At 60.2% G+C, this 56,518-nt stretch carries 55 protein-coding genes and 4 tRNA genes (2 of these 59 running past the window's edge); 20 read left to right on the top strand and 39 right to left on the bottom strand.

What is annotated here, in order from left to right:
- The 13 genes from JOE34_RS14105 to acs all read right to left on the bottom strand — a co-directional run.
- On the bottom strand, nt 1-34 hold the 5' portion of the coding sequence (locus tag JOE34_RS14105; protein ID WP_003314741.1) for a hypothetical protein. Its footprint begins 254 nt before the window's first position; 34 of the gene's 288 nt are visible here — the first part of the coding sequence; it begins with the start codon at nt 32-34; the stop codon falls past the left edge of the window.
- A gap of 61 nt (nt 35-95) precedes the next feature.
- Nucleotides 96-1,442, bottom strand: coding sequence for an N-succinylarginine dihydrolase (gene astB, locus JOE34_RS14100; RefSeq protein WP_122243011.1), 1,347 nt, complete (start codon nt 1,440-1,442; stop codon nt 96-98).
- A gap of 48 nt (nt 1,443-1,490) precedes the next feature.
- Complete coding sequence (gene astD / locus JOE34_RS14095; RefSeq protein ID WP_195765688.1) at nt 1,491-2,960, bottom strand: succinylglutamate-semialdehyde dehydrogenase; 1,470 nt, start codon at nt 2,958-2,960, stop codon at nt 1,491-1,493.
- Nucleotides 2,957-3,982: an arginine N-succinyltransferase gene (gene astA, locus JOE34_RS14090; protein ID WP_010422476.1), complete on the bottom strand. Its 1,026-nt coding sequence runs from the start codon at nt 3,980-3,982 to the stop codon at nt 2,957-2,959. The genes astD and astA overlap by 4 nt, the downstream gene beginning before the upstream one ends.
- Before the next feature lie 63 nt (nt 3,983-4,045).
- The gene (gene aruF, locus JOE34_RS14085) at nt 4,046-5,077 is read right to left on the bottom strand and encodes an arginine/ornithine succinyltransferase subunit alpha (protein ID WP_003424821.1); all 1,032 of its coding nucleotides are present in this window, start codon (nt 5,075-5,077) and stop codon (nt 4,046-4,048) included.
- Between the two features lie 133 nt (nt 5,078-5,210).
- Nucleotides 5,211-6,428 carry an aspartate aminotransferase family protein gene (locus tag JOE34_RS14080; protein WP_046266077.1) on the bottom strand — a complete coding sequence of 406 codons (1,218 nt, stop codon included), beginning with the start codon at nt 6,426-6,428 and terminating at the stop codon, nt 5,211-5,213.
- 236 nt (nt 6,429-6,664) lie between these two features.
- On the bottom strand, nt 6,665-7,657 hold the full coding sequence (gene argR / locus JOE34_RS14075; protein WP_004404405.1) for a transcriptional regulator ArgR: 993 nt from the start codon (nt 7,655-7,657) through the stop codon (nt 6,665-6,667).
- A gap of 135 nt (nt 7,658-7,792) precedes the next feature.
- Complete coding sequence (locus tag JOE34_RS14070; RefSeq protein ID WP_004416899.1) at nt 7,793-8,557, bottom strand: ATP-binding cassette domain-containing protein; 765 nt, start codon at nt 8,555-8,557, stop codon at nt 7,793-7,795.
- A 22-nt stretch (nt 8,558-8,579) separates the two neighbouring features.
- Nucleotides 8,580-9,692, bottom strand: coding sequence for a succinylglutamate desuccinylase/aspartoacylase family protein (locus JOE34_RS14065; RefSeq protein ID WP_046266076.1), 1,113 nt, complete (start codon nt 9,690-9,692; stop codon nt 8,580-8,582).
- A 1-nt stretch (nt 9,693) separates the two neighbouring features.
- The gene (locus JOE34_RS14060; protein ID WP_004404413.1) at nt 9,694-10,392 is read right to left on the bottom strand and encodes an ABC transporter permease; all 699 of its coding nucleotides are present in this window, start codon (nt 10,390-10,392) and stop codon (nt 9,694-9,696) included.
- Nucleotides 10,389-11,078, bottom strand: a complete 690-nt coding sequence (locus tag JOE34_RS14055) for an ABC transporter permease (RefSeq protein WP_003314732.1) — start codon at nt 11,076-11,078, stop codon at nt 10,389-10,391. The genes JOE34_RS14060 and JOE34_RS14055 overlap by 4 nt, the downstream gene beginning before the upstream one ends.
- Before the next feature lie 84 nt (nt 11,079-11,162).
- Nucleotides 11,163-11,939: an ABC transporter substrate-binding protein gene (locus JOE34_RS14050; RefSeq protein WP_004416894.1), complete on the bottom strand. Its 777-nt coding sequence runs from the start codon at nt 11,937-11,939 to the stop codon at nt 11,163-11,165.
- 531 nt (nt 11,940-12,470) lie between these two features.
- Complete coding sequence (gene acs / locus JOE34_RS14045; RefSeq protein WP_003342595.1) at nt 12,471-14,426, bottom strand: acetate--CoA ligase; 1,956 nt, start codon at nt 14,424-14,426, stop codon at nt 12,471-12,473.
- A 422-nt stretch (nt 14,427-14,848) separates the two neighbouring features.
- Here acs and JOE34_RS14040 point away from each other — a divergent pair, with 422 nt between their 5' ends.
- Nucleotides 14,849-15,115: a DUF2790 domain-containing protein gene (locus JOE34_RS14040; RefSeq protein WP_003342597.1), complete on the top strand. Its 267-nt coding sequence runs from the start codon at nt 14,849-14,851 to the stop codon at nt 15,113-15,115.
- 98 nt (nt 15,116-15,213) lie between these two features.
- On the opposite strand, the gene JOE34_RS14035 is transcribed toward JOE34_RS14040, so the two are convergent.
- Nucleotides 15,214-16,791 (bottom strand): sigma-54-dependent phenylalanine hydroxylase transcriptional regulator PhhR, encoded by a 1,578-nt coding sequence (locus tag JOE34_RS14035; RefSeq protein ID WP_046266075.1) that lies wholly within the window; start codon nt 16,789-16,791, stop codon nt 15,214-15,216.
- Between the two features lie 266 nt (nt 16,792-17,057).
- Between JOE34_RS14035 and phhA the strand changes: the two genes are divergently transcribed.
- From phhA to JOE34_RS14015, 4 genes are all read left to right on the top strand, one after another.
- The gene (phhA, locus tag JOE34_RS14030; RefSeq protein ID WP_046266074.1) at nt 17,058-17,855 is read left to right on the top strand and encodes a phenylalanine 4-monooxygenase; all 798 of its coding nucleotides are present in this window, start codon (nt 17,058-17,060) and stop codon (nt 17,853-17,855) included.
- Nucleotides 17,856-17,890: 35 nt separating this feature from the next.
- The gene (locus JOE34_RS14025; protein ID WP_003342603.1) at nt 17,891-18,247 is read left to right on the top strand and encodes a 4a-hydroxytetrahydrobiopterin dehydratase; all 357 of its coding nucleotides are present in this window, start codon (nt 17,891-17,893) and stop codon (nt 18,245-18,247) included.
- Nucleotides 18,248-18,701: 454 nt separating this feature from the next.
- Nucleotides 18,702-18,881, top strand: a complete 180-nt coding sequence (locus JOE34_RS14020) for a hypothetical protein (protein ID WP_004416884.1) — start codon at nt 18,702-18,704, stop codon at nt 18,879-18,881.
- A gap of 140 nt (nt 18,882-19,021) precedes the next feature.
- Complete coding sequence (locus JOE34_RS14015) at nt 19,022-20,221, top strand: MFS transporter (protein WP_046266073.1); 1,200 nt, start codon at nt 19,022-19,024, stop codon at nt 20,219-20,221.
- Nucleotides 20,222-20,550: 329 nt separating this feature from the next.
- On the opposite strand, the gene JOE34_RS14010 is transcribed toward JOE34_RS14015, so the two are convergent.
- From JOE34_RS14010 to JOE34_RS13965, 10 genes are all read right to left on the bottom strand, one after another.
- The gene (locus JOE34_RS14010) at nt 20,551-21,498 is read right to left on the bottom strand and encodes an IS110 family transposase (protein WP_209995143.1); all 948 of its coding nucleotides are present in this window, start codon (nt 21,496-21,498) and stop codon (nt 20,551-20,553) included.
- 581 nt (nt 21,499-22,079) lie between these two features.
- Nucleotides 22,080-22,493 carry an alternative ribosome rescue aminoacyl-tRNA hydrolase ArfB gene (gene arfB, locus JOE34_RS14005; RefSeq protein ID WP_003314723.1) on the bottom strand — a complete coding sequence of 138 codons (414 nt, stop codon included), beginning with the start codon at nt 22,491-22,493 and terminating at the stop codon, nt 22,080-22,082.
- A 31-nt stretch (nt 22,494-22,524) separates the two neighbouring features.
- Nucleotides 22,525-23,934: an amino acid permease gene (locus JOE34_RS14000; protein WP_004416880.1), complete on the bottom strand. Its 1,410-nt coding sequence runs from the start codon at nt 23,932-23,934 to the stop codon at nt 22,525-22,527.
- Complete coding sequence (locus JOE34_RS13995; protein ID WP_229621075.1) at nt 23,931-24,188, bottom strand: hypothetical protein; 258 nt, start codon at nt 24,186-24,188, stop codon at nt 23,931-23,933. Before JOE34_RS13995 ends, JOE34_RS14000 begins: the two co-directional genes overlap by 4 nt.
- Nucleotides 24,189-24,205: 17 nt before the next feature.
- Nucleotides 24,206-25,438 carry a 23S rRNA pseudouridine(2605) synthase RluB gene (rluB, locus tag JOE34_RS13990; protein ID WP_024648258.1) on the bottom strand — a complete coding sequence of 411 codons (1,233 nt, stop codon included), beginning with the start codon at nt 25,436-25,438 and terminating at the stop codon, nt 24,206-24,208.
- Nucleotides 25,439-25,622: 184 nt separating this feature from the next.
- Entirely contained in the window at nt 25,623-25,814 is a 192-nt protein-coding gene (locus JOE34_RS13985; protein WP_003314720.1) for a DUF1289 domain-containing protein, read from the bottom strand.
- Between the two features lie 304 nt (nt 25,815-26,118).
- The gene (gene scpB, locus JOE34_RS13980) at nt 26,119-26,886 is read right to left on the bottom strand and encodes an SMC-Scp complex subunit ScpB (RefSeq protein ID WP_003404130.1); all 768 of its coding nucleotides are present in this window, start codon (nt 26,884-26,886) and stop codon (nt 26,119-26,121) included.
- Nucleotides 26,887-26,901: 15 nt separating this feature from the next.
- The gene (locus tag JOE34_RS13975) at nt 26,902-27,600 is read right to left on the bottom strand and encodes a ScpA family protein (RefSeq protein WP_203417524.1); all 699 of its coding nucleotides are present in this window, start codon (nt 27,598-27,600) and stop codon (nt 26,902-26,904) included.
- Nucleotides 27,601-27,719: 119 nt separating this feature from the next.
- A complete protein-coding gene (locus tag JOE34_RS13970; protein ID WP_003424791.1) occupies nt 27,720-28,349 on the bottom strand; it encodes an L-threonylcarbamoyladenylate synthase in 630 nt (209 codons plus the stop codon).
- Between the two features lie 13 nt (nt 28,350-28,362).
- Complete coding sequence (locus JOE34_RS13965; protein WP_003314714.1) at nt 28,363-29,226, bottom strand: PHP domain-containing protein; 864 nt, start codon at nt 29,224-29,226, stop codon at nt 28,363-28,365.
- A gap of 65 nt (nt 29,227-29,291) precedes the next feature.
- Between JOE34_RS13965 and JOE34_RS13960 the strand changes: the two genes are divergently transcribed.
- The 5 genes from JOE34_RS13960 (at nt 29,292) to JOE34_RS13940 (ending at nt 33,019) form a co-directional block, all read left to right on the top strand.
- The gene (locus tag JOE34_RS13960) at nt 29,292-29,888 is read left to right on the top strand and encodes a septation protein A (protein ID WP_003314713.1); all 597 of its coding nucleotides are present in this window, start codon (nt 29,292-29,294) and stop codon (nt 29,886-29,888) included.
- A gap of 1 nt (nt 29,889) precedes the next feature.
- Nucleotides 29,890-30,189: a YciI family protein gene (locus JOE34_RS13955; protein WP_017278347.1), complete on the top strand. Its 300-nt coding sequence runs from the start codon at nt 29,890-29,892 to the stop codon at nt 30,187-30,189.
- 87 nt (nt 30,190-30,276) lie between these two features.
- Complete coding sequence (locus JOE34_RS13950; protein WP_003424789.1) at nt 30,277-30,954, top strand: response regulator transcription factor; 678 nt, start codon at nt 30,277-30,279, stop codon at nt 30,952-30,954.
- 149 nt (nt 30,955-31,103) lie between these two features.
- Nucleotides 31,104-31,583: a Spy/CpxP family protein refolding chaperone gene (locus tag JOE34_RS13945; RefSeq protein ID WP_003314709.1), complete on the top strand. Its 480-nt coding sequence runs from the start codon at nt 31,104-31,106 to the stop codon at nt 31,581-31,583.
- Between the two features lie 86 nt (nt 31,584-31,669).
- Nucleotides 31,670-33,019, top strand: coding sequence for a HAMP domain-containing sensor histidine kinase (locus JOE34_RS13940; protein WP_016568665.1), 1,350 nt, complete (start codon nt 31,670-31,672; stop codon nt 33,017-33,019).
- Here JOE34_RS13940 and JOE34_RS13935 read toward each other — a convergent pair whose 3' ends face one another.
- A complete protein-coding gene (locus JOE34_RS13935) occupies nt 33,020-33,580 on the bottom strand; it encodes a nitroreductase family protein (RefSeq protein WP_017278346.1) in 561 nt (186 codons plus the stop codon).
- A 173-nt stretch (nt 33,581-33,753) separates the two neighbouring features.
- Here JOE34_RS13935 and JOE34_RS13930 point away from each other — a divergent pair, with 173 nt between their 5' ends.
- Both JOE34_RS13930 and JOE34_RS13925 read left to right on the top strand, forming a co-directional pair.
- The gene (locus tag JOE34_RS13930) at nt 33,754-35,208 is read left to right on the top strand and encodes a TrkH family potassium uptake protein (RefSeq protein WP_003314706.1); all 1,455 of its coding nucleotides are present in this window, start codon (nt 33,754-33,756) and stop codon (nt 35,206-35,208) included.
- Nucleotides 35,209-35,780: 572 nt separating this feature from the next.
- Nucleotides 35,781-36,092 carry a DUF962 domain-containing protein gene (locus JOE34_RS13925; RefSeq protein ID WP_003393857.1) on the top strand — a complete coding sequence of 104 codons (312 nt, stop codon included), beginning with the start codon at nt 35,781-35,783 and terminating at the stop codon, nt 36,090-36,092.
- A gap of 153 nt (nt 36,093-36,245) precedes the next feature.
- Here JOE34_RS13925 and JOE34_RS13920 read toward each other — a convergent pair whose 3' ends face one another.
- From JOE34_RS13920 to JOE34_RS13905, 4 genes are all read right to left on the bottom strand, one after another.
- On the bottom strand, nt 36,246-37,067 hold the full coding sequence (locus JOE34_RS13920; protein WP_209995982.1) for a UDP-2,3-diacylglucosamine diphosphatase: 822 nt from the start codon (nt 37,065-37,067) through the stop codon (nt 36,246-36,248).
- A 93-nt stretch (nt 37,068-37,160) separates the two neighbouring features.
- Nucleotides 37,161-37,463, bottom strand: a complete 303-nt coding sequence (locus JOE34_RS13915; protein WP_003314703.1) for a SelT/SelW/SelH family protein — start codon at nt 37,461-37,463, stop codon at nt 37,161-37,163.
- A gap of 51 nt (nt 37,464-37,514) precedes the next feature.
- Complete coding sequence (locus tag JOE34_RS13910) at nt 37,515-38,339, bottom strand: ABC transporter ATP-binding protein (protein WP_046266932.1); 825 nt, start codon at nt 38,337-38,339, stop codon at nt 37,515-37,517.
- A 4-nt stretch (nt 38,340-38,343) separates the two neighbouring features.
- On the bottom strand, nt 38,344-39,201 hold the full coding sequence (locus JOE34_RS13905) for an ABC transporter permease subunit (protein ID WP_003424785.1): 858 nt from the start codon (nt 39,199-39,201) through the stop codon (nt 38,344-38,346).
- A 256-nt stretch (nt 39,202-39,457) separates the two neighbouring features.
- Here JOE34_RS13905 and JOE34_RS13900 point away from each other — a divergent pair, with 256 nt between their 5' ends.
- Entirely contained in the window at nt 39,458-40,546 is a 1,089-nt protein-coding gene (locus tag JOE34_RS13900; protein ID WP_017278344.1) for an LLM class flavin-dependent oxidoreductase, read from the top strand.
- A 65-nt stretch (nt 40,547-40,611) separates the two neighbouring features.
- On the opposite strand, the gene JOE34_RS13895 is transcribed toward JOE34_RS13900, so the two are convergent.
- The gene (locus JOE34_RS13895; RefSeq protein ID WP_003393841.1) at nt 40,612-41,517 is read right to left on the bottom strand and encodes a LysR family transcriptional regulator; all 906 of its coding nucleotides are present in this window, start codon (nt 41,515-41,517) and stop codon (nt 40,612-40,614) included.
- Between the two features lie 207 nt (nt 41,518-41,724).
- On the opposite strand from JOE34_RS13895, the gene JOE34_RS13890 reads away from it, so the two are divergent.
- The 4 genes from JOE34_RS13890 (at nt 41,725) to JOE34_RS13875 (ending at nt 46,342) form a co-directional block, all read left to right on the top strand.
- Entirely contained in the window at nt 41,725-42,333 is a 609-nt protein-coding gene (locus tag JOE34_RS13890) for a hypothetical protein (protein ID WP_003342648.1), read from the top strand.
- The gene (locus JOE34_RS13885) at nt 42,330-43,913 is read left to right on the top strand and encodes a rhodanese-related sulfurtransferase (RefSeq protein ID WP_074952154.1); all 1,584 of its coding nucleotides are present in this window, start codon (nt 42,330-42,332) and stop codon (nt 43,911-43,913) included. The genes JOE34_RS13890 and JOE34_RS13885 overlap by 4 nt, the downstream gene beginning before the upstream one ends.
- A 224-nt stretch (nt 43,914-44,137) precedes the next feature.
- Nucleotides 44,138-45,127 (top strand): ABC transporter substrate-binding protein, encoded by a 990-nt coding sequence (locus tag JOE34_RS13880; RefSeq protein WP_209995981.1) that lies wholly within the window; start codon nt 44,138-44,140, stop codon nt 45,125-45,127.
- A gap of 21 nt (nt 45,128-45,148) precedes the next feature.
- Nucleotides 45,149-46,342, top strand: a complete 1,194-nt coding sequence (locus JOE34_RS13875; protein ID WP_122219752.1) for an acyl-CoA dehydrogenase family protein — start codon at nt 45,149-45,151, stop codon at nt 46,340-46,342.
- Between the two features lie 6 nt (nt 46,343-46,348).
- Here JOE34_RS13875 and JOE34_RS13870 read toward each other — a convergent pair whose 3' ends face one another.
- The 3 genes from JOE34_RS13870 to JOE34_RS13860 form a co-directional block, all read right to left on the bottom strand.
- Nucleotides 46,349-48,619: a molybdopterin guanine dinucleotide-containing S/N-oxide reductase gene (locus JOE34_RS13870; RefSeq protein ID WP_122219753.1), complete on the bottom strand. Its 2,271-nt coding sequence runs from the start codon at nt 48,617-48,619 to the stop codon at nt 46,349-46,351.
- Between the two features lie 38 nt (nt 48,620-48,657).
- Complete coding sequence (locus JOE34_RS13865; protein WP_209995979.1) at nt 48,658-49,650, bottom strand: ABC transporter substrate-binding protein; 993 nt, start codon at nt 49,648-49,650, stop codon at nt 48,658-48,660.
- 117 nt (nt 49,651-49,767) lie between these two features.
- Complete coding sequence (locus JOE34_RS13860; RefSeq protein ID WP_010422322.1) at nt 49,768-50,676, bottom strand: LysR family transcriptional regulator; 909 nt, start codon at nt 50,674-50,676, stop codon at nt 49,768-49,770.
- A 183-nt stretch (nt 50,677-50,859) separates the two neighbouring features.
- Here JOE34_RS13860 and JOE34_RS13855 point away from each other — a divergent pair, with 183 nt between their 5' ends.
- A complete protein-coding gene (locus JOE34_RS13855; RefSeq protein ID WP_024664224.1) occupies nt 50,860-51,582 on the top strand; it encodes a pirin family protein in 723 nt (240 codons plus the stop codon).
- Between the two features lie 135 nt (nt 51,583-51,717).
- Here JOE34_RS13855 and JOE34_RS13850 read toward each other — a convergent pair.
- From JOE34_RS13850 to JOE34_RS13835, 4 genes are all read right to left on the bottom strand, one after another.
- Nucleotides 51,718-51,793, bottom strand: a tRNA-Gly gene (locus tag JOE34_RS13850).
- A 4-nt stretch (nt 51,794-51,797) separates the two neighbouring features.
- Nucleotides 51,798-51,873: transfer RNA gene (locus tag JOE34_RS13845), tRNA-Glu, on the bottom strand.
- A 100-nt stretch (nt 51,874-51,973) separates the two neighbouring features.
- Nucleotides 51,974-52,049 (bottom strand) — tRNA-Gly (locus tag JOE34_RS13840).
- A gap of 2 nt (nt 52,050-52,051) precedes the next feature.
- Nucleotides 52,052-52,127 (bottom strand) — tRNA-Glu (locus JOE34_RS13835).
- Nucleotides 52,128-52,431: 304 nt separating this feature from the next.
- Here JOE34_RS13835 and JOE34_RS13830 point away from each other — a divergent pair.
- Nucleotides 52,432-53,190 (top strand): hypothetical protein, encoded by a 759-nt coding sequence (locus tag JOE34_RS13830; RefSeq protein WP_004416847.1) that lies wholly within the window; start codon nt 52,432-52,434, stop codon nt 53,188-53,190.
- Between the two features lie 54 nt (nt 53,191-53,244).
- On the opposite strand, the gene JOE34_RS13825 is transcribed toward JOE34_RS13830, so the two are convergent.
- Both JOE34_RS13825 and JOE34_RS13820 read right to left on the bottom strand, forming a co-directional pair.
- On the bottom strand, nt 53,245-53,727 hold the full coding sequence (locus tag JOE34_RS13825) for a GAF domain-containing protein (protein WP_016568678.1): 483 nt from the start codon (nt 53,725-53,727) through the stop codon (nt 53,245-53,247).
- Entirely contained in the window at nt 53,724-54,614 is an 891-nt protein-coding gene (locus tag JOE34_RS13820) for an ATP-binding protein (protein ID WP_003314690.1), read from the bottom strand. Before JOE34_RS13820 ends, JOE34_RS13825 begins: the two co-directional genes overlap by 4 nt.
- Nucleotides 54,615-54,699: 85 nt before the next feature.
- On the opposite strand from JOE34_RS13820, the gene JOE34_RS13815 reads away from it, so the two are divergent.
- Nucleotides 54,700-56,518 carry the 5' portion of an ATP-binding protein gene (locus JOE34_RS13815; RefSeq protein WP_024664589.1) on the top strand. Its footprint extends 533 nt past the window's final position, so only the first 1,819 of its 2,352 coding nucleotides appear in the window; its start codon is at nt 54,700-54,702; its stop codon lies beyond the right edge, outside the window.

Raw genomic sequence — 56,518 nt, 5'->3', positions numbered from 1 at the left:
TGTCTTCAAGGATCAGTTGCAGGGCGTCGCTCATATAAAAATGCTCTCTATAAAGGAAATAGTGCGCCGGACAGTGGCCCGACGCGCAGGATGCTTCAATTCAGTTGGAACGGATAAACCGCGCCCAGTTTAAGGATTTGCGTCAGTTCATCCAATGCCGCGCGGCATTCGTCGAGCAATCGAGGGTCGGCCAGATCGCTTTCACTCATGCGGTCCCGGTAGTGCCTGTCGACCCACTGCGTCAACGTTTCGTACAACGGCGCAGTCATGATCACCCCCGGATTCACCGCCGCCAGCTCGGTGTCGTTGAGCGCCACCCGCAAGCGCAGGCAGGCTGGACCACCACCGTTCTGCATGCTTTGTTTGAGGTCGAACACCTTGACCTCGGCAACCGGGCTGTCATCGGCGATCAATCGTTGCAGGTAAGCCCAGACACTCGCGTTCGCCTGGCATTCCTGCGGCACTATCAGCAGCATCGAGCCATCGGACCGCGACAACAGCTGGCTATTGAACAGGTAGGAGCGCACGGCATCCTGAACCGAGACCTCGGCACGCGGTACGCAAATCGCCCGCAACTTACCGCCGACAAGACTGAGCTTGTCGCGCAGCTCATCGAGCATCGGCTCGGTATTGAGGAATGCGTCCTGGTGATAGAACAAGACCTCACCGTTGCCGACCGCAATCACATCGTTGTGGAACACCCCCTGATCAATGACCTCCGGGTTCTGCTGACTATAGACCACGCCGGCTTCGCTCAGACCGTGCAGCCGCGCAACGGCGCGTGACGCCTCCAGGGTCTGACGCGCCGGATACTTCTGCGGCGCCGGGTAGCGCGTGTCGAAGGCACTGCGGCCAAACACGAAAAACTCGACACCGGCCTCGCCGTAATCACGACAGAAACGGGTGTGGTTGGCAGCGCCTTCATCGCCAAACTGCGCGACAGGCGGTAGCGCAGGGTGATGAGCGAAATGCTTTGCATCCGCGAACATCGCGCCGAGCACGCGGGTGGTGGTCGGATGCTCGATGCTGCGGTGGTATTTGCAGTTGAGGTTGGCCGCCGTGAAATGCACGCGCCCATCGGCAGTGTCGGCACTGGGGCTGACCGTGGCCGCGTTGGCCACCCACATGCTGGATGCCGAGCAACTGGCGACCAGCAACGGCATGTCCTGACGGGCCGCTTTTTCAATCACCTGCTCATCGCTGCCGGTGAAGCCCAGACGGCGCAGGCCGGACACATCAGGACGTTCCTGCGGTGCCAGCACGCCTTGGGTAAAACCCAGGTCCATCAGCGCTTTCATTTTCGCCAGGCCTTGCAGCGCCGCCTCACGCGGGTTAGCACTTTGCTGGCTGTTACTCTGGGAGGCAACGTTACCGTAGGACAACCCGCCGTAGTTGTGGGTTGGCCCGACCAGACCGTCAAAATTCACTTCACAGGACTTCATCGGCAAGGCTCCGTGGATCTATTCTTATAAGCAATCGTGCGCACACTGTCAGCTCAGCCTGATGCCGGGGGTCAGTGTCGCAGGCAGCGTCAGGCTGCCGGCCTCCAGCGAAGCCACCGGATAGGCGCAGTAATCGGCCGCGTAATAGGCGCTGGCGCGATGGTTGCCCGAGGCGCCTACCCCGCCAAACGGGGCGCTGCTGGCGGCTCCGGTCAACGGCTTGTTCCAGTTGACGATCCCGGCACGGCTGTGCAGCCAGAACTGCTGATAACGCGCTTCGGAGTCAGAGAGCAGGCCTGCCGCCAGGCCATAACGGGTGGCGTTGGCTTCGGCGATGGCGGCGTCAAACCCGGCGTAGCGGATAACCTGCAGCAGCGGGCCGAACAGCTCTTCGTCGGGTCGATCGGGCACCGCGCTGACATCGATAATGCCCGGCGTCAGCAGCGCCGAGCCGGGCTGCGGCTGGCGCATTTCCAGCAGGGTCAGTGCGCCGTTGGCGAGCAGATTGCGCTGCGCGTCGAGCAGGGCGCGTGCTGCCTCCAGCGAAATCACCGAGCCCATGAACGGCGCAGGCTGTTGATCGAACGCGCCGGCTTCGATAGTTGCGCTGACGCCCACCAGTCGTGCCAGCAAGGCATCACCCCAGTCGCCTTCGGGCACCAGCAGACGACGCGCACAGGTGCAGCGCTGGCCGGCAGAAATGAAAGCGGACTGAATGATGGTGTACACCGCTGCATCGATGTCCTGTACCTGATCGACGATCAGCGGGTTGTTACCGCCCATTTCCAGGGCAAGGATCTTGTCCGGCTGACCGGCGAACTGCTGATGCAGCGCATTGCCGGTCCGGCTCGACCCGGTGAAGAACAGGCCGTCGATACCCGGATTGGCCGCCAGCGCGATACCGGTTTCGCGACCGCCCTGCAGCAGGTTCAGAACCCCGGCAGGCAGTCCGGCTTCGATCCAGCACTTGACGGTCAGCTCAGCGACTTTCGGTGTCAGTTCGCTGGGTTTGAACAGCACCACGTTGCCCGCCAGCAAGGCAGGGACGATATGGCCGTTGGGCAGATGCCCGGGAAAGTTGTACGGGCCGAACACGGCGACCACGCCGTGCGGCTTGTGGCGCAGTACCGCAGTGGCGTCGCCCAGTGGCCCGCTCTTTTCGCCGGTTCGTTCGCGATAGCTCTGCACCGAGATGGCAATCTTGTTGACCATGCTGGTCACTTCGGTCGCTGATTCCCACAACGGTTTGCCGGTCTCTTCACCGATGCACTGCGCCAGCGCGTCGGCGTGATGTTTGAGCCGTGCAGTGAAGGCCTCCAGTATCGCGATGCGCTGATCCAGAGACAGCAGTGCCCAGGCAGGAAATGCCTGACGCGCCGCCTGCACCGCCTGCTCGACCTGCGCGGCGCTCGCCCCACGCCCGGACCACAGCACCTGCTGGGTCACCGGGTTCAGCGAATTGACCACCTCACGCTGCCCGTCCTGCCAGGCACCTGCGATGTAAAGGCTATTCATCAAACGCCCTCCCGCGCCGCAGACAAGGGTACCGCGCGCACATTGTCGCCCGCACTCATGCGCAGGCGCTTGGCGGTTTGCGGAGCGACGACCAGCGTACCGGCGGCAAAACGCGCAGCGCCTACCGTGATGCGGCAGTCTTCACGCTTGCGGTTGTAGATGAGGAACTGTGGAGCATCGTCACCTGGCGTGCCTATGGCCAACACCAGCGCCTGGCTGTCCTTGATTGCGCGAATCTTGCCGGTCTCGCACTCGATGGCCGGGCCGGCATCGAAGATGTCGACATAACCCTGATACGAAAAGCCTTCGCTCTTGAGCATGGTCAGCGCAGGCTCGGTGTCGGCATGCACCCGACCGATCACGTTGCGTGCGTCTTCGGAAAGAAAGCAGCTGTACAACGGAAACTTGGGCATCAGTTCGGCGATGAATGCCTTGTTGCCCACGCCGGTCAGGTAATCCGCCTGGCTGAACTCCATCTTGAAGAAATGCCGCCCCAGACTTTCCCAGAACGGCGAACGGCCCTGCTCATCGGACATGCCGCGCATTTCAGCAATGATCTTGTTGCCGAACAGCCTGGGGAACTCGGCGATGAACAGCATGCGCGCCTTGGACAGCAGGCGACCGTTGAGGCCGTTACGCGAATCACTGTGCAGGAACAGCGAGCACAGCTCGGAATTACCGGTCAGGTCGTTGGCCAGGAACAGGGTCGGAATTTCCCGGTAGATGTTCAGCTCCTGTGAAGCGCTGACGGTCAGACCGACCCGGTAGTTGTACCAGGGCTCGCGCAGACCGACCGCTCCGGCAATGGCGGAAATGCCCACCACCCGGCCGTCGTCATCTTCCAGCACGAACAGGTAATCGGCATCGCCGCGCTCGGCTTCTCCGCGAAAGGTCTTTTCGGCCCAGCCTACCCGGTGCGCCAGACGCTGCTCATTGGCGGGCAGAGTCGTCAGACCGGCGCCGGTGCTACGCGCCAGCTCGATCAACGCGGGCAGGTCGCTGCTGCGTACAGGACGAACGATCATGTTATCTCCTCAGCGGCTCATCAAGAGCCTTGAAACTCGCTAATCAGCTATCGAACGTCCGGTTCAGACCGCGACAATCCGCACACTGGCACCTTCACCAACACCCAGGGCATCGGCAGCCTGGAGACTCAGCACCACCGGCCTGCCGGGCGCCCAGTCCAGTTCCAGCAGCACCGCGCGGTAGTCCTGCAACAGGCCATTGGCGATCAGATACAGACGCCCGCCCTTGCCGACATCGCTGCCTTGCCCGGGCTCGACCTTGACCGGAACCAGACGGCTCTGGGCAATCGAACGAATCCCGGACACCCGCGCGTGCAGCGTCGGTCCACCGTCGAAAATGTCGATGTAGTGATCGGTTTCAAAGCCCTCGCGCATCAGGATGTCGAAGGTGATCTGCGCGCGCGGATGCACCTGCCCCATGGCTTCCTGCGCTGCGTCGGGCAGCAGTGGCACGTAGATCGGGTAATGCGGCATCAGCTCGGCGAGGAAGGTCCGGCTTTTCAGCCCGCACAGGCGTTCGGCAGCGGCGTAATTGATATCGAAGAAGTTGCGCCCGATGGCATCCCAGAACGGTGAGTCGCCCTGCTCATCGCTGTAACCGACGATCTCGGTCACCACCGAATCGGCAAAGCGCTCGGGGTGACTGGCGACAAACAGCAGCCGACCGCGCGAATTGAGCTCCGACCATGCCGTGCCGACCAGCTCCGGGACCACGTAGAAACTGGTCAACAGACTGTTGCCGGTCAGGTCATGACACTGCGACAGCACGTGAATCTTGTTATGGATCTTCAGTTCGCGGGAAGCATGCACGAAGGTTTCGTTGCGAAAACTGTAGAACGGCTCGGAGTAGCCCGCCGAGGCCACGATGCCCGAGCAGCCCACCAGCTTGCCGCTTTCGCTGTCTTCGAGCACGAAGAAGTAGGTTTCTTCGCCGTTGAAGCTGACTTCGGCGGCAAACGACGCCTCCGACGAGCCGATCTTGTCGGTCAGGCGGCCAGCATCGTCGGGCAAGGACGTGACACCGATAGGGCTGTCGGCAGCGAGGCGTTGAACCTCGGCCAGGTCAGCCATTTGCGCAGGGCGCATTACCAGCATGGTGCCACTCCTTGTAGATCGACCAGCCTTTACGACCGGCGCTAGTAAAAGCACCACATGGCGTCAGGCCGCATGGCGCAGGAAACAGGTGCGGCGTCCGCCATCAAGCGGACGCCGCAAGGCTGCAATCGGGTCAGGATGTCAGTTTGGCGATGGCGCGTTCGAAGCGCTTCAGGCCCTCTTCGATGTCTGCGTCTTCAATCACCAGGCTCGGCGCGAAACGAATCACGTCAGGGCCGGCCTGCAGGATCATCAGGTCCTGGGCCTCGGCCGCATTGAAGATGTCCTTGGCCTTGCCTTTCCAGGCATCGGACAACACGCAACCGATCAACAGGCCCAGACCGCGCACTTCGCTGAACACGCCGTATTGCTGGCCGATACTTTCCAGACGGGTCTTGAATTGCTGATGCTTGCGCTGCACGCCCGCAAGCACTTCAGGCGTATTGACGACATCGATGACCGCCTCACCGACCGCGCAGGCCAGCGGATTGCCGCCATAGGTGGTGCCGTGCACGCCGACCGCGAAGTGCCTGGCGAGCTTTTCAGTGGTGAGCATGGCCGCCAGCGGGAAACCGCCGCCGATGCTCTTGGCGCTGGAAAGGATGTCCGGGGTCACGCCGTAATGCATGTAGGCGAACAGATGACCGCTGCGGCCCATGCCGCTCTGCACTTCATCGAACACCAGCAGGGCGTTGTGCTCGTCACACAGCTTGCGCGCACCTTGCAGGTATTCCAGCTGACCCGGCAGAACACCGCCCTCGCCCTGAATCGGCTCCAGCACCACGGCACAGGTCTTGTCGGTAACAGCAGCCTTCAGTGCGTCGAGGTCGTTGTACGGCACATGGCTGATGCCGGTGATCTTCGGCCCGAAACCATCGGAGTACTTCGGCTGCCCACCCACGCTGACGGTGAACAGGGTGCGGCCATGAAAGCTGTTCAGCGCCGCGATGATTTCGTACTTCTCCGGGCCGTACTGGTCATGCGCCACACGGCGTGCCAGCTTGAAGGCGGCTTCGTTGGCTTCAGCACCGGAGTTGCAGAAGAACACGCGCTCGGCGAACGTCGCATCCACCAGTTTTTTCGCCAGACGCAGGGTCGGCTCGTTGGTGAAGACGTTGGACACATGCCAGAGGTTATTGGCCTGCTCGGTCAACGCACCGACCAGCACCGGGTGGCAGTGGCCTAATACGTTGACGGCGATACCGCCCGAGAAATCCACCAGTTCGCGCCCCGCCTGATCCCAGACCCGGGAGCCCGCACCGCGCACAGGGATGAACCCGGCCGGGGCGTAATTGGGGACCATTACCTGGTCGAAATCGGCGCGTTGCACCGCAGCATGCTCAACGGACATCGGAGTCTCCTGATGAGGAACGCCTGCCTGAAACTGGCGAGCGATGGAAAGATTGTAAGGACTGATTTGTGTTCGGCCTTGCCGCCAGGCGACAACTTGTTACAGCGCAAAACCGGGTTTTTTCAAGGTTTTCGGCAATGCGACAATTTGCGTCACAAAGGCGCAGTTTAAACGGATTGAGGCGGGCCTGTCTGGACCTGAGCTGTCGCGGCAGCACTTCTATCGCGACAAGACAATCAACCGCGTTCGGCAGGCACAGGGGAAAGTTCGAACGGGCTGCTACTGCGTCGCTGATTGCGGTCTTCGCGCGGCGTGGCACCGAAGAAATTGCGGTAGGCGCTGGAGAAGTGCGGCCCCGAGGAAAAACCGCACGAAAGGCCGATCTGAATGATCGACTTGCTGGTCTGCATCAGCATCTGGCGCGCCTTGTTCAGGCGCAGCTCCAGGTAGTACTGGCTGGGCACACGGTTGAGGTACTGCTTGAAGATCCGTTCCAACTGACGACGAGACACGCACACATGCTGAGCGATTTCGTCGGTGGTCAATGGCTCTTCGATGTTGGCTTCCATCAGTAGCACCGCCTGGGTCAGCTTGGGATGGCTGGAGCCCAGACGGTTCTGCAGCGGAATGCGCTGACGCTCGCCGCCTTCGCGAATGCGCTCGACCACCAGCTCTTCGGAAACCGCCCCGGCCAGTTCGGCCCCATGATCACGGGACAGCACCGCCAGCAGCAGGTCGAGCACCGACATGCCACCACAGGCGGTCAGGCGATCCCGATCCCAATCGAACAAATGGCTGGTGGCGATGACCTTGGGGAAACGCTCGGCAAAGTCGTCCTGCCAGCGCCAGTGCACGGCGGCACGGTAGCCATCCAGCAGGCCCAGTTGCGCAAGCGGATAGACGCCCGCTGACAGCCCGCCAATCGAACAGCCGGCACGCACCAGTTGCTTGAGCGCACTGCCCAGCGCCGGGGCCACACCTGCAGGAGGCTCGTCAGCCAGCAAAAACAGCTTCTGAAAGCCTTCCAGCCGGCCGGCCCAGGGCTCACCCGGCAATTGCCACGCGCTGGCGAGCGCCGAAGGCTCCGTGGCCTCGGCCTGCAGGAACGACAGCTCATAGACCACTTCAGGGTGAACGCGCTGCGCAACGCGCAAGGCTTCCTCGGCCAGTGCCAGGGTCAGGGCTTTGGTGCCAGGCCAGACGAGGAAACCTATTCGATGGGCAGTCATTGGGACATCCGATACGTATTGCCGCAAAAGCCGAGCCTTGGAAGATAGCTCGATCTGGAACATCCAGGTCGTGTCGCGCGTCGCGCAGCATGCCCTGTTCTGCCATAAAAAGGCATCGTCATACGCTGCCGATCGTCACTTCAGGCTGCCGGACAGGAATTGCTGCAAACGCTCGGTCTGCGGATTGGCCAGCACTTCGCGCGGGGCACCACGCTCCAGAACGACACCCTGATGCAGGAAAACCAACTGATTGGAGACCTCACGGGCGAAACCCATTTCGTGAGTCACCACCACCATGGTGCGGCCTTCCTGAGCCAGGCCCTGCATGACCTTGAGCACGTCACCGACCAGCTCCGGGTCCAGCGCCGAGGTCGGCTCATCGAACAGCATCACCTCGGGCTCCATCGCCAGTGCGCGGGCAATCGCCACACGCTGCTGCTCACCGCCGGACATGTGCCCAGGGTAAGCGTCCTTGCGATGGGACACGCCGACTTTGGCCAGATAGTGTTCGGCCTTTTCCAGCGCTTCCTTTTTCGACACACCCAGCACATGGACCGGCGCTTCGATGATGTTCTGCAGTGCCGTCATGTGCGACCACAGATTGAAGTGCTGAAACACCATCGACAGGCGTGAACGCATACGCTGCAATTGCTTGGCGTCGGCAGCTTTCAAACCGCCTTCCTTGTTAGGCACCAGCTTCAGCTCTTCGTTGTTGAGCAGGATCTTGCCGGCATGGGGCTGTTCGAGCAGGTTGATGCAGCGCAGAAAGGTGCTTTTGCCAGAGCCGCTGGAGCCGATGATGCTGATGACATCGCCGGCCTTGGCGGTCATGGACACACCCTTGATCACTTCGTGACTGCCGTAGCGCTTGTGCAGGTCCTGCACTTCCAGTTTGTTCATGCTTTGGGTTTCCACAGAACGGTCAATCACTGAGCAGACGTCCGTGACGCAGCGCCGTGCGCCCCGCCACCTTGGCCAGCCAGAAACCGGGTTGAGCGTAACGAAGCCGCTCGATGGCGAACAACACCCCGGCAGTATTCGCACAAATGGTACTGACCTGATCGGACAGCGGGTCGATCACTTCGAACAGCGGATCGCCCGCCTCGACCCTCTCGCCAGCAGCGCGCAGGAACGTCACCACGCCAGGGTGCGGCGCATAGAGCAATTCGGTGCCTTCGAACGGCAAGCCTTCGCAGGCTTCGTGCGCCGGCTGCGGCCAGTCGCCGCTGATGAAGCCCTGTTCGGCGAGGAACGCCAGGATACCCTCGGCGTGCGCGATTGCCTGCGGCTTGCCGGTATCGGCCTGACCGCCCAGTTCAAGAGTGGTCGCGAGGCAGGCCAGCGGGATCTGCGCCTGCGGGAAAATCCGCGAAAGGCGCAACCACGGCAGCGAGCAGGCTTCATCGAAAGAGCTGCCACCGGAATCCTCGGCGAGCAGCGCCACCTGGATATTCAGATGCGCCGACAGCGAACGCCATTGTGGCCAGTGCTGCGGCAAGGCGTACATGTGCAACGCGGCATCAGCATCACAATGCAGATCGAGCACCACATCAGCGACGCAGGCATGACTGAGCAGGATGCGTTGCATGCCTTGCAATTCGCTCTGCGGCGCGGGCAGACCTTCGAGCGCAGCGCTCATTGCCTGGCGAATCAGCCGGGTATTGGCGCGCGGGTCGTCGCCCAGTTGACCTTCCAGCAACTCGGCGACCGGCTCGCTCAGCTCGGTGAAGTCACGGTTGAAATTCTTGCCACTGCCGAACTCGAAACGGCCCTGATGCGCGCCTTGCAGCAACTGCCCCAGGCCCAGTGGATTGGCCACCGGCACCAGTTCGACGACACCTTTGAGGAGGCCCTGCTGCTCCAGCTCGGTGAGGCGTTTTTTCAGCTCCCAGGCCGTGCGCATGCCGGGCAGTTCGTCGGCATGCAGGCTGGCCTGGATGTAGGCCTTGCGCTCGCCGGTGCCGAAGCGAAAGACGCTCAGCGTGCGTTGGGTGCCGAGGGTGCTCCACGGCAATACATGATCGGTTCTTTGCATTTCAGACCTTCCGTGGGGCGAGGTAGCCCAGCCAGCGGCGTTCGGCGATCTTGAACAGCCGCACCAGAATGAATGTCAGGCACAGATAGAAAACGCCTGCGGTGATGTAAGCCTCGAAAGGCAGGTAGAACTGCGCGTTGACCGTACGGGCCGCGCCGGTGATGTCGATCAGGGTCACGATGGACGCCAGACTGGTGGTCTGCAGCATCATGATGACCTCGTTGCTGTACTGCGGCAGCGCCCGGCGCAAGGCCGAGGGCAGCAGAATGCGCCGGTACATCTTGGCTTTCGACATACCCATGGCCCGCGCGGCCTCGATTTCACCGGCCGGTGTGGACTTGAGGCTGCCCGCGATGATCTCCGCCGTGTAGGCGCTGGTGTTGATGGTGAACGCCAGGCAGGCACAGAAGGTGGCACTGGACAGCCAGGGCCACAAAAAGCTTTCGCGCACCGCATCGAACTGGGCCAGCCCGTAATAGATCAGAAACAGCTGCACCAGCATAGGCGTGCCGCGAATCACGTAGGTGTACAGCCACGCAGGCATGTTCACCCAAGGGTTTTTCGAGACTCGCATCAGGCCCAGCGGCAATGCCGCCAGCAGCCCGAACGCCAGCGAAATCGCCAGCAGCTTCAGGGTGGTCAGCAGGCCGCCGAAGTACAGCGGCAGACTGTCCCAGATCACGTTGTAGTCAAAGATCATAGGTCAGCCGCCCTCACGCCCACCGAGTAGCGTTTTTCGAGGTAACGCAAGGCGAGCAGCGACACGCTGGTGATCACCAGGTACATCGCCGCAACCGCCAGAAAGAAGGTGAAAGGCTCGCGGGTGGCATCGGCCGCCTGCTTGGCCTTGAACATCATGTCCTGCAGACCGACCACGGAAATCAGCGCGGTGGCCTTGGTCAGCACCAGCCAGTTGTTGGTGAAACCGGGAATCGCCAGACGAATCATCTGCGGCACCAGAATGCGGAAGAACACCTTGCCGCTGCTCAGGCCATACGCCATGCCCGCCTCGGCCTGCCCCTTGGGAATGGCCATGAAGGCACCGCGAAAGGTTTCCGAGAGATACGCGCCGAAGATGAAGCCCAGCGTGCAGATGCCAGCCATCAACGGATCAAGGTCGATGTAGTCGTCAAACCCCAGCAACGGGGCGACGCGGTTGAGCAGGTCCTGGCCGCCGTAGAAGATCAGCAGAATCAGGACCAGATCGGGAATACCACGAACCACCGTGCTGTACAGGTCGCCCAGCCAGGCGATCCAGCGTACCGGAGACAGCCTCAGCGCCACGCCGATCAGACCGAGAACGATCGCCAGAGCCATCGACGACAGGGCCAGCTGCAACGTCAGCCAGGCACCTTCGAGGATGACAGCTCCGTAACCTTTCAACATGATGTGCGGTCCTCAAGCGTGGAATAAAAATGGCGCAATCCAGGCAATTCTGTTTGCGCCATTGGTCAGGGTAAGGACGACGACTTATTTGCCGTAGATATCGAAATCGAAATACTTGTCCTGGATAGCCTTGTACTTGCCGTTGGCACGGATCGCGGCGATGGCGGCGTTGAGACGGTCAAGGTCGGCCTTGTCGCCCTTGCGCACGGCAATGCCGATGCCGTCACCAAAGTATTTCGGATCGACGAACGACGGACCTACGAACGCATAGCCTTTGCCAGCGTCGGTTTTCAGGAAGCCGTCCTGCAACAGCGTGGCGTCGGCGACAGTACCGTCCAGGCGACCTGCACCGATGTCCAGGTAGATTTCGTTCTGCGAACCGTACGGCGTCACTTCGACACCTTTGGGAGCGAGGACTTCACGGGCGAAACGCTCGTGGATCGAGCCACGCTGCACGCCGATCTTCTTGCCCTTGAGTTCAGCCAGGCTGTCGCTGATCGTAGTGCCGTCCTTCATGACCAGACGCGCCGGGGAATTGTAATACTTGCCGGTGAAATCAACGGACTTCTTACGGTCGTCAGTGATGGACATCGACGACAGGATCGCGTCGATCTTGCGCACTTTCAGCGCCGGGATAAGGCCGTCGAATTCCTGCTCGACCCAGGTGCACTTGACCTTCATTTCTTCACACAGCGCATTGCCGATGTCGTAGTCAAAGCCGACGATGCTGCCATCCGGGGCCTTGGACGCGAACGGAGGGTAAGCCGCTTCGATACCGATTTTCAGTGGTTTTTCATCAGCAAAGATCGGCTGGGCGAGCACGGACAACGCCATCGCGCCAATAAGCATGAGCTTTTTCATTTCCAGGGACTCCATCGGTAAAGCACGACAAGTGGCAAAGTGAGCAAGCGCCCAATGTGCGAAAGGACAATCTCGGGGAAAAGCGACGCCGGATACGTGACACCGCGCTGGCGGCTCACAGCCCTTCGGCGAATGAGGGGCATTTTAACGACAGGCTCGAAGTCGATATTTCTTCAATGCGACAACTAGTTACAGAAGCGCTTGAAAACCCACCACACGGTATTGACGGGGCCCGTTTCTGCTGATCCAGCAGCGCAGACTAAACCTGTCATAACAGCAAAAAGCGCGCCCATTATTGGCAAACCCTTTTAATCCGGCAAGCCCAGCGTGCCACATGGCGATTTAAAAGCCTTGCTGCGTCGTACTTTCCTACACAGAAACCCCAGACATGTCCCACAACGAAGCGCTGCGCGACAACGCCGTGTAAACCGGTAACAACCCGATATATATCCCTTTTCCCGTACCAGACGCCGAAAACGAAGGCGCCCCGTTCGGCTCTCACCAAACGGGGCGCTTCAGTCACAGGATCACTCAAGCAGCGTTCATGGCCTTGTGCGTGTCGATCAGATGCTGCACCACGCCCGGGTCGGCCAGGGTAGAGATGTCACCCAGCGCATCGTACTCGGCGGTCGCAATCTTGCGCAGGATGCGGCGCATGATCTTGCCCGAACGGGTCTTCGGCAGACCGGGCGCCCACTGAATGAAGTCAGGCGAGGCAATCGGGCCGATCTCCTTGCGCACCCAGTTGCGCAATTCGGTGCGCAGCGCGTCGCTCGGTTCTTCACCGCCGTTGAGGGTCACATAAACGTAAATGCCCTGCCCTTTCAGGTCATGCGGCACACCGACCACAGCAGCCTCGGCGACTTTCGGGTGCGCAACCATCGCACTTTCAATTTCAGCAGTGCCCATGCGGTGGCCGGAAACGTTGAGCACGTCATCCACACGCCCGGTGATCCAGAAATAACCGTCCTCGTCACGACGGGCGCCGTCGCCGGTGAAGTACATGCCACGGAACGTCTTGAAGTAGGTGTCGACGAAGCGGTCGTGATCGCCGTACAGCGAGCGCGATTGGCCCGGCCATGAATCGAGGATCACCAGATTGCCCTCGGCAGCGCCCTCGATGAGGTTGCCCAGGTTATCCACCAGCGCCGGAATCACACCGAAGAACGGACGTGTCGCCGAGCCAGGTTTCAGGGCGGTCGCGCCTGGCAACGGGCTGATCAGGATGCCGCCGGTTTCAGTCTGCCACCAGGTATCGACAATCGGGCAGTTCTGCTTGCCGACCGTGTTGTAGTACCAGGCCCAGGCTTCCGGGTTGATCGGCTCGCCCACCGAACCCAGCAGGCGCAGGCTGGAACCGTCAGCACCTTCAACGGACTTGGTGCCTTCAGCCATCATGGCGCGAATCGCGGTCGGCGCGGTGTAGAGGATATTGACCTTGTGCTTGTCGATGATCTTCGACACGCGGGTGATGTCCGGATAGTTTGGCACGCCTTCGAACAGCAGCGTGGTCGCACCATTGGCCAGAGGGCCGTAGACAATGTAACTGTGCCCGGTGACCCAGCCGACGTCGGCGGTGCACCAGTAGACTTCGCCAGGCTTGTAGTCAAAAACGCGCTCGTGGGTCAGCGCCGCATACAGCAGATAACCTGCAGTGGTGTGCAGCACGCCCTTGGGTTTGCCGGTCGAGCCCGAGGTGTAGAGAATGAACAGCGACTCTTCAGCACCCATCTCTTTCGGCGCACAGGTGCTGGACGCCACTTCCAGAAGCGAGTGGTACCAGATATCACGGTGACGGTTCCATTCGATCTCGCCCCCGGTGCGCTTGCAGACGATAACCTTCTGCACGCTGCTGGTTTCCGGGTTGGTCAGGGCGCGGTCGACGTTGGCCTTGAGCGCCGTCTTCTTGCCGCCACGCAGACCTTCGTCAGCGGTGATGACCACTTTGGAACTGCAATCGATAATCCGGCCAGCCAGCGCTTCGGGCGAAAAGCCGCCGAACACCACCGAGTGAATCGCACCGATCCGCGCGCACGCCAGCATGGCGACCACAGCCTCGGGGATCATCGGCATGTAGATGGTCACGACGTCACCACGGTGCACGTCCTGGCCACGCAGCGCGTTGGCGAACTTGCACACTTCGGCGTGCAGTTCGCGGTAGGTGATTTCCCGGTGCTCGGAAGGGTCATCGCCCTCCCAGATGATGGCGATGCTGTCGCCGCGTTCTTCCAGATGGCGATCCAGGCAGTTGTAGGCAACGTTCAGCGTGCCGTCGGCAAACCATTTGATATCGACACGGTGATCATCGAACGAGGTCTGTTTGACCACGGTGAAAGGTTTGATCCAGTCGAGGCGCTGAGCCTGTTCACGCCAGAAACCATCAGGGTTGACCACCGACTGCTGGTACATGGCCTTGTAGGTCGCTTCATCCGTCAGCGTAGTCGCTGCGACTTCTGGGCGGACGGGGTACAGGGAAGCTGCACTCATCTTGGTTACCTCGGTGGATAGTTGTTGTTTTATGCCCCTGTTGTATCCCGCCCCACCCGCAGGGGCCATTCGACGTTGGTCTTACCGGGCGGGGCCAGAGCTGCAAGCCATAAGCTGCAAGCTGCAAGCCATAAGCCGCAAGCCGCAAGCCGCAAGCATAAAGCCCGAAAGCTTGAAGCTTGAAGCTTGAAGCTTGCAGCTTGCAGCTGCCCTCAAGATTATTACCATTTTGATAAAAGCGCTTATCCAAAGTCTTTATATATGCGCTGTCGCAACAGGCATAGAATTCGATCCGCCAACAAGGCAGACATCAACTGCCCCCACGCAGTGTTGTTCCAACTCGAAAAACGTATCAGACCGCCTTAGCCCATGACGTCAAAAACGTGATGCGACGGCGCTCACTTTCAAAAAGGTAAACGACAATGAAAGCTTTATTAGTGGCATTGGCCCTGTGCGGTATCAGCAGTTTCGCCATGGCCGAAGAATCGCAGACCAAAGTGGCTGCGCAACAGGCGCGTGTCGAGCAATATACCTACGGCACTCATCTGGATATCGCACGGGTTATTTCCATCAGCCAGATCCCTAACGTCTGCGCAGTGGTCCCTGCGCGCATGGTGTATGAAGATTCGCAAGGCGCGCGCCACACCATGGGCTATCAGGTGATGGGCAACGGCTGCAGCAACGGTTGAGGCTTCTTGCCGTTGCAACCTGTGCACGACGCCTCGCCGCTCTTTATAAGGTGCGAGGCGCATGCACGAAGTGGCTGACACGACTAGCAATGAGCGAGTTATTTATCGACTGGATGCGGATCTGATTCGCGCCCTAATTCATAGTCGCGCAACTTGTTGGCAATCGTTGTATGAGACACCCCCAGGCGTTTGCCTAATTGGCGACTGCTGGGATGTTGCGCATACAGTTGTTCCAGCACCGACTTTTCAAAGCGCCCGATAATAGCGCCCAGCCCGCCCTCCAGCGACACTTCACTCAATCCTTGTCGCACGCCGTAATCCGGCAAACGAATGTGCTCGGCCTGCACCTTGCCGCCGTCACACAGCGATACGGCCTGAAACAATACGTTTTCCAGTTGCCGCACATTGCCGGGCCAGTGGTACTGACTCAGACGCTTGATGGCCGCAGGTAATATGCCGGGCAGCGGACAGCCTATCTGCCGGCTGGCCTGATCGATAAAATGCTCCACCAGAGGCTCAAGACCGTCCAGACAGTCGCGCAGTGGCGGTATATGCAGCGACAGCACGTTAAGGCGATGATAAAGGTCCTGCCTGAACATGCCTTTGGCGCACAGCTCCGAAAGATCGACCTGGGTCGAACACATCACTCGCACATCAAGAAACATGTCCTCGTCACTGCCGACCCGGCGAAAGCTGCCGTCCTGAATGAAGCGCAGCAGTTTGGCCTGCATACGGGCGCTCAGCTCACCTACACCATCGAGAAACAGCGTGCCGCCCGCGGTCAGTTCCAACAGCCCCAGCCGCCCTTCCGCACGCGCGCCTTCGAACGCACCAGGGTCATAACCGAACAGCTCAATCTCGGCCATGGACTCCGACAACCCGGCACAGTTGAGTGCCATCAGCGGTGACTGGCCGCGCGGGCTAGCCAGGTGACAGGCGCGGGCCAGCAATTCCTTGCCAGTGCCGGTTTCGCCCTCGATCAGCAGCGGCGCATCGAGGGGCGCCATGCGCCGCGCCTCGCGAACCACAGCAGCCATGACCTTCGAGCTCTGAAAGATGCTGTCGAAGCCACGCAGCTCCTGCTTGCGCACATGGTAGATGCGCTCGCCGACCCGATCCGCGCGGTGCAGCGTCAGCACGGCCCCGGCCATGGCTTCGCTGTCGTCATGTTCCGATTGCAGAGGTGCGATGTCGGCAAGAAACACATCGCCACATACCTTGACCCGCAGCCCATTGATCCGCGACTGGCTGGCGCGCACCAGCTCAGGCAGGTCGAAATCTTCGGCGTAACGCGACAAGGGCATGCCCGGCACTTCATCGACCCGCACGCCCAGCAACTGCGCAGCGGTACGATTGGCCGCAACGATCGCCCCGCCCATGTCGATGGACAACACCGGGAATTCCAGCGCACCGAGCAAGGCATTGAGCTCCATGTGCCGGCGCTCGCTGGGCATCAGCCCGACGCGCTTGACGCCGAACACCCCGGTGATCGCCTCGAACTTCGGGCGCAAGGCCTGGAACTGCAGGTTGATCAGGTTCGGGCAATGCAGATAGATCGCGTCACCGTGTTCGCCCCCCACTTCACCGCGCGCCACGTTGACGCCGTAAGCCACCAGCAGATCGAGAATGTCGCGAAGAATGCCGATGCGGTTCTGGCAGTGCACCTTGATGCGCATGAGTCATCGTCCCTGTGAGGGTATGTTTTTCATGAGTCGGCAAAATTAATGTCAACAATACGTTACGCATGCCCGCTTCGCGAGCGGCAGTATGCTTGATTTCAAGCCTCTTCCATCGCAAGCGTAAACTTTTCGTTACGAACCAGTGATCAAACCCATGCGCAGCCCTGCCCACACCCGCTGACGCGCCCTCGAAACCGGGTTATTCCTGAACACAGGCTTTTACAAGAACACTCTAAAAACACCAGCCTTTCGAGGACATCAGCATGGCCCAGACGCTTTACGTGGCACGCGAGCCGGACGCTTCGGGTTTCATCGATTACACGGCGGACGAACATGCGGTATGGAACACCCTGATTAACCGGCAGATGGAGATCGTCGAAGGACGTGCCTGTCAGGAGTATCTGGACGGCATCGAGCAACTGGGCCTGCCGCTCGATCGCATTCCTCAGCTAGGCGAAATCAACAAGGTTCTGGGCGCGACCACGGGCTGGCAGGTCGAGCGAGTGCCCGCGCTGATCCCCTTCCAGACGTTTTTTGAACTGCTGGCCAGCAAGCGCTTTCCGGTGGCGACGTTCATTCGTAGCGCAGAAGAACTGGACTACCTGCAGGAACCGGACATCTTTCATGAAATATTTGGCCACTGCCCGCTGTTGACCAATCCATGGTTTGCCGAATTCACCCACACCTACGGCAAACTCGGCCTGAGCGCGAGCAAGGAACAACGCGTGTACCTGGCCCGGCTGTACTGGATGACCATCGAGTTTGGTCTGGTCGATACACCGCAAGGACGGAAAATCTACGGCGGCGGCATCCTTTCTTCACCGAAGGAAGCGTTGTACAGCTTATCGGCAGCCCCCGAACACCAACCTTTCGATCCGCTTGAGGCGATGCGCACACCTTATCGCATCGACATTCTGCAACCGCTGTACTTTGTCCTGCCGGATCTGAAGCATCTGTTCGACCTGGCGCAGCAAGACATCATGGCGCTGGTCGGGCAAGGCATGCAGTTGGGCTTGCACGCTCCCAAGTTTCCACCTAAAACCAAAAGCCACGCCGCCTGACGCTCGGCCCGCTATCCGAAAAGGACACTCTGCTTATGACCACCTTGAATCAAGCCCACTGTGAAGCCTGCCGTGCCGATGCGCCGCAGGTCAGCGAAGCCGAATTGCCGGAACTGCTCAAGCAGATCCCGGACTGGAACATCGAGGTCCGCGACGCGGTGATGCAGTTGGAAAAAGTGTTTCTGTTCAAGAATTTCAAATGGGCGCTGGCGTTCACCAATGCCGTGGGCGAAATTGCCGAAGCGGAAGGCCATCACCCGGGCCTGCTCACCGAGTGGGGCAAGGTGACCGTGACCTGGTGGAGCCACTCGATCAAGGGCCTGCATCGCAACGACTTCATCATGGCCGCGCGCACGGATGAAGTGGCCAAGGGTGCAGAAGGCCGAAAATAAAATGATCAGCGGGCAGCGGACCCTGCTCACGCGGTCCGGCCCAATGAAATCAAGCTGCTCAGCGCCTCGCGAGGCGAAAAGCCAGACAGTGAAAAAGCCATTTTGTTTCACGATCAGGGCAATCGGGGTAAAAAAATATCCTGATTGTCATTTTCAGTGAGTTATCCTGCGCATGCTTTTTTAAAGCACGGTTCTATCTGCAACCCCTTGCGAGGAGCGACGACGATGCATGAAATCCCTAACTTCCCACCAGGCCAACAGGAACCACAACAGTCGACTCTGGCTCAGCAAGAGCTTGGTCAACTTGTAGCAATGAAAGCAGCACCCTCGGCTCAAGACAGCCAAAAAGCCGGACGCAAAGACTGAAGGCGATTGTTTTCAGGCGTATCGAAAAACGGTTTTGCCGGTTTTCAATACGCCTGGAAAACCAGCAACAGGCAAACAGCAGATTTTTATGAGCGACTTCACTGAAACCCAAGCCAGCGCCCTGATTGGCACCGCCGAGAAAATGATCGAGATCTGGTCACGCCTCAGCCCGGAAAAACAGAGCGCCCTGCTCGCCCGTTTCGGTACTCAGGAAAACGCCTTGGCCGCTCTTGTGACGACGCACCTTGTGTCACCCAGAGACAAATAGCCCTCTCCATTCAGGTTTATTTCAATCTGTTGCACCTGCATCGCCCGATGCATCGGTATGATAAGCACTTCGAGAGCTTGCTAAGGGTTTTTCCCCGCCCGCTCGAACGCCATGCCCGCAAAAGAATGAAAGCCCGCCCCATGTCCGAGACACAGCAAAACACACCACAAACCCCGATGGCCGTTACGCTGACCGTCGTGTCCATCGTGATGTTCACCTTTATCGGCTACCTGAACATCGGCATCCCCCTCGCCGTTCTGCCCGGCTACGTCCACAGTGATCTGGGCTTCGGTGCAGTCATCGCCGGGCTGGTCATCAGCGTGCAGTACCTGGCCACGCTGATCAGTCGCCCCTGGTCGAGTCGCATCATCGACAATCTGGGCAGCAAGAAAGCTGTGCAGATCGGGCTGACCGGTTGCGGGCTGAGCGGTGTGTTCATGCTGGTGCCGGTGTGGCTGGACAGCTGGCCGATGGCGAGCCTGGTGATTCTGCTGATTGGCCGGGTGATCCTTGGTGCGGCGGAAAGCCTGGTCGGTTCTGGCTCGATTGGTTGGGGCATCGGCCGGGTCGGCGCGCAGAACACCGCCAAGGTCATTTCCTGGAATGGCATCGCCAGCTACGGCGCGCTGGCCATCGGTGCGCCACTGGGTGTGTGGATGGTTGACGAACTCGGCCTGTGGACAGTGGGTGTGAGCATCATGCTGCTGTGCGCGCTGGGGCTCTACCTGACGTGGCATAAAGAGCCCGCGCCGATCGTGCAGGGCGAGCGACTACCATTCATGCATGTACTCGGACGAGTGTTTCCGCATGGCATGGGCCTGGCGTTGGGCGGTATCGGTTTCGGCACTATCGCGACGTTTATCACCCTGTATTACGCGAGCAACCACTGGCCGAACGCCGCGCTGTGCCTGACGCTGTTTGGTGGCAGCTTCATCGCCGCGCGCCTGCTGTTCGGCAGTCTGATCAATCGCCTGGGCGGCTTTCGAGTGGCGATTGTCTGTATGTCCGTGGAAAGCCTGGGGCTCTTGCTGCTGTGGCTTGCGCCCACTCCGGACTTGGCACTGGCTGGCGCGGCGCTGACCGGTTTCGGCTTTTCGCTGGTGTTCCCGGCGCTGGGCGTGGAAGCGGTCAATCTGGTCCCGGCGTCAAGCCGAGGCGCTGCAGTGGGCGCCTACTCGCTGTTCATCGACCTGTCACTGGGCATCACCGGCCCACTGGCAGGCGCCATTGCCGCCGGTTTCGGCTTCGTCTCGATCTTCCTGTTCGCGGCACTGGCGTCATTCACCGGGCTGGCGTTGAGCGTTTATCTGTACAAGCAGGCGCAGGTGCTGCGCCAGTAATGATCGGTGCTCATAGTCATACAGGTCCTGAACAGCCCGAAAAGCGGAGTTTTCAGGCTGCTGCCCGCAGGGCGTAGGAGCGAACTTGTTCGCGAAGGCATTGTTTTGAACGCCAAATCTTCCGCGACGGTACGGGCCCTTTCGCGAACAAGTTCGCTCCTACGTTCGAGCGTGGGAACGGGGCTTTTGTAGGAACTTGTTCGCGAAGGTGGTGTTTTGAACGCCAAATCTTCCGCAACGGTACGGGCCCTTTCGCGAACAAGTTCGCTCCTACGTTCGAGCGTGGGAACGGGGCTTTTGTAGGAGATTCTATGGTTTTGGCAAAGCCCTCAAGCCACTTTTGTTTGATATTCGCTCTGGTTCTTTAACAGAGCGAAGACTACTCGAGCCAACTTTCGGGAGAGCATGACCAGCGCTTGAGTTGTACTAAAGCCACGCTTTCTCTGCTCTTCATAAAAAGGCTTCCAGGCCGGCGTACGGCTCCCGGACATAGCCGCGTTGTGCAGCAACCGTCGGGCTTCTGGATCGCCGCGTTTGGTCAATCGACGAGGTCCATCACTTTGCCCTGATTTGGATACTTTCAGGTCCAGCCCAAGAAACGCGATAAAGGCGTTCGCTCCGCTGAACTCGCCTCGCTGAAAAGAAGTGACCAAGCGAGCTGCAGTCAGAAAGCCGATCCCTTCTACTTTCATACAGCGGTTGACCTGCCTCATCAGCCCGGCTTCCTGCAGTACATCGCGAATCTTCTTTTCAACGAGCGCCTCAAATCGTTTCATCGAGTTGACCTGATTGGCGAACGCTGTTCTCAGAAAAGGCTCGTTGGTCCAGCTTTGTACCAGGCCAGTACGAGCCTGAACCAAGGCTGCACGACGTCGGAACAGGCTCAGAAGCTGCCGATAAAGCGGGCTCGCAGGTATCCAGGGCCGCAACTCATCAAGCTCGTTTTTCAGGTATCGGGCCAACAAACGAGCATCTTGGGCATCGGTTTTGGCGCGTATGTTGACGCCTTTACGGTAATGACTGAGCTGATAGCCATCCACCATATAAACGTCACAGCCTGCTTCGTGGGCCGCATCCGCGAACAGGACGTGATAGACGTTAGTGGCTTCGATGGCGATGGCGCAGCTGCTCGCCAAGGCCTTCAGCCATTGGGTGATGGCGACTTTGGTATTGGGGATTGCCTCAAGTCGATCATATTGATCGTGGTAGATCACCAGCTCATTCTTGGCGACATCTACACCGATGATCGGTTTTTCCAGAGTAACCCGCATTGCCATAACGCCTCCTCGGGGATAAGGTTTACAGACTTGAAGGGGCCACCCAGAGGCGCAGGCTTGTTTCTATCGTAGGTTGTGAGCCTTAAGCATTCTTTATCGGCGCTTGGGTGAAAGGAGGAGGGGTGAAATCTCCTACGGGTCTGTACTGCGCGAACAGTCAGAAGCGAACTAAGTCCCTCCTCCTCCCTTCAAGTCTTACCATACAAGCGAACTTGTTCGCGAAGGCATTGTTTTGAACGCTAAATCTTCTGCGACGGTACGGGCCCTTTCGCGAACAAGTTCGCTCCTACGTTCGAGCGTGGGAACGGGGCTTTTGTAGGAACTTGTTCGCGAAGGTGGTGTTTTGAACGCCAAATCTTCCGCAACGGTACGGGCCCTTTCGCGAACAAGTTCGCTACGTTCGAGCGTGAGGGCTTTTGTAGGAGCGAACTTGTTCGCGAAGGCATTGTTTTGAACGCTAAATCTTTTGCGACGGTACGGGTCCTTTCGCGAACAAGTTCGCTCCCACGGCCTGCGGCCAGAATCAAGCGTAGGCTTTTGTATAGCGCTGAGCACTGCGTGGCACGAGACTGAAAAACACCTCAGAAATCCACTTTCCCGCGTCCGGCCTTGATCGAGCCGCGTTTGCTCTTGGACTCCAGGCGCCGGGTCTTGGAGCCGAGCGTCGGACGGGTCGGGCGGCGTTTCTTTTCGACCTTGGCCGCGTTGACGATCAGCTCACTCAAACGCAGCAAGGCATCGGCACGGTTCTGCTCCTGGGTCCGATACTGCTGAGCCTTGAGCACGATCACGCCGTCGCTGGTAATCCGGCTGTCACTCAACGCCAGCAGCCGTTCCTTGTAAAACGGCGGCAGCGATGAGGCGTTGATGTCGAAACGCAAATGCACCGCGCTGGAGACCTTGTTGACGTTCTGCCCGCCCGCGCCCTGAGCACGGATAGCGGTCAATTCGATCTCTGCATCCGGCAGATGAACGTTGTTGGAAATCACCAGCATAGGGGTCTCTTCTTCTCGGAAACGGGCAAGGCTATTTGCCAGACTGTGCAGATAGGACAACGCTACGCCTGTTTTTGGCCCGGTAACAGACCCACATCACCGCCAGCCACACAGGTATCGCATAGACCGATATGCGGATGCCGGGGATCATCAGCATGATGCCGAGGATAAACACCACAAAGGCCAGGCACACATAGTTGCCATACGGATACCACAGCGCCTTGAACAGCGGCACCTGGGCGGTCCGGTTCATGTGTTGGCGGAATTTCAGGTGCGAGTAGCTGATCATCGCCCAGTTGATCACCAGCGTGGCCACCACCAGCGACATCAACAGTTCCAGCGCCTGCTGCGGCACGAAATAGTTGAGCAGAACCGCGACCAGTGTCACGGCGGCAGAGGCAAAGATCGCCTTGACCGGCACCCCGCGTTTGTCGACCTGGGCCAGCGCCTTGGGCGCATCACCCTGCTCGGCCATGCCCACCAGCATGCGGCTGTTGCAGTAAGTGCCGCTGTTGTAGACCGACAGCGCTGCCGTCAGCACCACAAAGTTGAGGATGTGCGCAGCCGTGTCGCTGCCGAGCATCGAGAACACCTGCACGAACGGGCTGCCGCTGTAGGAATCGCCAGACGCATTGAGGCTGGCTAGCAAGCTATCCCACGGCGTCAGCGATAAAAGCACCACCAGCGCGCCGATGTAGAAAATCAGGATGCGGTAAATGACCTGGTTGATCGCCTTTGGGATCACGGTCTTCGGCTGTTCGGCTTCGGCAGCGGTGAAACCGAGCATCTCCAGGCCGCCGAAGGAGAACATGATGATTGCCAGCGCCATCACCAAACCACTGACACCATTGGGAAAGAATCCGCCATGCTCCCAGAGGTTACTGACCGAGGCCTGCGGGCCGCCGCTGCCACTGACCAGCATGTAACTGCCCAGCGCAATCATGCCGATGATCGCCACCACCTTGATGATCGCGAACCAGAACTCGGTCTCGCCGAAGACCTTGACGTTGGTCAGGTTAATGGCATTGATCAGCACGAAGAAGGCTGCCGCGGAGACCCAGCCCGGGATGTCCGGCAACCAGTAATGAATGTATTTGCCGACGGCGGTCAGCTCGGACATGCCGACCAGGATGTACAGCAGCCAGCAATTCCAGCCCGACAGGAACCCGGCGAAACCGCCCCAGTAGTTGTGCGCGAAGTGGCTGAACGAGCCGGCGACCGGCTCTTCGACGATCATCTCGCCCAGCTGGCGCATGATCATGAAAGCGATGAAGCCGCAGATGGCATAACCGAGAATCATCGACGGCCCGGCTGATTTCAGCACGCCCGCCGAACCGAGAAACAGGCCTGTCCCGATGGCACCGCCCAAGGCGATCAACTGGATGTGTCGATTCTTCAGGCCACGTTTCAGTTCGCCCGAGGGTGAGGTTGTTTCACTCATTCAATAGCCACCTGATCGATCTTGTTCTGTGACGGAATAGAACCTGCTGCGCTCGTGGCGCAACAGAATTGCAGCGCCAGAGGCGGATGGCCTAAAGCGTTGAACAGCACTGTTTCACAGAAAAAAGCGCAGCATTGTACACGTGCAACCCGGCTGAGGTTCAAAACAGGGAGGTCGATGCGCGACGGCAGTGTGACAGCGCTTTTCAGAGCGACGAAAACGACAACGCCAGCCCTGTGGACTGGCGTTGCCATTCATTCACACCGAGCGATCACTCAGGCTTGCGACGACCGAAGCCCGGACGCTGACCTGAACCTGCCGGTGGGCCACGACGCTTGCCTGACGGCGCATCATCGTTGACCAGCTTGATGCCGACACGCTTCGGGCCCGGCTTGGCCGGACGCTTGTTCATGTCGCTCGGACGCTCGGCGACCGGCGTACCACGGCTGTTGTCGGCCGGACGCGGCGCGCGTGAACCGGGCTTGCCCGAATCCTTGCGCGGCGAAGGACGCTGAGTCGAATCGCCACCGCGCGGACGATCACGCTCGCTACCGGTGATCTGCGGCTGACGCGGTGCGCGCTCGCCGCCGGTCGCCGGAGCACCAGCGGCAGGACGGAGTGTACGGACAACGCGCTCGCCCTTGCCCAACGGACGGGACGATTGACGCTGCAGACGCTCCATCTTGTCCTTGGTCTTGGCATTCATCTGCGGCTGGGCCACAGGTTGCAGACCGACTTCGGCTGCCAGAATGTCGACTTCGTACTGGCTCATTTCGCGCCAGCGGCCCATCGGCAGGTCGGAGTTGAGGAACACCGGCCCGTAACGCACGCGCTTCAGGCGGCTGACCACCAGCCCCTGGGATTCCCAGAGACGACGCACTTCGCGGTTACGGCCTTCCATCACCACGCAGTGATACCAGTGGTTGAAGCCTTCGCCGCCCGGTGCCTGCTGGATATCGGTGAAGCGCGCAGGGCCGTCTTCGAGAATCACACCGTTCTTGAGGCGCAGCAACATGTCGTCATCGACTTCGCCACGCACACGAACCGCGTATTCACGGTCCATTTCAAACGACGGGTGCATCAGGCGGTTGGCGAGTTCACCGTCGGTGGTGAACATCAGCAGGCCAGTGGTGTTGATGTCGAGACGACCGATGTTGATCCAGCGGCCTTCTTTCGGGCGCGGCAGACGATCGAACACGGTCGGACGGCCTTCAGGGTCGTCACGGGTGCAGATTTCACCATCGGGCTTGTTGTACATAATGACGCGACGGACCGTTTCGGCCGCTTCTTCGCGCTTGATGACGCGACCATCGACACTGATGGCGTCATGCAGGTCGACGCGTTGACCGAGGGTCGCGTCCTTGCCGTTGACCTTGATACGGCCCTGGGTAATCCAGGCTTCCACGTCACGGCGTGAACCCACGCCAATGCGCGCCAGAACCTTCTGCAGCTTTTCGCCTGCGGGTCCGATTTCCTGGCTGTCCTGCTTGTCTTTTTCACTCATCTGGGCACCTCCCGGTGTGTCGAATCAGGGCTGGCCGAGAACCGGCAAGACCTGTACCCGGCGCGCTGTGGATAGCGGCAAGGCGAAATACTTGAAAGCCCGGGCGACACTTGATCGCCGAGGGTCGACCATCATACGCCCCTGCGCTGGTTTACGCATCCGGCGTCAACGGCAAATGCCCGAATCACTTCTTCTTTTTGCGACCGGCGGTCTTGAGCTTCGCCAGCCGCTTGGCAGACTCATCGAGCACCGTGCGCTTGTCGTCCTTGTCGAGCTTCTTCCAGGACTTGATTTCGCGCTTGCTGCGACCGCAGCCCAGACAAATATCATCATCGAACTTGCACAGGCTGATGCAGGGGTTCTTGGTCGAACTCATGGGCAGCGAATCTCATGGCGAGTGGTATCAGATGTGACCCTGGGCTGGCGCATGAATTCGACCGAAGTGCACTGCGCGTTGGCAAGACAGTTCTGATTATCGTTCCGCACGCTCCAGGACGAGGTATCAAGAGGACGCAGAGCGCTCATGGCTACATACAGGTATTGTGGGAGCGAGCTTGCTCGCGAAAGGGCCCTTACAGAATCCGAAAATAGCGAGCCTGCACCATCGCCTTCGCGAGCAAGCTCGCTCCCACGAGACTTGTGTATCACGCTGAACGCTTCAGCGTGGGAGCGCTAGTCAATCAGACCTCATCGTCGCCTTTGTCGTCTTCAGGCTCTGGCTCCGCGCGCAGCAGGTCGTCGAAGTCGGTCTTGAGGCCCTGCTCCATCGAATCCAGTTCCACCAGCAGACTGCGGAAGCTGGTTTCGTCACGCGGGGCTTCTGGCTCTGCGTCCGGGTCGAGGCTGGCGTCGGCCAGGGCTTGCAGGTGCGCAGGCACCGGCGCTTCTTCGAAATCCAGCACCGGCTCGGTTTCCATCTCGCGCAGGTCGGCCAGCGGCGGCAGTTCGTCGAGGCTTTTCAGGTTGAAGTGGTCGAGAAAGCCTTTGGTGGTCGCGAACATCGCCGGTTTGCCGGGCACATCGCGGTAGCCCACCACGCGAATCCACTCGCGCTCGAGCAGGGTCTTGACGATGTGGCTGTTGACCGCGACACCGCGCACATCCTCGATCTCGCCCCGCGTGATCGGCTGGCGGTAGGCGATCAGCGCGAGGGTTTCCAGCATGGCTCGGGAGTAACGCTGCGGCCGTTCTTCCCACAACCGCCCGACCCACGGCGAAAAGCGGTCACGAATCTGCAGGCGATAACCCGACGCCACTTCCTTGAGCTCGAAAGCGCGCCCCTCACATGACTTGCGCAACACCTCGAGTGCCTTTTTGAACACCGGGGGTTCAGGGCGCTCGCCTTCCTCGAATAGCTCATACAGGCGCTCCAGCGTCTGCGGTTTTCCGGAGGCCAGCAGAAATGCTTCAAGCAGCGGGGCCAGTTCGCGAGGTTCGTTGAGGTTCATGAATGTGTTTTAGCTCTACTCGGCTCGCGCCCGGACATGGATCGCCGCAAAGGGCTCGTTTTGGACCAGCTCGACAAGTGACTCCTTGACCAGTTCAAGCACCGCCATAAACGTCACGACCACACCCAGACGCCCTTCTTCGGCGGTAAACAGCTCGGCGAACGGCACAAAACCGCCGCCCTTGAGACGCTCCAGCACGTCGCTCATGCGCTCGCGGGTGGACAGTGCCTCGCGGCTGACCTGGTGGCTTTCGAACATGTCACCGCGGTGCAGCACTTCGGCCATCGACATCAGCACTTCTTCAAGGCTGACATCCGGCAGCAACTTGCGTGCACGGGCTTCGGGAGCGTCCAGTTTCGGCACGATGACATCGCGGCCTACACGGCTCAGGCAATCAATGCCCTCGGCGGCGGCCTTGAAGCGCTCGTATTCCTGCAAGCGGCGAATCAGCTCGGCGCGCGGATCACCCTCTTCCTCTTCGACCTCCGCCGAACGCGGCAACAGCATGCGCGACTTGATCTCGGCCAGCATGGCGGCCATGACCAGATACTCGGCAGCCAGCTCCAGGCGCACGGTTTTCATCAGCTCGACGTACCCCATGTACTGCTTGGTGATCTCGGCCACGGGAATATCAAGGATGTCGATGTTCTGTTTGCGGATCAGGTACAGCAGCAGGTCGAGCGGCCCTTCGAACGCTTCGAGAAAAACCTCCAACGCATCGGGCGGGATGTACAGGTCCAGCGGCATCTGCGTGACAGCACGCCCGTAGACCAGCGCGAACGGCAGCTCTTGCTGGGCGTCGGCCTGGCTGTCGACTGCCTCGACGGCTGTCATCAGGCGCGTTCACCGAAAGGCGTCGGATCACCACAGCCGACCCGAACGATCTGGGGTTCACCCTCAGCCAGGTTAATGACCGTGGACGCCGAAATACCGCCGATCCCGCCATCGATGATCAGATCGACCTGATGCTCGAGAATCTGGCGCATCTCGTAGGGATCGCTGAGCGGCACGCTGTCGCCCGGCATGATCAGGCTGACGCTCATCAGCGGCTCGCCCAATTGCTCCAGCAGGGCCTGGGCGATGGGATGGCTTGGCACACGCAGGCCGATGGTGCGGCGCTTGGGGTGCAGCACCAGACGCGGTACCTCGCGGGTGGCGTTGAGAATGAAGGTGTACGGCCCGGGCGTGTGCGCCTTCAGCGCACGGAACGCGCCGGTGTCGACCTTGGCAAACAGCCCCAGTTGCGACAGGTCGCAGCACATCAGGGTGAAGTTGTGCTTGTCGTCCAGCTGGCGCAGGCGGCGGATACGCTCGATGGCGCTCTTGTCACCGATCTGGCAACCCAATGCATAGGACGAATCTGTCGGGTACACCACCAGCCCGCCGGCCTTGATGATTTCAGCGGCCTGTTTGATCAGGCGCGGCTGCGGGTTTTCCGGATGGACCTGGAAAAATTGACTCACGATTACTTCCTGTTCAGACGGAGGCAGTAGGCTGTTCATGTTTGAATCTGCACCACAAAGGCGGTAGATCTTCAGGCACGGGGCGATAAGTGCCGATCTCGCCCCAGGTACCAGGACCGTGGAAGTCGCTGCCGGCAGAAACCAGCAGACCGAACTCGCGTGCAAGGATGGCCAGGGTGCCGACCTGATCGGCAGGCTGCATGCCATTGACCACTTCTATGGCGTGCCCACCAGCCTGGACGAAATCGCCGACCAGTTTACGCCGTTTACTGCGGGTAAAGTCATAATGTGAAGGATGCGCGAGGCTGACCCATGCACCCGACGCCCGCAAGGTGGCGACCGTGTCCTCCAGCGTCGGCCAGTGCTGCTTCACATCGCCCAGTTTGCCCGCGCCCAGCCATTTGCGAAATGCCTCGGCGCGATCCTTGACGAAACCCGAGCGCACCATGAAGTCGGCAAAGTGCGGACGCGCGGGCGCATTACCACTGTCACCCAGTTCCTGCTGAATCGCGCGAGCGCCTTCCAGCGCGCCAGGCATACCTTTGATCGCCAATTTGCGACTGATTTCTTCCGCACGCAGCCAGCGTCCTTCATGCAAACGGCTGATGGCCTCGGTCAGCGCCGGGGCCTGGGTATCGAATCCGTAACCCAGAATATGAATGGTCGCGCCGCCCCAGGTGCAGGACAGCTCCACCCCGTTGACCAGTTGCATACCCAATGAATGCGCCGCTGCACGGGCCTCTTCAAGCCCTTCAAGGGTGTCGTGGTCGGTCAGCGAAAGGACGCGCACGCCGTTTTCATGAGCACGCGTGACCAGTGCCGTGGGCGAGAGTGCCCCGTCGGAAGCGGTGCTGTGACAGTGCAGGTCTACATTCATAGTGAGGCTTTCGTGTTCATTGATGTTTGTTATTATGCCGCCACATCCTGCTTCTGGCTGCCATTGTGAAACAATTCATCGACTTCATCCCGCTGCTGCTGTTCTTCATCGTTTACAAAACCGAGCCGCGTGCCGTGGATATCCTCGGCAATACCTATATGGTAGGCGGCATTTTCAGTGCAACGGCGATGCTGATCATCAGTTCGGTGGTGGTCTACGGCATTCTCTACGTCAAACAGCGCAAGCTGGAAAAAAGCCAGTGGCTCACGTTGGTGGCGTGCCTGGTGTTCGGCAGCCTGACCCTGGCCTTCCACAGCGAAACTTTTCTGAAATGGAAAGCCCCGGTGGTCAACTGGCTGTTTGCCGTCGCCTTTGCCGGCAGTCATTTCATCGGCGACCGGCCGCTTATCCAGCGCATCATGGGTCATGCATTGACCCTGCCGGCGGCGATCTGGACCCGCCTCAACATCGCTTGGATCATATTCTTCCTGTTCTGTGGCGCAGCCAACCTGTATGTGGCCTTCACTTATCAGGAATTCTGGGTCGACTTCAAAGTATTCGGCAGCCTGGGCATGACCCTGATCTTCCTGGTCGGCCAGGGGATCTACCTGTCACGCCACCTGCACGACACCGCTCCCAATACGACCAAATCCGAGGACTGACATGCTCTACGCAATCATCGCCACCGACGTCGAAAACTCGCTGGAAAAACGCCTCAGCGTTCGCCCGGCACACCTGGAGCGCCTCAACGCGCTCAAGGATGAAGGCCGTCTGGTGCTGGCAGGTCCACACCCGGCAGTCGACAGCAACGAGCCCGGCGCTGCCGGTTTCAGCGGCAGCCTGATCGTTGCCGAGTTCGAATCGCAGAGCGCCGCCAAGGCCTGGGCCGAAGCCGATCCGTTCGTGGCCGCAGGTGTATACGCGAACGTCGTGGTCAAACCGTTCAAGCAGGTCCTGCCCTGAGCCTGCCCGACCGACTTTTTTAACAGCTCTGCTTTCTGATCGAGGCAGAGTCACGCGGCACCCCGGCAGTGGCCAATTGAGTGAGTCATGAGCGAGCTGTTACTAATTGATGATGATCAAGAGCTGTGCGAGCTGCTGAGCAGTTGGCTGAGCCAGGAAGGCTTTCAGGTGCGCGCCTGTCACGACGGGACCAGCGCGCGTCAGGCATTGGCCGACGCCGCCCCGGCTGCCGTGGTGCTGGACGTGATGCTGCCCGATGGCAGCGGCCTGGAGTTGCTCAAGCAATTACGTGCCGACCACCCCGACCTGCCAGTGGTCATGCTCTCGGCACGCGGCGAGCCGCTGGACCGCATCCTGGGTCTGGAGCTGGGCGCTGACGATTATCTGGCAAAACCCTGCGACCCTCGCGAACTCACTGCCCGCCTGCGCGCCGTACTGCGCCGCAGTCATCCGGTGGCGTCGTCAAGCCAGCTCGAACTGGGCGACCTGACCTTCAGTCCAATGCGCGGCGTGGTCAGTGTCGACGAAAAGGAACTGACCCTCACGGTGTCCGAAAGCCGCTTGCTGGAAGCATTGATGCGCCAGCCCGGCGAACCGCTGGACAAGCAGGAACTGGCGCAACTGGCCCTGGGCCGCAAGCTGACCCTGTACGACCGTAGTCTGGATATGCACGTCAGCAACCTGCGCAAGAAAATCGGCCCGCACTCCGACGGCCGCCCACGCATCGTCGCGCTGCGCAGCCGCGGCTATTATTATGCTCTTTGAGCAGCTACAAGCTTCAAGCTTGAAGCTTGAAGCTGACAACTTGCAGCTGCCCTTACACAAGCTTTACCAAGCGCTGACTGCGCTTGACCTTGATCTCCCTAAACTGGGCTCATCGGCATCGAGCCGCACTAGAGACAAGGAGATACACAATGCGCAAGACCCTGATCGCTTTGATGTTTGCTACTGCCCTGCCGACCATCGCCATGGCCGCACCACCACCGCCACCTGCCGGTGGCCCGGATGCTGACGGACCTGCCATGCACATGGATCGCGATGACCGCGGCCCTGGCCCACGTATGGACCGCGGCCCTGGCCCGATGGGACCGATGGGTGAGCTGGACCTGACACGTGAACAGCGTCAGCAGATCGAACGTTTGATGCGCGAGCAACGACACGAGCGCCGCGAAATCACCCAAAGCTACCTGGAAAAAATGCCTGCTGCCGACCAGAAAGCAATGCATGACGAAATCGAAGCCAAACGCTCCAAGACCGACAGCGAAGTTCGTGCACTGCTGAGGCCTGACCAGCAGAAGCAGTTTGACGAAATCAAGAAGAAAGAAGATGAACGTCGCGCCGAATGGGCCGAGTTCAAGGCCTGGAAAGCGGCAAAAGCAGCAAAAACGCTGTAACCATCAGGCCTCGCGGCCCGATGAGTTGAACACAACCCGGCATGCGCACGCATGCCGGGCTTTTTTACTGAGACCGAGGAAATCCCGTGCGTTCATTGTTCTGGCGAATCCTGGCCAGCTTCTGGCTGGCCATCGCTCTGGTAGGCGGCCTGTCGGTGCTCATGGGGCATATGCTCAATCAGGATGCGTGGATCCTCAGTCGTCACCCGGTGCTCAACTCGTTGCCCGAACAGTGGACACAACGCTTCGAGGACAAGGGAGCGGATAACGCTCAGGAATTTCTTCAGGACATCAAACGACGCAATCGTATCGACACTCAAGTGCTCAGCGAAAGCGGCGAGCCCATGGTGCGTGGCACCTTCCCGCCGCGCGCCGCAGCCCTGGAAGCACGGCAGCGGGAAGACGATGAGCAGGGGCGCAAACTGCCCTGGCGCCGTCTGGCCACCGAGTACAGCAGCCCGAAGACCGGCGAAACCTACCTCTTCATCTACCGCGTTCCGCACCCGGAGCTCGACGAGTGGCACCGTCAGAGTCTGATGTGGCCATTGAGCGCGCTGGGCATTGCACTGGTGGTCCTGACCCTGTTCAGCCTGTTCGTGACGCTGTCGATTACCCGACCGCTGAGTCGCCTGCGCGGCGCAGTGCACGATCTGGGGCAAACCAGCTATCAACAGCACAGCCTCGGACAACTGGCCAACCGGCGTGATGAGTTCGGCGTGCTGGCCAAGGACTTCAACCGCATGGGTGCGCGCCTGCAAAGCCTGATTGGCAGCCAGCGCCAGTTGCTGCGCGATGTGTCTCATGAACTGCGCTCGCCGCTGGCCCGGTTGCGCATCGCCCTGGCGCTGGCTGAACGTGCGGAGCCTGCCGAGCGTGAAAAGCTTTGGCCACGGCTGGGCCGTGAATGTGACCGACTGGAGGCGCTGATCAGCGAGATCCTGGCCCTGGCACGCCTCGACGCAGAGCTTCGCGGCCCGGAGCCCGTCGACCTCGAAGCGCTGCTGCAGCGCCTGAAGAGCGACACACAGCTGGACGGTGTCGATCAGAATATTCACATTGATGTGCAGGACAACCTGCAGTTCAAAGGCTGGCCGGACATGATCGAACGGGCGCTGGACAACCTGCTGCGCAACGCGCTGCGCTTCAACCCGAGCGGCCAGCGCATCGATCTGCAGGCAACTCAGGTCGGCGATCACATCCGTCTGAGCGTTCGCGATCATGGCCCAGGCGTTGCCGACGAACACCTGACGCAACTGGGCGAGCCGTTTTACCGAGCCCCCGGCCAGACCACCCCGGGTCACGGCCTGGGGCTGGCGATCGCCAAACGCGCAGCGGAACGACATGGCGGCACTCTTATGCTGGGCAATCACCCGGACGGCGGGTTTATCGCCACACTGGATCTGCCCAGAGAGCCGCTCAGTTCGTCGGCTGTCTGATCAGCCCTGCCACTCGCTGACAAACCCGCCCACATCGACTTTTGGTGCTTCGCGCGGCGGGTTCAGCGGGGTGCCCAGGTACAGAAAGCCAAGCACTTCTTCGCCGGCTTCAAGGCCGAAGCCCTTGGCTACCTGTGGCGCATAGGACAGCTCGCCAGTCCTCCAGACCGCACCGATACCCAGTGCATACGCTGCCAGCAACACGCCATGGGCGGCGCATCCGGCGGTGATCCGTTGTTCCGAGTGCGGGACTTTGAAGTGGTCCTGCAAGCGCGCGATCACGACCACCACCAAAGGTGCGCGCAATGGGCCAAGACGGGCCTTTTCCAGCGCCTGAGGGGTCACTTCAACACCACTCTCCTGCAGCGCCTGCGCCAGCATCTCGCCCATGCGCTCACGGGCCGCGCCTTCAACCGTCAGAAAACGATACGGCTTAAGCTGTCCATGATCCGGCGCGCGCAATGCAGCACCGAACAGGATTTCCCGCTGCGCAGCGTCCGGGGCCGGGTCGACCAGTCGTGGAACCGATACACGATTGAGCAAAACGTCGAGCGCCTGCATGGACTGTCTCCTTGAAAAGTGATCGAGCATTCTAGAGCCTGTTTAGCGTCAATAACGAGTGCGACGCACAATTCGTTACCTCTGCGCTTGAAGCCGGTCCTCGGCCGCGCCGGTTTACATGCCCTCAAGCGCAGGTAGAATGGCGCCTTTCCTCACACCAGCCAGAGCCTGTCATGTCGTTGCCGACCTTGCGTATCATCGGTTTCATTATCGGCATCTTCCTGATCACCCTGGCTGTCGCCATGATCGTGCCCATGGCCACGCTGGTCATCTACGACCGTTTCGAAGATCTGCGCGAGTTTCTCTGGGCCAGCGCCATCACCTTTATCGCCGGTCTGGCGCTGGTGGTGCCCGGACGCCCCGACAACGTTCAGTTGCGCCCTCGGGACATGTACATGCTGACCGTCTCCAGCTGGATCGTGGTGTGCATTTTCGCCGCCCTGCCCTTTCTGCTGACCCAGCACATCAGTTACACCGACTCGTTCTTCGAGAGCATGTCCGGCATCACGGCCACCGGCTCGACAGTACTCAGCCATCTGGACAGCATGTCGCCGGGCATTCTGATCTGGCGCTCAATGCTGCACTGGCTGGGCGGTATCGGCTTCATCGGTATGGCCGTGGCGATTCTCCCCCTGCTGCGCATCGGCGGCATGCGTCTGTTTCAGACCGAGTCCTCGGACCGCTCGGAAAAGGTCATGCCCCGCTCGCACATGGTGGCCAAGTTCATCGTGCTCGCCTATGTCGGCTTTACCGCGCTGGGCAGTCTGGCTTTCTGGGCGGCGGGCATGAGTCTGTTCGACGCGATCAACCATGCGATGTCGGCGATTTCCACAGGCGGCTTCTCCACCTCCGACCAGTCGCTGGCCAAATGGCCGCAACCGGCGGTGCATTGGGTGGCGATCGTGGTGATGATCCTTGGCAGCCTGCCCTTTACCCTGTATGTCGCGACATTGCGTGGCAACCGCAAGGCGTTGATCAAGGATGAGCAGGTTCAGGGCCTGATCGGGCTGCTGTTGATCACTTGGCTGGTCATGACGGTCTGGTACGCCAATACCACGGACCTGCCGTGGACCGAGGCGCTGCGCCATGTCGCGCTGAACGTGACCTCGGTGGTGACGACGACGGGTTTTGCACTGGGTGACTACAGCCTGTGGGGTAATTTCTCGCTGATGCTGTTCTTTTATCTGGGCTTTATCGGCGGCTGTTCTGGCTCGACAGCCGGCGGAGTGAAGATCTTCCGTTTTCAGGTGGCCTACATTCTGCTCAAGACCAACCTCAATCAACTGATCCATCCGCGCGCGGTGATGAAGCAGAAATACAATGGCCATCGGCTGGACGATGAGATCGTGCGCTCGATCCTGACCTTTTCGTTTTTCTTTACGATCACTATCTGTCTGATCGCGCTGATGCTGTCGCTGCTCGGGCTGGACTGGATGACGGCGCTGACCGGCGCTGCCAGTACGGTATCGGGTGTGGGACCAGGGCTGGGTGAGGTCATCGGGCCGGCGGGCAATTTCTCTACCCTGCCGGATGCGGCCAAATGGATTCTGTCCGGCGGCATGCTGCTTGGCCGTCTGGAGATCATTACTGTGTTGGTGCTCTGTGTACCGGCATTCTGGCGGCATTGAGGCCTGGCAGAGGCCGCGGGTAAGGCATTATCGTTCCCATGCTCCGCGTGGGAATGCAGTTCGTGACGCTCCGCGTCACACAGTGGTTCTGCAATGTCAGGTGGATTGGCGTTCGGCTCAGGTCACCTTTTCGCCCCTCGGCGAGTCACTTTGATGGGGCCAAAGTGACCAAAGCCCCAAGCTCCGTTTCCGGCCCGACTTCGTCGGGTTCCTTCGCCCTGTCACTGCTCCGGGGGTCGCCGCAACGGGCCATCCATGGCCCGGATGCGGCTAACTCGGCATCCTTGCCGAGTTACCCCCGTATCAGTGCCAGGACTCAGCCGTCACTTACGTCGCACTCTGCGCCGTCAGTGCCATCGTGGTCGAAAAGCGCTTCGCTGGCAGCGGCCGCGGGTAAGGCATGACGGTGTTTCGCATCTTGGATTTGTAACGCGGAACGTCACGAACTGCGTGCCAACGCAGAGCATTGGCACGATAGTCGTAAACATGAGCACGACTCGAATGCTCCACATCGGCACGACAGTCGGCTAAATTTGTGTATAACAATAAGAACCCACACGAGGACAGGCACCGTGGATACCATCAGGCGTTTTTCGAGCTTTGCCGAGTTCTATCCTTTCTATCTTGCCGAGCACAGCAGCGCTACCAGCCGGCGTCTGCATTTTGTCGGTACGTCTCTGGTGATTTTCCTGCTGGCGTTTGGTGTGGGCAGCGGCCGCTGGGGGTTGTTGTGGTTGTTGCCGGTTGCGGGTTACGGCTTCGCGTGGGCCGGGCATTTCTTTTTTGAGAAGAACCGTCCGGCCACGTTCAAGCATCCGTTTTACAGTCTGCTCGGCGACTTCGTGATGTATCGCGACATGCTCTTGGGTAAGGTGCCTTTCTAGGCTCTGTACGAAAAGTGGCTGCGCTCGGTGATGCTTCGTTAAAAACAGGCTCGGAATGCTCATTTACAACACGTAGACTCCGCTTCCTCGCCTGTTTTTGCCTTGCCTGACCTTCGCTCGCCGACTTTTCGTACAGAGCCTAGGCCGGTTGCTTCAGGCAAGCGTTTCGCTGGCGGGTTCCTCGACCGCAACCTGTTGCGCCTTCAAATGCGCATCCGCCAGACGGAACAGTTCGATGTTGCCGTCCAGGTGTTCGATCAGGGCGGTACAGGATTCGACCCAGTCGCCGCAGTTGAGGTATTCCACGCCGCCCACCTGGCGAATTTCCGCATGGTGGATGTGCCCGCAGACCACCCCGTCCAGCCCGCGCTTCACGCATTCGTGGGCGATGGCTTCTTCAAAATCGCTGATGAAATTCACCGCACTCTTGACCTTGTGCTTGAGGTACGCCGACAGCGACCAGTAGCCATAGCCGTATTTGGCGCGCCAGTGGTTGAGCCAGCGGTTGAGGGTCAGGGTGAATTCATAGGCCGAGTCGCCCAGAAAGGCCAGCCAGCGGTGGTATCGGGTGATCACGTCGAACTGGTCGCCGTGAATGACCAGAAAACGACGTCCATCGGCCGTCACGTGTTCGACTTCGTCCACCAACTGGATGTTGCCCAGCACCAGCTTGGAGTAACGGCGCAGGAATTCATCGTGATTGCCGGTGACGTAAATGACTTCGGTGCCGCGCTTGCTCATGGTCAGCAAGCGGCGAATCACGTTGGTGTGTGCTTGTGGCCAGTACATGCCGCAGCGCAGTTTCCAGCCATCGATGATGTCGCCGACCAGGTACACCTTGTCAGCCTGATAGCGCTTGAGAAACGCGGAGAGGTGCTCAGCCTGGCAATCACGTGTGCCCAGATGAACGTCGGAAATCCACAAGGTGCGCACGCGCTGTTTGCGGCTGGGTGTGGCGAGCTGAGCACTGGTCATGTGACGACCTCCGGCAGGGTTTCCAGAAGAGTGGAGCATGCCGGTTAACCGAATGTGACACGTGCGTGGCGATGTCGTGACAGTTGCCCTGTATTACTGAGGGTCTGCCGGAGTATGGCGGTCGTTGTGGCCCAGGTCGCGGGCCGGATCGATCTGGTCACGCAGCCGCTGCTTGAGCACCTTGGCTTCGGGAAAGCCGCCATCGGCCTTGCGTTCCCAGAGTTGTACGCCGTCACAGGTAATACGGAACACGCCGCCGGTGCCTGGCTGCAGCGAGACTTTACCCAGATCATCACTGAATGTGCTCAGCAGTTCCTGGGCCAGCCAGGCGGCGCGCAATAGCCACTGGCATTGAATGCAATAGGTGATGATGACTTCAGGCTTTTCGACAGACATGGGCGTCCCCTTCGGAAATTCAGACGACCATGATACGCAGCGTGCGCCGAATCAACGAGCGTTGGCGAAGCGGCGCAGTGCGCTGAGCGTTACGTCCTGCTCCGGTGCTTGCGGAGCGGTATCGGCAGCTGCGTTCACCTTGACGCCCAGCAAGCCCAGCAAGCGGCTTCGAATCAGTTGGAACCCGGCCTGCCCGCTGTCGCGCTGACGCGGCAGGTCGACGCGGATGTCGTCGGCAATCTTGCCGTCGGCCAGCACGATGACCCGGTCAGCGAGCAGGATCGCCTCATCGACATCATGCGTCACCAGCAGCACCGCCGGGGTGTGTTTGCGCCACAGGTCGATGATCAGTTGATGCATGCGAATGCGCGTCAACGCATCGAGTGCGGCAAAAGGCTCGTCGAGCAGCAACAGTTTTGGCTCACGGACTAGCCCACGCGCCAGCGCCACACGCTGCGCTTCGCCACCGGACAAGGTGGCCGGAAAGGCATTCAGCCGATGCGCCAGGCCAACTTCGGTCAATGCCGCTTCAGCCCGAGCCTTGGCATCGTTGATGCGCAGGCCGAGAACCACGTTTTTCCACGCGCTTTTCCACGGCATCAGGCGCGGCTCTTGAAAAACCGCCGCACGCGCGACCGGCACACGGAGCTCACCGCTGTCGATCTCGTCCAGCCCGGCCAGAGTGCGCAGCAAGGTGGTCTTGCCGGAGCCACTGGCCCCGAGCAAAGCGACAAATTCGCCCGGAGCAATGTCCAGATTCAGCCCGTCGATGACCCGTTGCCGACCAAACTGGCGCACCACGTTGCGCAGTTGTACAGGCGCCTGCCCCGCTTGGGGGACGACCAATGGAGTGTTGCGCAGATCAGGAGTCGCCATGTGTTCAATGCCTCACGAAGGTCGGTCGCCAAGCCAGCGCATAGCGCTCCAGCGTGCGAATGATGGCGTCGATCACCAGGCCAAGGACGCTGTAGATCAACAGGCAGATAACGATTACATCAGTGCGCATGAAGTCCCGCGCATCACTGGCCAGATAACCGATGCCCGCGGTGGTGTTGATTTGCTCGACAAAGACCAGGGCCAGCCACGAAATACCCAGTGAATAGCGCAGCCCGACAAAAAACGCAGGCAACGAGCCGGGCAGGATGACGTGCCAGATCAGCTCGCGGCGGCTCAAGCCGAGCGTATTGGCAGCCTCAATGAGTTTCGGGTCGATATTGCGGATGCCGGAAAACAGGTTCAGGTACACCGGAAAGGTGGTGCCCATAACGATCAGCGCCACTTTGGTGAACTCGCCAATGCCGAACCAGAGGATGAACAGTGGCACCAGTGCCAGCGAGGGAATGGTGCGCAACATCTGCATGGGCGAGTCGAGAACGATTTCGCCGCGTCGGGAAAGCCCGGTCACCAGCGCAGCGACCACGCCGATGCTGACGCCAATGCTCAAGCCCAACAGTGCCCGTTGCAACGAAACCCACAAGTGATGGGCCAGTTCGCCCGAAACGATCATCGACCAGAGCGTACCGCCGATCTGCGACGGCGCGGCAATCACGCGGACGGGCAGCAGACCGGTTTGTGAAGCCAGCTCCCAGAGCAGCAACAGCACCAGCGGGCTGAGCAGACGCAAGACAAAACCCGGTACTTGCCAGCGCGGGCGAACCGATTGCGAGACGCGGCTCTGTTCGGGTTTTTTGACCACCAGAAAACCGGGGTCTGCGAGGTTCAGCGTTGTGTCAGACATGGGCACATCCTTCCTGGACAAACCGGGCAGGACGCACCCGATACATTATGAAGGCCATGCTATTAGCATAAGAACGCTGCGTGAAATTCGATTTAGACCTAAGCTAATAGTCAAAATATTTGATCAAACAAATAAATATAATGCATATTTTTTATAATTAACTTAGACCGAAATCGAATTTCACAGCGTCTGCCCCTTGCCTTTATGGTGCCTCTCGACAAGGTCGAACGGACCTCAACCATTGGCAGGAGTTTTCATGAGCATCGAATTCATTGGCTATATCGCCACGCAACCCGGTTCTGAAATTCACCCGCGCAGCGGCGCGGCCATCCAGCCCGACTACGTGAAGACCGTGGCCAAGGCTCATGAAGATGCCGGTTTTGATCGCGCGCTGATCGCCTACCACTCCAACAGCCCGGACAGCACGCTGGTCGCAGCGCATGCCGCCAGCGCCACCACCAAACTGAAGTTTCTGGTCGCCCATCGCCCCGGCTTCATCGCGCCCACGGTGGCCGCACGGCAGTTCGCGACGCTGGACGTGTTCAATGGCGGCCGCACTGCCGTGCATATCATCACCGGCGGTGACGACAAGGAACTGCGCGCCGACGGCAGCCATATCGGCAAGGACGAACGATACGCACGCAGCGACGAATACCTCAGCGTGGTGCGTCAGGAATGGACCAGCGACAAGCCGTTCGATCATAACGGCACCTACTACCAGCTTGAGGGTGCGCACTCGTTGGTCAAATCCCCACAGCAGCCACATATCCCTCTGTACTTCGGTGGTTCCTCGGCGGCGGCGATTGCTGTGGCGGGTAAACACGCCGATGTTTATGCATTGTGGGGCGAGACATACGAGCAGGTGCGTGACGTGGTGAAACAGGTCCGCGCCGAAGCCGGCAGACATGGGCGGACCATTCGTTTCAGCCTGTCATTGCGTCCGATTCTGGCAGAGACCGAGGAACAGGCCTGGGCACGTGCCGACAGTATTCTGGAAAAGGCCAAGGCCCTGGCAGACCGCAACGGCTTTGTACGTCGCGAACCGCCGAATGAAGGATCACGCCGCCTGCTGGCCGCTGCTGCACAAGGATCGCGCCTGGACAAGCGCCTGTGGACAGGCATCGCCGGCCTGCTCGGCGCACAGGGCAACTCGACCTCGCTGGTTGGCACCCCGGAACAGGTCGCTGAAGCGCTGCTGGATTACTACGATCTGGGGATTACCACCTTCCTGATTCGCGGCTTCGATCCACTGGAAGATGCCATCGACTACGGCAAGAAGCTGATCCCGCTGACCCGCGCATTGGTGGCGCAACGTGAACAGCAGGCTCGCGAACAGGTCGCCTGATTCAACCTATATCCTGCGGGCCGGTCTGACGCCCAACGCCAGACCGCCTGCCCGCAATGCGGTGTTCAGGCGGCTGCCGAGACCGGCTTGAGCGACCGAGCCACCAGTGTGCCAAAGGCTTCCACCGGCGCTTGCAGGTTACCGAGAAAGCGCGGGTAGAACAGCCACAAGTCCATTACCGGCTTGAAGTCCTTGAGCGGCAGCGCCACCAACTGCTCGCGGTGCGCGCTGCGTTCCAGCAGCGGACGGGGCACCAGGCCAAGCCCCATGCCGTCGGCCACCAGCCCGAGTTGCAGCTCGGTGCCGAAAGTTTCCAGATTGACCTTCATGCTCAAGCCCTGATCGGTCAGCGTGCGCTGCAAGCCTGCACGAAAACCGCAGCCGTCCGGATTAAGCACCCAGCCCTGCTCATAACAGTCCGCCAGCTTGCCGGGCTTTTTCGGGGCCAACCCCTTGGCGCAGACCACCACCAGCTCCATCTTGCCAATCGACTGACCAATGATGTTGTCTGGAAATATCTTGCCTGCCGGAAACAGCGCAGCCGCTGCATCCAGCTCGCCGTTTTCGATCTTGCCGATCAGGTGGCTGCCCCAACCGGTGCTGACCTGGGCGCGCAGATCGGGAAACTCCCCACGCAACTGCTTGAGCGCATCGAGCAGCACCACGTCACCGATGGTTTGCGGCACGCCCAGACGCAACAGACCGCTGGGCGGCGTGTCACTGGCCACCAGCTCGCGCAACGAATCCATCTCGCGCAGGATCGCCAGGCACTTCTGGTACACCTGAAGGCCCATCGGAGTCGGCTTGAGCGGTTTGGTATTGCGGTCGAACAGCTCGACCCCGAGGGCTTGCTCGAAATTCTGCACCCGACGCGTGATGGCGGGCTGGGTCAGGTCCAGCGATTCAGCGGCGTGGCTGATCGACTGGCAGCGGATGACTGCAACGAACGCATCGATATCATCAATTTTCATTCGGACCGCACATAAAAAAGAGATTAAACATAGGCAAAAAGCATAGTACCAGCAGGCGCTCATGGATAGCCCGAGCGTAGATTTCGCGAATTACGACAAACAAGTAAAAGACGTTTTCGTTATAACCTAATCATTAAAAAATAGCATATTAAATATCTATATTATGCTTATATCGAACCATTCCCTGACTTTGATCTGGAAATGGACATGACTCAGAACCGACACCCGGAGCGACTCGGGGCCTTTATCGATGCACTCACCGAACTGCTTGGCAGCGAGCCGCATGAAGGCGATCTGTTGCGCCGCGGCGGCAAGCTGCTGGCGCAACTGGTCAGCCACGATGACTGGCTGGCAGAAGAATTTACCGTACCCGACGCCAACCGCTATCAGCAATTTCTGCTGCATGCCGATCCACAGCAGCGTTTTTCGGTAGTCAGTTTCGTCTGGGGGCCGGGGCAACGCACCCCGATTCACGACCACCGCGTCTGGGGCCTGATCGGCATGTTGCGCGGCGCGGAAGATTCCCAAGGCTACCTTCGCAACGCGCAAGGGCACCTGGAAACCAGCGGCCCGGCGATTCGCCTGCAACCCGGCCAGGTCGAGGCGTTGTCACCGCACAGCAATGATGTCCATCAGGTCAGCAACGCCTTCAACGATCAGGTGTCGATCAGCATCCACGTTTACGGCGCCGATATCGGCACTGTGAAGCGTGCGGTCTATGACCTCGACGGCACCGAAAAACTGTTCATCTCCGGCTATTCGAACGCCGCCGCCACCGCCCATCAGGATCAGCCAACAGGGAGCCCGACCCCATGACCACACCTGCCACCCGATCATTCGCCGACATTCGCCAGGCCTTGCTGGACCGCCAGGAGCTGGCCTTGGTAGATGTCCGCGAAGAGGCCCCCTTTGCCCAGGCTCATCCGCTGTTTGCCGTGAACATCCCGCTGTCGAAGCTGGAGCTGGAGATTTTCTCCCGCATCCCGCGACGCGACACGGCCGTGACCCTTTACGACGATGGCGAAGGTCTGGCGCAGATCGCCCTGCAGCGCCTGCAGGCACTGGGCTACAGCGACGTGAAACTGCTCGACGGCGGCCTCCAGGGCTGGCGCGCGGCTGGTGGCGAGCTGTTCATCGACGTGAATGTGCCGAGCAAGGCGTTTGGCGAGCTGGTGGAGCATCACCGCGCCACCCCGTCGCTGGCCGCAGAAGAGGTCAAGCGCCTGATCGACAGCAATGCCGACGTGGTGGTGCTCGATGCCCGGCGCTATGACGAATACCAGACCATGAGCATTCCAGGCGGCATCAGCGTACCAGGCGCCGAACTGGTGCTGCGGGCACGTGAGCTGGCACCGGATCCCACTACTCGAATCATCGTCAATTGTGCCGGTCGCACGCGCAGCATCATCGGCACCCAGTCACTGGTCAACGCGGGCCTGCCCAATCCGATCAACGCACTGCGCAATGGCACCATTGGCTGGCTGCTGGCCGGCCAGACGCTGGACCATGGCCAGAACCGGCGTTTTGCGGCAGTCAGTGAAGAGACCCGCGAAACCGCCAGTGCCGATGCGCGCCAGGTGGCCGATCGCGCAAAGGTCAAACGAGCCAGCCGTGCTGATCTGCAACGCTGGCAAGCCGAGGCTTCACGTACCACTTACCTGTTCGATGTACGTACCCCGGAAGAGTTTGCCAAAGGCCACCTGCCCGGAGCGCGTTCCACACCGGGTGGGCAACTGGTGCAGGAAACCGATCATTTCGCCAGCGTCCGCGGTGCGCGAATCGCGCTGCTGGACGACGACGGCGTGCGCGCCAACATGTCGGCCTCCTGGCTGGCGCAGTTGGGCTGGGACGTGTCGGTGATTGATGACCTGGAGGCAGCGGATTTCAGCGAACAGGGCGACTGGGACGCACCCTTCCCGACGCCGCCGCAGGTCGAGGCGATCAGCGTCGAGACCCTTACTCAATGGCAGAAACAGGTAAACGTGGCGGTGCTGGATTTCACCGCCAGCGCCAACTATGTCAAACAGCATATCCCCGGTGCCTGGTGGACCTTGCGTGCCGACCTGAAGCAGGCGCTGGGCAAGCTGCCGGCAGCTGACCGCTATGTCTTGACCTGCGGCAGCAGCCGTCTGGCGCGCTTTGCCGTGGCCGACCTGGAAGCGTTGACCGACAAGCCGGTGTTTCTGCTCGAAGGCGGCACCGCCAGCTGGATCAAGGCCGGCCTGCCGCTGGAGCATGGCGAAAGCCGACTGGCCTCGCCACGCATCGATCGCTACCGCCGCCCGTACGAAGGCACCGACGCACCGCGCGAAGCCATGCAGGCGTATCTGGACTGGGAATTCGGCCTCGTGGAGCAGCTGGGACGTGACGGAACACACGGGTTTTATGTGATTTGATGCCGTTGAGTACACCGCGCAGCGCATTGGTACAAGCGCCAAGTGGGAGCGAGCTTGCTCGCGAAGAGGGCGCTACATTCAGTGCATTTTCTGCGTCTGGAACAGGGTCTTCGCGAGCAAGCTCGCTCCCACAAGGCTGCGTCCGACTCTAAAGGTGAGGCGTATTGGCATAAGCGTCAAAGGCTCATCAGGACTATTTATCACCCTATTGGAGACACACTTAAATGCTGCCTTTTTTCAAATCCACCCTGCCTTTTAAAACTCTGCTGCTCGGCGCGCTGCTCAGTGTGCTGGCAGGTCAGCAGGTGGTGGCTGCCGAGCAGGCGCCGCTGCTGGTCGCCAATCAGAAGTCGTTGCTGAAAACCCTGCTGCAGGTTTCCGGTGAGCTCAAGGACGTGCCTTACGAGATTCAGTTTTCCGAGTTTCCCGCAGCGGCGCCCTTGGGAGAGGCGCTGAATGCGGGCGCGGTGGATATCGGTGCGCTGGGTGATGCGCCCTATGTATTCGCTCTGGGTGCGGGAGCACCCTTGAAAGTGGTCAGCATCACCCACGCCCAAGGCCGCTTCACCACTGCGGTGCTGGTGCCGAAAAACTCGCCGATCAAGACCGTTGCCGACCTCAAGGGCAAGCGCATCATCACCGGACGCGGCTCCATCGGCCACTATCTGGCGATCCGCGCCTTGCATGAGGCCGGGCTGAAAACCAGTGATGTTACCTTCATCAATCTGCTGCCCAGCGAATCGCGTCTGCTGCTGGACAGTGGCGATGCCGACGCTTGGGCGACATGGGACCCGTACACCACGATCTCCATCACACAAAGCGACGCGCGGGTGCTGGTCAGTGGCAGCGAGCTGCTGAGCAACCATCTCTACCTTGCCGCAACCAGCAAGGCCATCGAAGGCAAACGCGCGCAACTGGATGATTTCGTTGCCCGTGTGGAGCGCGCTTTCAACTGGTCCAACGCCCATCCCGAGGAGTACGCGGAGGCCCAGGCGAAAGTCACCGGCCTGCCCCTGGCGGTGCACCTCGCAGTGGCCAAGGCGACGAAAATGCAGCGCACGCCGATTGATGACCAGATTGTCCAGGGCCTGCAAAACACTGCAGACACTTACTTGGCTGAAGGCATTCTAAGCAAACGGATCGACGTTTCGACAGGCTTCGACAAAAGCTTCAACGCGTCGCGCGCGCAGATCGCGCAGGCCACCGCTCAATAAACGCTGCGAAAAGGACCCCGCATGACACTCTCGACCCTGCGCCCTATCCCGCACCAGTTGCATGAAGCGCACGAGTCCGCCGAGGACTTCAGTAAACGGCTGGCAGAACTGACCGCAGCGCTGGCCGAAACCGCCGAGCAATACGATATCAGCGCGCAATTTCCCCATGCCAACTTCCAACTGCTGCACGCTCACGGCCTGCTTGGCCTGACGGTTCCGACCGCACTGGGCGGCGGCGGTGCCGACTTGCCCCGCGCTCAACAGGTGATCAGCGCGGTGGCCCAGGGAGAGCCGTCGACGGCGCTGATTCTGGTCATGCAATACCTGCAGCATTCGAGGCTGCAGGAGAACCGCAACTGGCCGAACCATCTGCGCGTGCAGGTGGCCGAACAGGCCGTGCGTGAGGGCGCGTTGATCAACGCTCTGCGCGTCGAGCCCGATCTGGGAACGCCCGCGCGGGGCGGCCTGCCAGGCACCATCGCACACCGCACCGCGCAAGGCTGGCGCATCAGCGGCAGCAAGATCTACTCCACCGGCAGCCACGGTCTGACCTGGTTTGCCGTATGGGCGCGCAGCGATGACGATGACCCGCTGGTGGGCAGCTGGCTGGTCCACAAGGACACGCCGGGCATCACCATCATTGAGGACTGGGACCATCTGGGCATGCGTGCAACCAGCAGTCACGAAGTCAGATTCGACAACGTGCTGGTGCCACTCGATCACGCCGTCAGCGTCAGCCCGTGGAGCGCACCGCAATCCGAGCTGGATGGATCAGGCCTGCTGTGGATGGCGGTGCTGCTGTCGTCGGTCTACGACGGCATCGCTCAATCCGCCCGCGACTGGCTGGTGCACTGGCTGGAACAGCGCACACCCTCCAACCTTGGCGCGGCGCTGTCGACCCTGCCGCGCTTTCAGGAAACCGTCGGGCAGATCGATACTCTGCTGTTCGCCAATCGCAGCCTGCTGCAATCGGCTGCTCACGGGCACACACCTGCCCAGCACGCCGGGCAGATCAAATACCTGGTAACCGGCAACGCCATCCGCGCGGTGGAGCTGGCCATTGAGGCTTCGGGGAATCCTGGACTGTCACGCAGCAACCCGTTGCAGCGCCACTACCGCAACGTCCTGTGCGGTCGGGTGCACACCCCACAGAACGATGCGGTGCTGGTGAACGTGGGCAAGGCGGCGTTTGCGGCACGCAGCAAAGACCAATAAGACGCGTCAGAGCAGTGACGGCGGCTCGAACGCCGTCACCGGCGGCAGGTCCTGATCCCATTTGACGATGTCCACCGATGCTGTCTGTGCTGAACAGCCCTGCGACAGGCTGGAGGCGCCCACATCTTCGGTGATCACATTCGGGTTGCCGTGTTTTTCCAGGCTGCCCCGCTCGCCATGCACCAGCGGGTCGAACCAGGCCCCGGTGGCAATCTGCACTACGCCGGGGCGAATGCCGTCCGACACGATCACCCCGGCCAGAAACGCGCCACGCTCGTTGAACACCTTGACCACATCGCCATCGACCAGTCCACGGGCGCGAGCATCCAGCGGATTAAGGGTCAGCGGCTCGCGCGCCTGAATTTTCGAGGAGCGACTGTAACTGCCGTGGTCGTACTGACTGTGCAAACGGGTTTTCGGTTGGTTGGACAACAGGTGCAGCGCGTGGGTCGGCGCAGGCTTTTCCAGCCACACCGGGTGACCGGGACAATCGGCATAGCCAAAGCCTGCGATGCGCTCGGAGAAAATTTCGATGCGCCCGGACGGCGTCGGCAACGGATGCGCGTCAGGGTCATGACGAAAGGATTCAAGCAGCACGTTGTCGGTGTGCGGGTAGTCTATTTCCAGTACACCGTCACGCCAGAACTGCTCGAACTCCGGCAGGGTGATGCCAAACGTTTCGGCCCGTTGCCGAGACTCGTCATAGATAAAGCGCAGCCATTCCCCCGCATCCCGACCTTCGGTAAACGCTTGTGCCACCCCCAGCCGTTCGGCCAGCGCGGCCAGAATCGAGTAGTCGTCACGCGACTCTCCCACGGGCTCGATCGCCTGCTGCATGGCGATCATGAAACGGTCGGAGGCCGAACTGCCGATGTCATTTCGCTCCAGGGCCGTGGTGGCCGGCAGCACGATGTCGGCATAGCGTGCCTGGGCTGTCCAGAACTGCTCGTGGACGATGATGGTTTGCGGCCGCTGCCACGCCTCCAGCAGCCGATTGAGGTCCTGATGGTGGTGAAAGATATTGCCACCCGCCCAGTACACCAGGCGAATGTCCGGGTACCTGCGTGGCTGCCCGTTGTAATCGAAGGGCGTCCCGGGGTTGAGCAACATGTCCGTCACCCGCGCGACCGGAATGAACGCCTTGACCGGGTTGCTGCCCTGGGAAAAGCGCGGCCCCGAGAACGCCTTGCGGCCACTGCCGGTGTTGTTCATGCAGCCATACCCCAGACCGAAACCGGCACCGGGCAAACCGATCTGCCCCAACAGCGCGGCCAGAGTCACGGTCATCCAGAACGGTTGCTCGCCATGTAGCGAACGCTGCAATGAATAGGCGACGTTGATCATGGTGCGCTTGTTGGCCATGCGTCGGGCCAGCTCGACAATCTGCTGCGCAGGAATATCGGTCAGCGCCTCGGCCCAGCGCGGGTCTTTCGGCTGGCCATCGGTGTGGCCCAGCAGGTACTCGCGAAAACGCGCATAGCCCACGGTATAGCGCTGGACGAAATCCTCGTTGTGCAGCCCTTCGCTGATCAACACCCAGGACAGCGCCATCATCAACGCCGTGTCGCTGCCGGGACGTACCGCCAGCCACTGGTTATGCGTCGGGCCAACCAGATCGTCACGCAGCGGGCTGACATTGACGAACTGCACGCCCGTATCGGACATACGCTGTAGCGCGTCGCCCAGCAGATGGTCGCTGGCACCACCGGGGCTGGTCTGGGCATTCTTGGCGGGCAAGCCACCGAACGCGACGAACAGCTCGCAATGCTCGGCCAGGTTTTTCCAGGAGGTATGCGCCGCCAGCAGCCAGTCCATGTTGCCGACGATGTGCGGCATCAGTACCCGCCCGGCACCCAGACTGTAGCTGTCGGTGCTGAACACATAACCGCCGATGCAGTTAAGGAAGCGATGCAACTGGCTTTGCGCGTGATGAAAACGCCCCGCGCTGCCCCAGCCATAGCTGCCGCCGAAAATAGCCTGATTGCCGTGCTCGTGCCGGACTCGCTGCAACTCGCTGGCGACCAGATCCAGCGCGACCTCCCAGGAAACCTCGACGAACGGCTCCTGACCACGCAGATCCGGCCGTCCACCGGCCTGCTGAAGAAAACTGCGGCGTATCGCCGGGCGTCTGATGCGGGTCGGTGAGGTAATGGCCTCGGCAACCGAATCGCCGATCGGAGACGGGTCCTTATCCCATTCTGCCGGCAGCAGCCCGGTCAGCTTGCCGTCCTCGACCTGTGGACGGTAAGCGCCCCAATGCAATGATGTGAAACTCATGGTGATGGCTCCCGGATAGCGCAGTGGCAGGCAGTCGGTCAGCGCACTGCTTGCGCCTGATCGGCCAGCGCGGCACTGAACGACTCGTCAAACACGCTGGCAGCAGGATAACGCTTGGTCAGCCCAGCGTTGTTGAAGAAATCGATGGTCTGCTGCGCACCGGCCACCACTTGCGCAGTGATCGGCACGACCACTACCTGAGCACGGGAAAACCAGCGGCGTGCTACCTCGGCATCGGCCTTGGTCAGCGCGGCCCAGGCGTTGGCATAGCGTTCATTGTGCTGCGGATCGCTGACCGACCAGGCGCGGGCGGCCTGCAGGCGTTGCAGGAAATCGCTGATCTGCGCACGCTTGTCCTTGATGGCCTGATCGTTGGCGACGATGAAGCTTTGCGCCGGAATCAAGCCCTCGGCAGTCGCGATAATCCGCGCGCCCTGTCGTTCCTGTTGAGTGACGTAGGGTTCCCAGGTAGCAATCGCATCCACCGAACCGCCGTCCAGCGCATGGGAAGAATCCAGTGCGCTGAGGTAGCGATAGTCAACGGCATCGCGGGCGACACCTGCCTTGTCCAGTGCAGTGAGCATCAGTTGCTGGCTGAACGAACCTTTCCAGATGGCGACCTTCTTGCCCGCCAGATCCGCCACGGTCTTGATTGGCGAGTCCTTGCGCACAACGATGGCAACGCCGTCGAGGTTCTGTCGCGACACACCGATGACCTTGATCGGAGCCCCCAGCGCGCCCATGAACAGCGCAGGCGAATCACCCAGCAAGCCAATATCCAGGCTGCCGACGTTCAAGGCCTCGGCGACCGGCGAGCCTGCGGTGAACTGCTTCCATTCCAGTTCGTAAGGCAGATCCTTGAGCACCCCGGCGGCTTCCATCACGGTACGGGCGCTGTAGCTCTGATCGCCGACCATCAGATTGACCGCCTGGGTATTGAGCGAGGCCACAAGGCTCAGCACCAGCCCCTTCAGCAAGCGTTGGCTCCAGCGGACGAGGGTCGTTGGCACAGGTAGGTTCTCCACAGGCATTGGGCAAATCGAAATGATCGGCAACGACCCTAACACCCGAACAAAAATTAGCTAAATTCATTTTTGTTCTAGCCTAAGATGCAAATTAATCATCAATAGATCGAGTGCCAGCCTGCTTCAAGCTTGCCGATCATTCAGTTCGAGACCTGATTCCAGACGCTCGCGCAGGAACTCGATGAATGCCTGCACCGGTCGCGACGCCTGTCGGTGTTGCGGATAAACCGCTGACAGCGTCAACGGCTCGGGACGCAGGTCATCCAGCACCCGGACCAGGCTGCCCTCGCGCAGCGCCGCGCCGACAATGAAGGTCGGCAAATAGGTGATGCCCAGCCCGGCAATGGCTGATTCCCTCAGCAACTCGCCATTGTTGGCGCGCATGCGCCCGCTGACGTTGAGCGTCAACGGCTTGTCCTGCCCTTGAAAACGCCATTGCGCCTGACGGCTGTGGCCATAGGGCAGGCAATCATGGGTGTGCAGGTCTTCGGGCTTTTGTGGTGTGCCGCGCTCGGCCAAGTATGCCGGGCTGGCGCAGTACACCCGGTCGATCGAGGCAATGCGCCGGGCGATCAGACTGGAGTCTTCCAGCACCCCGATACGCAGCACCACGTCGTAGCCTTCGCTGATCACATCCACCGGACGGTCACTCAGGTCCACCTCCACCGCCACCTCGCGATAGCGCTGCAAAAACAGCGGCAGCAGGCACGCCAGGTGCGTAACGGCAAACGACAGCGGCGCACTCACGCGCAGGGTGCCGCGCGGTTCGTTGTTCTGCCCGGTGATGCCCTGCTCCACCTGCTCCAGCTCGGCGAGCAGACGCAGAGCCGACTCGTAGTAACTCTGCCCCAACGGCGTGATATCCAGACGTCGCGTCGAGCGGTTGAGCAGGCGTACGCCCAGACGCTCCTCCAGTTGCATCAGGCGACGACTGACGAACTGCTTGGACAGGCCCAACTTGTCGGACGCGGCGGTCAGGCTGCCGGACTCCATTACCTGGCAGAACATGCGCATGTCTTCAAAAGGGTTCATGTATTGCGACCTGATCAAGCGCTAATGGCGTTCGACAGAGCGTAACGCAGCGTTGACTACTGTCAACCTCAGAGAGACAGTCATTCATATTTCAGCTACTTATTGCGACAGTCGATAAGCCGTACTCTTCGTCCTACGTGATCGATTGCTGAATGTGCAGCGTCGATAGATGGAGAAAGAATCATGCTGACTCTTCGCAAAGCCTCTGATCGTGGTACAGCCGACCATGGCTGGTTGAAATCCTTTCACACCTTTTCCTTTGCCGGCTATCGCAACCCGCAGGAACAGGGCTTTTCCGACCTGCTGGTGATCAACGACGACCGTGTCAGTGCAGGCAAAGGCTTCGGCCAGCATCCTCATCGGGACATGGAGATCTTTTCCTATGTGCTGGAAGGCGCGCTGGAACACAAGGATACGCTGGGCACTGGCTCGGTGATTCGTCCCGGTGACGTGCAATTGATGAGCGCCGGTACCGGTGTGGCGCACAGCGAGTTCAACCACTCGCGCACCGAGGGCGTGCATTTTCTGCAGATCTGGATCGTGCCGAATGTTGCAGGCGCGGCGCCCAACTACCAGGAAAAGCATTTCAGCCCCGAGCAGAAACGCGGTCGCTTGCAGTTGATCATTTCGCCGGAAGGCGAGAACGGTGCGCTCAAGGTGCGCCAGGACGCTCGCGTGTATGCCGGCCTGTTCGATGGCGATGAAACCGCCACCCTGGAGCTGGCAGCCAACCGCTATGCCTACGTGCACGTTGCCCGTGGCAGCGTGGTGCTCAATGGCGAGCAACTGGGTGAAGGGGATGGCGTGCGTGTACGCGACGAACAGACGCTGAGCCTGAGCGCAGGGGTTGACGCAGAGGTGTTGGTGTTCGACATGCGGCCAAATGAATTGCCGCAGATGCCTTGAGCCTGAAACGAAAAAACGCCGCTCTTAATAGAGCGGCGTTCTTTTATATAACGTTAAAAACCCGTGACGTTAAAACATCTGGCTTAAAACGCACAAACAAAAACGCCGCTCTGTTGAGCGGCGTTTTTGTGAATTTGGAGCGGGAAACGAGACTCGAACTCGCGACCCCGACCTTGGCAAGGTCGTGCTCTACCAACTGAGCTATTCCCGCAATATGGCGTCCCCTAGGGGACTCGAACCCCTGTTACCGCCGTGAAAGGGCGGTGTCCTAGGCCACTAGACGAAGGGGACACTGCCTGAAACACCATGGTGTGTGTTTCAGTTCCAGACATCATCCGAAGACGTGTTCTGGTTTCACTCAACCCTGCCCTAAGGCAAAGCTGCTTAAAATTGGAGCGGGAAACGAGACTCGAACTCGCGACCCCGACCTTGGCAAGGTCGTGCTCTACCAACTGAGCTATTCCCGCAATGGCGTCCCCTAGGGGACTCGAACCCCTGTTACCGCCGTGAAAGGGCGGTGTCCTAGGCCACTAGACGAAGGGGACACACGTACAACATTCACTACTTATTTGCGCTACGCTGTGTGCTTTACGCTGTAAGTGGCGCGCATTCTATGGATGGATTGAGGGGTCGTCAACCCCCATGTGAAAATTTATTGAAATCAATAACTTCGATGCCGTTCGGAGGATGACCGACCGTCGCCAGGCGCGCGGCTGATCAATCTTCCCTCATCTATATAGAAGAGATGCCGACAAACTCCGAGAGGGACATCTATGCGCAGTAGTGCTTAGCCACTACACTCGCACTAAAACTAATTGAACGAATGAGGTTTGCACAGTGACTCCACTCATGATCACGCTGATGGTAGTAGCAGGTATCGCACTGCTCATCGCGATCGGCTACCTGAATCACGTCGCTGAAAACGGCAAACTGGAGAAGGCTCGCACCAAGGTCGAACTCGGGGATCGCCTGCGTCGCTGCAGCGAGATCACCGAAGTGTTCCCGGGCCAGCTGATGTCCCCCGCCTTGAAGCTGTTGCTGGCGCGGCTGGAGCTGAACGTCGTGCAGCGCATGCTGAACATGGAGAAAGGCAACGCTCAGCTCAAGCACCGCATTGGCGAACTGGAAGAGCAGATTGCCAAGGGCGAAGGCATCGAGATACCCAACCCGGTCACACCGATCCAGACCGAAGCCAAGGCCAAGGACGTGCGTTTTCTGCTGGAAGCCCTGCACGGTCAGGTGACGCGCGCTGCGCATGACGGTTTTCTGCAGACCAGCGAAGCGAAACACTGGATTCGTGAAATCCGCACGATCCTGGTCAACCTGCACATCGAATTTTTCAACAACCTTGGCCAGACCGCACTTTCCCAGGATCAGCCAGGTCAGGCACGCCTGGCATTCGAACGCGGCGTACAGTACTTGCGCAACCAGCCGGACCCGGTCACTTATCAACAGCAACTGCTGGCGATGGAAAAACAGCTGGCCCGCGCCAACTCGGTGGTACTGACCAACACCGCACCGACCGAAGACGACGACAACGAACTGACCGAAGGCCTGAAGCAGGACGACACCGAATCGGAATGGAAGAAGAAAGTCATCTACGATTGATGACTGCCCCGCCGCTGCCGGAATTGTGCGCCGGGCAGCGGCAGGCCGACCGGCTCAGCAGTCGGTCGATGCCAGAAAGATAGCCGCAAGACGCTCGATCCCTGCCTGATCCTCCTCGTTGAAACGCCCCACACTCGGACTGTCCAGGTCCAGCACACCGATCAGACGCCCCTCCTTGATCAATGGCACTACCAACTCGCTGTTCGATGCACTGTCGCAGGCAATATGTCCGGGAAATTCGTGAACGTCCTGGACGCGCTGGGTTTGCCGACTCTGCGCGGCCGCCCCGCAAACGCCGCGGCCGAAAGGGATGCGTACACAGGCGATCTGCCCTTGAAACGGCCCCAGCACCAGTTCTTCGTTACGATTGAGGTAAAAACCCGCCCAGTTCAGATCATCGAGCTGGGTGTAGAGAAACGCCGAAAACTGCGCCGCATTGGCGATGAAATCGCGCTCATCGGCCAGCAGTGCCTCAAGTTGTGCGGCCAGCAGGCCGTAGCCGTCCAGGCCCGCGCCGGTATTTTGCAGATCAATCATGTGTGTTGCTCCAACAATTCAAGTCCTACCCAGTAACGTGCAAATTGATAGGCGCAGCGGCCATTGCGATTGCCACGCGCGGTTGCCCAGCGAATCGCGGCTTTTTCCAGGTTTTCGTCACGCTGCCACTGCAATCCGGCTTTTTGCGCCAATTGCGTGATCCAGTGTTCGACCACGTTCAGATAATGTTCCTGAGTGAACGGATAGAACGACAGCCATAGCCCGAACCGGTCAGATAAGGCGATCTTGTCTTCGACGGCCTCACTGGGGTGCAGTTCGCCGTCAACGTGTTTCCAGTCAACGTTGTCACTTTCCTTCTCGGGCACCAGATGCCGACGATTGGAGGTTGCATACAGCAGCACGTTGTCAGGCGCCTGCTCCAGCGAGCCGTCGAGCACACTCTTCAGCACGCGATAATCACCCTCGCCCGACTCGAACGACAGGTCATCGCAGAACAATACGAAACGCTGCGGCAGCTTGTGCAGTTGTTCGACCACACGCGGCAAGTCGCCCAGGTGATCGCGTTCGATCTCGATCAGACGCAGCCCGGCCGGGGCGTACTCGGCCAGCAGCGCGCGGATCAAGGATGACTTGCCGGTGCCGCGCGAACCCCAGAGCAAAGCGTGGTTGGCAGGCAGTCCTTCGATAAACTGGCGGGTATTGCGCCCCAATTGATCGCGCTGCAGGTCGACGCCGATCAGATCGGTCAGGCGTGTATCCAGGCTTACTTGCAACGGCATCAGGTAACCGCTGCGCCCTTCTTGCACCCAGCGCGCGGCGAGAGCCTGCGACCAGTCGACCGGCTCGCGCAGCGCTGGCAGCAAGGGCTCCAGTCGAGCCAGCACGGCGTCGGCGCGCTGCAGAAAAGCATCCAACCGAGAATCCACGGGATCTCCTTATATTTAACTGATTAGTCAGCAGTGCCGATCAGCTATGCTTGGCCGGCACCGGGCACCAGAAGTGGCAGTACTCATGGATATATCGCTCAAAAACAGGCTGTCGTTCAAGCAGGCACGCCTGGCTGTATTGATCGGCTTCGTGCTGGGGACCTTGCTGAGCCTGTTTCAGATTGCGATCGATTATGCCAGCGAAGACGCTTCCATCAATCGAGAAATCAAGTCGCTGCTGGAAATCATCCAGAACCCGGCATCGCGCATCGCCTACAACATCGACTCCGAGCTGGCCCAGGAACTCACACTCGGCCTGCTGCGCTCCCCTGCCGTGGTCAGCGCCAGGCTTACCGACAACAACGACGCCGTGCTCTCCAGCGTCGAGCGCCCAATGGCCACCGGGCGTTATCGGGTGTTGAGTGACTGGCTATTCGGCGAAAGCCGGCAGTTTCAGGAAAAGCTGCACCTCAATCACCTGCCCAATGAAACCATCGGCACACTGTACCTGACCGTGGACACCTTCGCGTTCGGCAGCCATTTTCTGCAACGCGCTGAAATCACCCTGCTCAACGGCTTCGTCCGCAGCCTGGCGCTGGCCGGGATTCTGACCATCCTGTTTTACGCGACCCTGACCAAGCCGCTGGTGAGAGTGATCCGCGAATTGAGCAGTCGCGATCCGCGTAACCCTGACCAAGGCAAAATCACCTGCCCGCCCTACCATGCCCAGGATGAAATCGGTGTGCTGGTCGAGACGTTCAACCGTCAGTTTGAAACCATGAGCAGCGAGTTTTCCAGGCGCCGCGCGGCCGAGGACCGGCTGACCGACCATCTCAACGAACTGGAAAACATCGTCTCGGCGCGCACCAACGAGCTCAAGGCCAGCAACCTGCGCCTGCGCGAGTCCAATGAGGAACTGCAGATAGCACGCAGCACGGCGCTGGACATGGCCCATGCGCGCTCGGCGTTCCTGGCGCACATGAGCCATGAGATTCGTACACCGCTCAACGGTCTGCTGGGCATGCTGGCGCTGTCGCTGGACAGTCCGCTGGGTGCCGAACAACGCCAGCAGCTAATGATCGCCCACGACTCCGGCAAGGTGCTGGTCGAGCTGCTCAACGATATTCTCGACATGTCCAAGTTCGATGCCGGCCACCTGGAGATCGAGCGTATTCCTTTCGACCTGGGGATGCTGATCGAGGACACCGCCAATCTGCTGTCGCAGAACGCAGCCCCCAGCGTGGAGCTGACCTGCCTCATCGCGCCGGACTTCCCGGCCATGGTCACCGGCGATCCGACCAGGGTGCGTCAGATCGTCAGCAATCTGCTGTCCAACGCCCTCAAGTTCACCCGTTTCGGGCGCGTGGATGTGCGTCTGACTCATCATCGGGACGCCAGCTCCGGTGAAAACCGCGTGCGCATCGAAGTCCGCGATACCGGCATCGGCATTGCGCAGGACGCCCAGACCAGAATCTTCCAGCCGTTCACCCAGGCTGAAACCGCCATCACCCGCCAGTACGGCGGCACCGGGCTGGGCCTGGCGCTGACCAACAACCTCTGCGAGGCCATGAATGGCACGTTGAGCATCCAGTCGCAGTCCGGTTTCGGCAGCCAGTTCTGCGCCGAGCTGCCGCTGCCGGTCCACGTGCCTGCGGTCACTCAGACCCCGCTCAAGGGCCGTGTGACGGTGGTCAGCTCGGCAGGCAGCGGCCTGGTGGAGCTGCTTGGCAGCCTGCTGCCGTTCTGGGGGGTCGACCTCAAGCGACGCAGCATCGACGATCGCCCGGAAGCAGTGGACCTCGACGGCAGTCCTGATCTGGTGATTACCGACTGCCCCGAGTGCCTGTTTGCCATTCGCCCCACGACGCCCGTGCCGATCCTGCTGGTGACCGCCTATGGCAACT

Origin of the sequence: Pseudomonas sp. PvP028 (assembly GCF_017832255.1) — a bacterium.
Classification (GTDB): Bacteria; Pseudomonadota; Gammaproteobacteria; order Pseudomonadales; family Pseudomonadaceae; genus Aquipseudomonas; species Aquipseudomonas syringae.
This window is presented reverse-complemented; position numbering and strand designations above follow the sequence as displayed.

Coding starts and splice junctions, on each gene's coding strand:
- astB (WP_122243011.1), bottom strand. CDS start 1,442: ATGAAGTCCTGTGAAGTGAATTTTGACGGTCTGGTCGGGCCAACCCAC.
- astA (WP_010422476.1), bottom strand. CDS start 3,982: ATGATCGTTCGTCCTGTACGCAGCAGCGACCTGCCCGCGTTGATCGAG.
- aruF (WP_003424821.1), bottom strand. CDS start 5,077: ATGCTGGTAATGCGCCCTGCGCAAATGGCTGACCTGGCCGAGGTTCAA.
- JOE34_RS14080 (WP_046266077.1), bottom strand. CDS start 6,428: ATGTCCGTTGAGCATGCTGCGGTGCAACGCGCCGATTTCGACCAGGTA.
- argR (WP_004404405.1), bottom strand. CDS start 7,657: ATGACTGCCCATCGAATAGGTTTCCTCGTCTGGCCTGGCACCAAAGCC.
- JOE34_RS14070 (WP_004416899.1), bottom strand. CDS start 8,557: ATGAACAAACTGGAAGTGCAGGACCTGCACAAGCGCTACGGCAGTCAC.
- JOE34_RS14065 (WP_046266076.1), bottom strand. CDS start 9,692: ATGCAAAGAACCGATCATGTATTGCCGTGGAGCACCCTCGGCACCCAA.
- JOE34_RS14060 (WP_004404413.1), bottom strand. CDS start 10,392: ATGATCTTTGACTACAACGTGATCTGGGACAGTCTGCCGCTGTACTTC.
- JOE34_RS14055 (WP_003314732.1), bottom strand. CDS start 11,078: ATGTTGAAAGGTTACGGAGCTGTCATCCTCGAAGGTGCCTGGCTGACG.
- JOE34_RS14050 (WP_004416894.1), bottom strand. CDS start 11,939: ATGAAAAAGCTCATGCTTATTGGCGCGATGGCGTTGTCCGTGCTCGCC.
- acs (WP_003342595.1), bottom strand. CDS start 14,426: ATGAGTGCAGCTTCCCTGTACCCCGTCCGCCCAGAAGTCGCAGCGACT.
- JOE34_RS14040 (WP_003342597.1), top strand. CDS start 14,849: ATGAAAGCTTTATTAGTGGCATTGGCCCTGTGCGGTATCAGCAGTTTC.
- JOE34_RS14035 (WP_046266075.1), bottom strand. CDS start 16,791: ATGCGCATCAAGGTGCACTGCCAGAACCGCATCGGCATTCTTCGCGAC.
- phhA (WP_046266074.1), top strand. CDS start 17,058: ATGGCCCAGACGCTTTACGTGGCACGCGAGCCGGACGCTTCGGGTTTC.
- JOE34_RS14025 (WP_003342603.1), top strand. CDS start 17,891: ATGACCACCTTGAATCAAGCCCACTGTGAAGCCTGCCGTGCCGATGCG.
- JOE34_RS14020 (WP_004416884.1), top strand. CDS start 18,702: ATGAGCGACTTCACTGAAACCCAAGCCAGCGCCCTGATTGGCACCGCC.
- JOE34_RS14015 (WP_046266073.1), top strand. CDS start 19,022: ATGTCCGAGACACAGCAAAACACACCACAAACCCCGATGGCCGTTACG.
- JOE34_RS14010 (WP_209995143.1), bottom strand. CDS start 21,498: ATGGCAATGCGGGTTACTCTGGAAAAACCGATCATCGGTGTAGATGTC.
- arfB (WP_003314723.1), bottom strand. CDS start 22,493: ATGCTGGTGATTTCCAACAACGTTCATCTGCCGGATGCAGAGATCGAA.
- JOE34_RS14000 (WP_004416880.1), bottom strand. CDS start 23,934: ATGAGTGAAACAACCTCACCCTCGGGCGAACTGAAACGTGGCCTGAAG.
- JOE34_RS13995 (WP_229621075.1), bottom strand. CDS start 24,188: ATGGCAACGCCAGTCCACAGGGCTGGCGTTGTCGTTTTCGTCGCTCTG.
- rluB (WP_024648258.1), bottom strand. CDS start 25,438: ATGAGTGAAAAAGACAAGCAGGACAGCCAGGAAATCGGACCCGCAGGC.
- JOE34_RS13985 (WP_003314720.1), bottom strand. CDS start 25,814: ATGAGTTCGACCAAGAACCCCTGCATCAGCCTGTGCAAGTTCGATGAT.
- scpB (WP_003404130.1), bottom strand. CDS start 26,886: ATGAACCTCAACGAACCTCGCGAACTGGCCCCGCTGCTTGAAGCATTT.
- JOE34_RS13965 (WP_003314714.1), bottom strand. CDS start 29,226: ATGAATGTAGACCTGCACTGTCACAGCACCGCTTCCGACGGGGCACTC.
- JOE34_RS13955 (WP_017278347.1), top strand. CDS start 29,890: ATGCTCTACGCAATCATCGCCACCGACGTCGAAAACTCGCTGGAAAAA.
- JOE34_RS13950 (WP_003424789.1), top strand. CDS start 30,277: ATGAGCGAGCTGTTACTAATTGATGATGATCAAGAGCTGTGCGAGCTG.
- JOE34_RS13945 (WP_003314709.1), top strand. CDS start 31,104: ATGCGCAAGACCCTGATCGCTTTGATGTTTGCTACTGCCCTGCCGACC.
- JOE34_RS13935 (WP_017278346.1), bottom strand. CDS start 33,580: ATGCAGGCGCTCGACGTTTTGCTCAATCGTGTATCGGTTCCACGACTG.
- JOE34_RS13930 (WP_003314706.1), top strand. CDS start 33,754: ATGTCGTTGCCGACCTTGCGTATCATCGGTTTCATTATCGGCATCTTC.
- JOE34_RS13920 (WP_209995982.1), bottom strand. CDS start 37,067: ATGACCAGTGCTCAGCTCGCCACACCCAGCCGCAAACAGCGCGTGCGC.
- JOE34_RS13915 (WP_003314703.1), bottom strand. CDS start 37,463: ATGTCTGTCGAAAAGCCTGAAGTCATCATCACCTATTGCATTCAATGC.
- JOE34_RS13910 (WP_046266932.1), bottom strand. CDS start 38,339: ATGGCGACTCCTGATCTGCGCAACACTCCATTGGTCGTCCCCCAAGCG.
- JOE34_RS13905 (WP_003424785.1), bottom strand. CDS start 39,201: ATGTCTGACACAACGCTGAACCTCGCAGACCCCGGTTTTCTGGTGGTC.
- JOE34_RS13900 (WP_017278344.1), top strand. CDS start 39,458: ATGAGCATCGAATTCATTGGCTATATCGCCACGCAACCCGGTTCTGAA.
- JOE34_RS13895 (WP_003393841.1), bottom strand. CDS start 41,517: ATGAAAATTGATGATATCGATGCGTTCGTTGCAGTCATCCGCTGCCAG.
- JOE34_RS13890 (WP_003342648.1), top strand. CDS start 41,725: ATGACTCAGAACCGACACCCGGAGCGACTCGGGGCCTTTATCGATGCA.
- JOE34_RS13885 (WP_074952154.1), top strand. CDS start 42,330: ATGACCACACCTGCCACCCGATCATTCGCCGACATTCGCCAGGCCTTG.
- JOE34_RS13880 (WP_209995981.1), top strand. CDS start 44,138: ATGCTGCCTTTTTTCAAATCCACCCTGCCTTTTAAAACTCTGCTGCTC.
- JOE34_RS13875 (WP_122219752.1), top strand. CDS start 45,149: ATGACACTCTCGACCCTGCGCCCTATCCCGCACCAGTTGCATGAAGCG.
- JOE34_RS13870 (WP_122219753.1), bottom strand. CDS start 48,619: ATGAGTTTCACATCATTGCATTGGGGCGCTTACCGTCCACAGGTCGAG.
- JOE34_RS13865 (WP_209995979.1), bottom strand. CDS start 49,650: ATGCCTGTGGAGAACCTACCTGTGCCAACGACCCTCGTCCGCTGGAGC.
- JOE34_RS13860 (WP_010422322.1), bottom strand. CDS start 50,676: ATGAACCCTTTTGAAGACATGCGCATGTTCTGCCAGGTAATGGAGTCC.
- JOE34_RS13855 (WP_024664224.1), top strand. CDS start 50,860: ATGCTGACTCTTCGCAAAGCCTCTGATCGTGGTACAGCCGACCATGGC.
- JOE34_RS13830 (WP_004416847.1), top strand. CDS start 52,432: ATGATCACGCTGATGGTAGTAGCAGGTATCGCACTGCTCATCGCGATC.
- JOE34_RS13825 (WP_016568678.1), bottom strand. CDS start 53,727: ATGATTGATCTGCAAAATACCGGCGCGGGCCTGGACGGCTACGGCCTG.